The 55,086-nt window shown below is 70.3% G+C and carries 54 protein-coding genes and 2 pseudogenes (1 of these 56 cut by a window edge); 28 read left to right on the forward strand and 28 right to left on the reverse strand.

Annotated features, from left to right (window positions below; all coding sequences use genetic code 11):
- Together AB0D14_RS08060 and hmgA are read right to left on the reverse strand one after the other, a co-directional pair.
- On the reverse strand, nt 1–349 hold the start of the coding sequence (locus AB0D14_RS08060) for a GntR family transcriptional regulator (RefSeq protein ID WP_362775959.1). It extends 401 nt beyond the left edge of the window; 349 of the gene's 750 nt are visible here — the first part of the coding sequence; its start codon is at nt 347–349; its stop codon lies beyond the left edge, outside the window.
- Nucleotides 350–445: 96 nt separating this feature from the next.
- The gene (gene hmgA, locus AB0D14_RS08065; RefSeq protein ID WP_362775960.1) at nt 446–1,894 is read right to left on the reverse strand and encodes a homogentisate 1,2-dioxygenase; all 1,449 of its coding nucleotides are present in this window, start codon (nt 1,892–1,894) and stop codon (nt 446–448) included.
- A 229-nt stretch (nt 1,895–2,123) separates the two neighbouring features.
- On the opposite strand from hmgA, the gene AB0D14_RS08070 reads away from it, so the two are divergent.
- The 8 genes from AB0D14_RS08070 (at nt 2,124) to AB0D14_RS08105 (ending at nt 12,166) form a co-directional block, all read left to right on the forward strand.
- On the forward strand, nt 2,124–2,759 hold the full coding sequence (locus AB0D14_RS08070; RefSeq protein WP_362775962.1) for a nuclear transport factor 2 family protein: 636 nt from the start codon (nt 2,124–2,126) through the stop codon (nt 2,757–2,759).
- An 87-nt stretch (nt 2,760–2,846) separates the two neighbouring features.
- Entirely contained in the window at nt 2,847–3,467 is a 621-nt protein-coding gene (locus AB0D14_RS08075; protein ID WP_362775964.1) for a TetR/AcrR family transcriptional regulator, read from the forward strand.
- Nucleotides 3,468–3,617: 150 nt separating this feature from the next.
- Complete coding sequence (locus AB0D14_RS08080; protein ID WP_362775965.1) at nt 3,618–5,927, forward strand: molybdopterin oxidoreductase family protein; 2,310 nt, start codon at nt 3,618–3,620, stop codon at nt 5,925–5,927.
- A 122-nt stretch (nt 5,928–6,049) separates the two neighbouring features.
- Nucleotides 6,050–7,543, forward strand: coding sequence for a citrate:proton symporter (locus AB0D14_RS08085; protein ID WP_362775967.1), 1,494 nt, complete (start codon nt 6,050–6,052; stop codon nt 7,541–7,543).
- Nucleotides 7,544–7,593: 50 nt separating this feature from the next.
- Nucleotides 7,594–8,829 (forward strand): MFS transporter, encoded by a 1,236-nt coding sequence (locus AB0D14_RS08090; protein ID WP_362776203.1) that lies wholly within the window; start codon nt 7,594–7,596, stop codon nt 8,827–8,829.
- 182 nt (nt 8,830–9,011) lie between these two features.
- Nucleotides 9,012–9,479: a DUF3574 domain-containing protein gene (locus tag AB0D14_RS08095; protein ID WP_362775969.1), complete on the forward strand. Its 468-nt coding sequence runs from the start codon at nt 9,012–9,014 to the stop codon at nt 9,477–9,479.
- Nucleotides 9,480–9,647: 168 nt separating this feature from the next.
- Nucleotides 9,648–11,036 (forward strand): aldehyde dehydrogenase family protein, encoded by a 1,389-nt coding sequence (locus tag AB0D14_RS08100; protein WP_362775970.1) that lies wholly within the window; start codon nt 9,648–9,650, stop codon nt 11,034–11,036.
- 47 nt (nt 11,037–11,083) lie between these two features.
- Nucleotides 11,084–12,166 carry a Zn-dependent alcohol dehydrogenase gene (locus tag AB0D14_RS08105; RefSeq protein WP_362775972.1) on the forward strand — a complete coding sequence of 361 codons (1,083 nt, stop codon included), beginning with the start codon at nt 11,084–11,086 and terminating at the stop codon, nt 12,164–12,166.
- On the opposite strand, the gene AB0D14_RS08110 is transcribed toward AB0D14_RS08105, so the two are convergent.
- The 3 genes from AB0D14_RS08110 to AB0D14_RS08120 form a co-directional block, all read right to left on the reverse strand.
- Nucleotides 12,163–13,260 (reverse strand): DMT family transporter, encoded by a 1,098-nt coding sequence (locus AB0D14_RS08110; protein ID WP_362776205.1) that lies wholly within the window; start codon nt 13,258–13,260, stop codon nt 12,163–12,165. The genes AB0D14_RS08105 and AB0D14_RS08110 overlap by 4 nt on opposite strands.
- Before the next feature lie 137 nt (nt 13,261–13,397).
- On the reverse strand, nt 13,398–14,132 hold the full coding sequence (locus tag AB0D14_RS08115; RefSeq protein ID WP_362775974.1) for a winged helix-turn-helix domain-containing protein: 735 nt from the start codon (nt 14,130–14,132) through the stop codon (nt 13,398–13,400).
- 108 nt (nt 14,133–14,240) lie between these two features.
- Nucleotides 14,241–14,876, reverse strand: coding sequence for a TetR/AcrR family transcriptional regulator (locus tag AB0D14_RS08120; RefSeq protein ID WP_362775975.1), 636 nt, complete (start codon nt 14,874–14,876; stop codon nt 14,241–14,243).
- A gap of 145 nt (nt 14,877–15,021) precedes the next feature.
- Between AB0D14_RS08120 and AB0D14_RS08125 the strand changes: the two genes are divergently transcribed.
- The 3 genes from AB0D14_RS08125 (at nt 15,022) to AB0D14_RS08135 (ending at nt 17,333) form a co-directional block, all read left to right on the forward strand.
- A complete protein-coding gene (locus AB0D14_RS08125; RefSeq protein WP_362775977.1) occupies nt 15,022–16,173 on the forward strand; it encodes an acyl-CoA dehydrogenase family protein in 1,152 nt (383 codons plus the stop codon).
- A 172-nt stretch (nt 16,174–16,345) separates the two neighbouring features.
- Nucleotides 16,346–16,633, forward strand: coding sequence for a YiaA/YiaB family inner membrane protein (locus AB0D14_RS08130; protein ID WP_362775979.1), 288 nt, complete (start codon nt 16,346–16,348; stop codon nt 16,631–16,633).
- 73 nt (nt 16,634–16,706) lie between these two features.
- Complete coding sequence (locus tag AB0D14_RS08135; protein ID WP_362775981.1) at nt 16,707–17,333, forward strand: TetR/AcrR family transcriptional regulator; 627 nt, start codon at nt 16,707–16,709, stop codon at nt 17,331–17,333.
- Nucleotides 17,334–17,418: 85 nt separating this feature from the next.
- Here AB0D14_RS08135 and AB0D14_RS08140 read toward each other — a convergent pair whose 3' ends face one another.
- Nucleotides 17,419–17,880, reverse strand: coding sequence for a MaoC family dehydratase (locus tag AB0D14_RS08140; protein ID WP_362775982.1), 462 nt, complete (start codon nt 17,878–17,880; stop codon nt 17,419–17,421).
- Between the two features lie 161 nt (nt 17,881–18,041).
- On the opposite strand from AB0D14_RS08140, the gene soxR reads away from it, so the two are divergent.
- The gene (soxR, locus tag AB0D14_RS08145) at nt 18,042–18,554 is read left to right on the forward strand and encodes a redox-sensitive transcriptional activator SoxR (protein ID WP_362775984.1); all 513 of its coding nucleotides are present in this window, start codon (nt 18,042–18,044) and stop codon (nt 18,552–18,554) included.
- Nucleotides 18,555–18,692: 138 nt separating this feature from the next.
- Here soxR and AB0D14_RS08150 read toward each other — a convergent pair whose 3' ends face one another.
- A complete protein-coding gene (locus AB0D14_RS08150) occupies nt 18,693–19,433 on the reverse strand; it encodes a 3-keto-5-aminohexanoate cleavage protein (protein WP_362775985.1) in 741 nt (246 codons plus the stop codon).
- Between the two features lie 55 nt (nt 19,434–19,488).
- Between AB0D14_RS08150 and AB0D14_RS08155 the strand changes: the two genes are divergently transcribed.
- Complete coding sequence (locus tag AB0D14_RS08155; RefSeq protein WP_362775987.1) at nt 19,489–20,010, forward strand: hypothetical protein; 522 nt, start codon at nt 19,489–19,491, stop codon at nt 20,008–20,010.
- 48 nt (nt 20,011–20,058) lie between these two features.
- Here the strand turns inward: AB0D14_RS08155 and AB0D14_RS08160 are convergent, their stop codons facing one another.
- Nucleotides 20,059–20,667 (reverse strand): hypothetical protein, encoded by a 609-nt coding sequence (locus AB0D14_RS08160; protein ID WP_362775989.1) that lies wholly within the window; start codon nt 20,665–20,667, stop codon nt 20,059–20,061.
- Between the two features lie 329 nt (nt 20,668–20,996).
- Here AB0D14_RS08160 and AB0D14_RS08165 point away from each other — a divergent pair, with 329 nt between their 5' ends.
- Nucleotides 20,997–23,786 carry a penicillin acylase family protein gene (locus tag AB0D14_RS08165; RefSeq protein WP_362775991.1) on the forward strand — a complete coding sequence of 930 codons (2,790 nt, stop codon included), beginning with the start codon at nt 20,997–20,999 and terminating at the stop codon, nt 23,784–23,786.
- An 84-nt stretch (nt 23,787–23,870) separates the two neighbouring features.
- Here AB0D14_RS08165 and AB0D14_RS08170 read toward each other — a convergent pair whose 3' ends face one another.
- Nucleotides 23,871–25,214: a serine-threonine protein kinase gene (locus tag AB0D14_RS08170; RefSeq protein WP_362775993.1), complete on the reverse strand. Its 1,344-nt coding sequence runs from the start codon at nt 25,212–25,214 to the stop codon at nt 23,871–23,873.
- Nucleotides 25,215–25,416: 202 nt separating this feature from the next.
- Entirely contained in the window at nt 25,417–26,688 is a 1,272-nt protein-coding gene (locus tag AB0D14_RS08175) for a DUF1343 domain-containing protein (RefSeq protein WP_362775995.1), read from the reverse strand.
- Nucleotides 26,689–26,919: 231 nt separating this feature from the next.
- Between AB0D14_RS08175 and AB0D14_RS08180 the strand changes: the two genes are divergently transcribed.
- The 3 genes from AB0D14_RS08180 (at nt 26,920) to AB0D14_RS08190 (ending at nt 30,035) form a co-directional block, all read left to right on the forward strand.
- Nucleotides 26,920–27,687: an SDR family oxidoreductase gene (locus AB0D14_RS08180; RefSeq protein WP_362775996.1), complete on the forward strand. Its 768-nt coding sequence runs from the start codon at nt 26,920–26,922 to the stop codon at nt 27,685–27,687.
- Nucleotides 27,684–29,357, forward strand: coding sequence for an AMP-binding protein (locus AB0D14_RS08185; protein WP_362775998.1), 1,674 nt, complete (start codon nt 27,684–27,686; stop codon nt 29,355–29,357). Before AB0D14_RS08180 ends, AB0D14_RS08185 begins: the two co-directional genes overlap by 4 nt.
- A gap of 84 nt (nt 29,358–29,441) precedes the next feature.
- Nucleotides 29,442–30,035 carry a TetR/AcrR family transcriptional regulator gene (locus AB0D14_RS08190; RefSeq protein ID WP_362776000.1) on the forward strand — a complete coding sequence of 198 codons (594 nt, stop codon included), beginning with the start codon at nt 29,442–29,444 and terminating at the stop codon, nt 30,033–30,035.
- Here the strand turns inward: AB0D14_RS08190 and AB0D14_RS08195 are convergent.
- Nucleotides 29,918–30,403, reverse strand: a complete 486-nt coding sequence (locus AB0D14_RS08195) for a hypothetical protein (RefSeq protein ID WP_362776002.1) — start codon at nt 30,401–30,403, stop codon at nt 29,918–29,920. The genes AB0D14_RS08190 and AB0D14_RS08195 overlap by 118 nt on opposite strands.
- 2 nt (nt 30,404–30,405) lie before the next feature.
- On the opposite strand from AB0D14_RS08195, the pseudogene AB0D14_RS08200 reads away from it, so the two are divergent.
- A pseudogene (locus tag AB0D14_RS08200) lies at nt 30,406–31,293 on the forward strand (hypothetical protein); the annotation flags it as partial.
- Here AB0D14_RS08200 and AB0D14_RS08205 read toward each other — a convergent pair.
- Entirely contained in the window at nt 31,274–31,807 is a 534-nt protein-coding gene (locus AB0D14_RS08205) for an NUDIX hydrolase (protein WP_362776004.1), read from the reverse strand. The pseudogene AB0D14_RS08200 and the gene AB0D14_RS08205 overlap by 20 nt on opposite strands.
- 100 nt (nt 31,808–31,907) lie before the next feature.
- Here AB0D14_RS08205 and AB0D14_RS08210 point away from each other — a divergent pair, with 100 nt between their 5' ends.
- The gene (locus tag AB0D14_RS08210) at nt 31,908–32,240 is read left to right on the forward strand and encodes a hypothetical protein (RefSeq protein ID WP_362776006.1); all 333 of its coding nucleotides are present in this window, start codon (nt 31,908–31,910) and stop codon (nt 32,238–32,240) included.
- Between the two features lie 47 nt (nt 32,241–32,287).
- On the opposite strand, the gene AB0D14_RS08215 is transcribed toward AB0D14_RS08210, so the two are convergent.
- On the reverse strand, nt 32,288–33,028 hold the full coding sequence (locus AB0D14_RS08215; protein WP_362776008.1) for a class I SAM-dependent methyltransferase: 741 nt from the start codon (nt 33,026–33,028) through the stop codon (nt 32,288–32,290).
- Nucleotides 33,029–33,247: 219 nt separating this feature from the next.
- Between AB0D14_RS08215 and AB0D14_RS08220 the strand changes: the two genes are divergently transcribed.
- Nucleotides 33,248–33,694 (forward strand): transposase family protein, encoded by a 447-nt coding sequence (locus AB0D14_RS08220; RefSeq protein WP_362776010.1) that lies wholly within the window; start codon nt 33,248–33,250, stop codon nt 33,692–33,694.
- A 70-nt stretch (nt 33,695–33,764) separates the two neighbouring features.
- Here the strand turns inward: AB0D14_RS08220 and AB0D14_RS08225 are convergent, their stop codons facing one another.
- Genes AB0D14_RS08225 through AB0D14_RS08235 form a run of 3 tightly spaced genes read right to left on the reverse strand, consistent with a single transcriptional unit; the run spans nt 33,765 to nt 35,584 of the window.
- Nucleotides 33,765–34,211 (reverse strand): heme-binding protein, encoded by a 447-nt coding sequence (locus AB0D14_RS08225; protein WP_362776012.1) that lies wholly within the window; start codon nt 34,209–34,211, stop codon nt 33,765–33,767.
- Between the two features lie 56 nt (nt 34,212–34,267).
- The gene (locus AB0D14_RS08230) at nt 34,268–34,588 is read right to left on the reverse strand and encodes an NIPSNAP family protein (RefSeq protein WP_362776014.1); all 321 of its coding nucleotides are present in this window, start codon (nt 34,586–34,588) and stop codon (nt 34,268–34,270) included.
- A 30-nt stretch (nt 34,589–34,618) separates the two neighbouring features.
- Nucleotides 34,619–35,584 (reverse strand): NADP-dependent oxidoreductase, encoded by a 966-nt coding sequence (locus AB0D14_RS08235; protein WP_362776207.1) that lies wholly within the window; start codon nt 35,582–35,584, stop codon nt 34,619–34,621.
- A 130-nt stretch (nt 35,585–35,714) separates the two neighbouring features.
- Between AB0D14_RS08235 and AB0D14_RS08240 the strand changes: the two genes are divergently transcribed.
- A complete protein-coding gene (locus tag AB0D14_RS08240; protein ID WP_362776016.1) occupies nt 35,715–36,695 on the forward strand; it encodes a helix-turn-helix domain-containing protein in 981 nt (326 codons plus the stop codon).
- A 131-nt stretch (nt 36,696–36,826) separates the two neighbouring features.
- Here the strand turns inward: AB0D14_RS08240 and AB0D14_RS08245 are convergent.
- Nucleotides 36,827–36,991, reverse strand: a pseudogene (locus AB0D14_RS08245) (MBL fold metallo-hydrolase); the annotation flags it as partial.
- A 780-nt stretch (nt 36,992–37,771) separates the two neighbouring features.
- On the opposite strand from AB0D14_RS08245, the gene AB0D14_RS08250 reads away from it, so the two are divergent.
- Nucleotides 37,772–38,362 carry a hypothetical protein gene (locus tag AB0D14_RS08250; protein WP_362776017.1) on the forward strand — a complete coding sequence of 197 codons (591 nt, stop codon included), beginning with the start codon at nt 37,772–37,774 and terminating at the stop codon, nt 38,360–38,362.
- A 171-nt stretch (nt 38,363–38,533) separates the two neighbouring features.
- On the opposite strand, the gene AB0D14_RS08255 is transcribed toward AB0D14_RS08250, so the two are convergent.
- From AB0D14_RS08255 to AB0D14_RS08285, 7 genes are all read right to left on the reverse strand, one after another.
- A complete protein-coding gene (locus AB0D14_RS08255; protein ID WP_362776019.1) occupies nt 38,534–39,775 on the reverse strand; it encodes an acyl-CoA dehydrogenase family protein in 1,242 nt (413 codons plus the stop codon).
- Nucleotides 39,776–39,781: 6 nt separating this feature from the next.
- A complete protein-coding gene (locus tag AB0D14_RS08260) occupies nt 39,782–40,804 on the reverse strand; it encodes a phosphotransferase family protein (protein WP_362776020.1) in 1,023 nt (340 codons plus the stop codon).
- A 256-nt stretch (nt 40,805–41,060) separates the two neighbouring features.
- On the reverse strand, nt 41,061–41,366 hold the full coding sequence (locus AB0D14_RS08265) for a hypothetical protein (protein WP_362776022.1): 306 nt from the start codon (nt 41,364–41,366) through the stop codon (nt 41,061–41,063).
- Nucleotides 41,367–41,452: 86 nt separating this feature from the next.
- On the reverse strand, nt 41,453–41,740 hold the full coding sequence (locus AB0D14_RS08270) for a DUF202 domain-containing protein (RefSeq protein WP_362776209.1): 288 nt from the start codon (nt 41,738–41,740) through the stop codon (nt 41,453–41,455).
- A 134-nt stretch (nt 41,741–41,874) separates the two neighbouring features.
- Entirely contained in the window at nt 41,875–42,267 is a 393-nt protein-coding gene (locus AB0D14_RS08275; protein ID WP_362776024.1) for a DUF202 domain-containing protein, read from the reverse strand.
- An 87-nt stretch (nt 42,268–42,354) separates the two neighbouring features.
- Nucleotides 42,355–42,867 (reverse strand): NUDIX domain-containing protein, encoded by a 513-nt coding sequence (locus AB0D14_RS08280; RefSeq protein WP_362776025.1) that lies wholly within the window; start codon nt 42,865–42,867, stop codon nt 42,355–42,357.
- A gap of 59 nt (nt 42,868–42,926) precedes the next feature.
- Nucleotides 42,927–43,820 (reverse strand): DMT family transporter, encoded by an 894-nt coding sequence (locus AB0D14_RS08285; protein WP_362776027.1) that lies wholly within the window; start codon nt 43,818–43,820, stop codon nt 42,927–42,929.
- A 149-nt stretch (nt 43,821–43,969) separates the two neighbouring features.
- On the opposite strand from AB0D14_RS08285, the gene AB0D14_RS08290 reads away from it, so the two are divergent.
- From AB0D14_RS08290 to AB0D14_RS08315, 6 genes are all read left to right on the forward strand, one after another.
- Nucleotides 43,970–45,625, forward strand: a complete 1,656-nt coding sequence (locus AB0D14_RS08290; RefSeq protein WP_362776029.1) for an FAD-binding dehydrogenase — start codon at nt 43,970–43,972, stop codon at nt 45,623–45,625.
- 214 nt (nt 45,626–45,839) lie between these two features.
- On the forward strand, nt 45,840–46,790 hold the full coding sequence (locus AB0D14_RS08295) for a hypothetical protein (RefSeq protein WP_362776031.1): 951 nt from the start codon (nt 45,840–45,842) through the stop codon (nt 46,788–46,790).
- 86 nt (nt 46,791–46,876) lie between these two features.
- Complete coding sequence (locus tag AB0D14_RS08300; protein ID WP_362776033.1) at nt 46,877–48,445, forward strand: APC family permease; 1,569 nt, start codon at nt 46,877–46,879, stop codon at nt 48,443–48,445.
- A gap of 208 nt (nt 48,446–48,653) precedes the next feature.
- Complete coding sequence (locus AB0D14_RS08305; protein WP_362776211.1) at nt 48,654–49,325, forward strand: molybdopterin-dependent oxidoreductase; 672 nt, start codon at nt 48,654–48,656, stop codon at nt 49,323–49,325.
- Nucleotides 49,312–49,965 (forward strand): cytochrome b/b6 domain-containing protein, encoded by a 654-nt coding sequence (locus AB0D14_RS08310; protein WP_362776034.1) that lies wholly within the window; start codon nt 49,312–49,314, stop codon nt 49,963–49,965. The genes AB0D14_RS08305 and AB0D14_RS08310 overlap by 14 nt, the downstream gene beginning before the upstream one ends.
- Before the next feature lie 260 nt (nt 49,966–50,225).
- Nucleotides 50,226–50,912 (forward strand): DUF4232 domain-containing protein, encoded by a 687-nt coding sequence (locus tag AB0D14_RS08315; RefSeq protein WP_362776213.1) that lies wholly within the window; start codon nt 50,226–50,228, stop codon nt 50,910–50,912.
- A 160-nt stretch (nt 50,913–51,072) separates the two neighbouring features.
- Here AB0D14_RS08315 and bla read toward each other — a convergent pair whose 3' ends face one another.
- The 4 genes from bla to AB0D14_RS08335 form a co-directional block, all read right to left on the reverse strand.
- Entirely contained in the window at nt 51,073–51,999 is a 927-nt protein-coding gene (gene bla, locus AB0D14_RS08320; protein WP_362776036.1) for a class A beta-lactamase, read from the reverse strand.
- Nucleotides 52,000–52,171: 172 nt separating this feature from the next.
- Nucleotides 52,172–52,930: an SDR family oxidoreductase gene (locus AB0D14_RS08325; RefSeq protein WP_362776037.1), complete on the reverse strand. Its 759-nt coding sequence runs from the start codon at nt 52,928–52,930 to the stop codon at nt 52,172–52,174.
- Between the two features lie 85 nt (nt 52,931–53,015).
- Nucleotides 53,016–54,413 carry a gluconate:H+ symporter gene (locus AB0D14_RS08330; protein ID WP_362776038.1) on the reverse strand — a complete coding sequence of 466 codons (1,398 nt, stop codon included), beginning with the start codon at nt 54,411–54,413 and terminating at the stop codon, nt 53,016–53,018.
- An 89-nt stretch (nt 54,414–54,502) separates the two neighbouring features.
- A complete protein-coding gene (locus AB0D14_RS08335) occupies nt 54,503–55,012 on the reverse strand; it encodes a gluconokinase (RefSeq protein WP_362776039.1) in 510 nt (169 codons plus the stop codon).
- Nucleotides 55,013–55,086 lie beyond the last annotated feature (74 nt).

The following is a 55,086-nucleotide window of genomic DNA, read 5'->3' on the forward strand; positions in this document are numbered from 1 at the left end:
GCTCGCTTCCATGGTCCAGCAGCTCGGTCGTCATGCCCGACTGCTGGGCCACGATGGCGTCCACCGAGCCGAGGAGGCGGACCGGCGCACCCCGCGTGGCGCTCGGCTCGATGAACGTGCCGCGCCTGCGGTGGCGGGAGATGAGCCCCTCGTCCTCCAGCTCCTTGAGCGCCTGCCGCATGGTCAGCACGCTCACCCCGTAGTGCTCCGCCAGCCGTTCCTCGGTGGGCAGGCGCAGGGGATCCTGCGGCGCCCGTCCGAGTATCGAGGCGCGCAGGGACTGCGACACCTGATACCAGAGCGGCAGCTTGCGGTTGAGGACGATCGAGTCCGGCGCGAAGGAGGTCACGAGGGTATCCGTACCGGTCGCGGACGTTCGGTGCAACGGGTGGTCATGAGCTGGTCATGGGTGGTCCCGGGCGGTGAGGGGCGGGGCGAGGGCCGGTCACGGGCGGCCGGCCGGCCGGAAGTGACGCCGGAGGCCCTGCCACACGTCGTCGTACGCGGTCTGCAGGTGTTCCGCCCGGGCGGCCTGCGCGGTGGCGGTGACCGGCCAGCGCGTCTCGAACATGAAGGCCAGACCGTCGTCGACCTTCTGCGGCCGCAGCTCGGCGGCGCTGGCCCGCTCGAAGGTCTCCCGGTCGGGGCCGTGCGCCGACATCATGTTGTGCAGCGAACCGCCGCCCGGCACGAACCCCCCTTCCCCGGCGGTCTTCGCGTCGTAGGCGCCCTCGATGAGCCCCATGTACTCGCTCATCACGTTCCGGTGGAAGTAGGGCGGCCGGAAGGTGTCCTCTCCTACCAGCCAGCGCGGCGCGAAGACCACGAAGTCGACGCCGGCCAGACCCGGAGTGTCGGACGGCGACGTCAGCACGGTGAAGATCGACGGGTCGGGATGGTCGTAGCTGATGGTGCCGAGCACATTGAAAAGGCGCAGGTCATAGACGTACGGCACATGGTTGCCGTGCCAGGCGACGACATCCAGGGGCGAGTGGTCGTACGTCGCCGTCCAGAGGTTGCCGCAGAACTTGTTGACCACCTGCACCGGCCCCGCCGTTTCCCCGTCGACCCCGTCGACCCCGTCGACCCCGTCGACCCCGTCGTCCTCGTACGCGGCGACCGGAGCCCGGAAGTCCCGGGCGTTGGCGAGGCCGTTGGCGCCGATCGGGCCGAGGTCGGGGAGCTGGAAGGGCGCCCCGTAGTTCTCGCACACATACCCCCGGGCGGACGGGTACGTGTTCTGCCCGTCGTCGGACGCGGCGGCCGGCAGCTCCACACGGAAGCGCACCCCACGAGGAATCAGCGCCATATGTCCCGGCTCCACATGCAGCAGCCCGAACTCGGTGCGCAGCAGCAGCCCGCCCCGCTCCGGCACGATCAGCAGCTCGCCGTCGGAGTCGCTGAACACCCGCTCCATCGAGGAGTTGGCGTGATAGAGGTGCACGGCCATGCCCGTGCGCTGGGTGGCGTCGCCGTTGCCGCCGAGGGTCCACAGGCCCGCCAGGAAGTCGGTACCGGGCGAGGGTTCCGGCAGGGGGTTCCAGCGCAGCCGGTTCGGGTCCGGCACCGACTCCGTGAAGGGGGCCGTGCGCAGGGTGCCGTTGTCGGCGCGGGTGAACGCGGGATGCGCGGCCGACGGACGGATCCGGTACAGCCACGAGCGGCGGTTGTGCGCTCTCGGCTCGGTGAACGCCGACCCGCTCAGCTGTTCCGCGTACAGCCCGAGCGGGACCCGCTGCGGCGAGTTGCGGCCGATCGGGAGCGCGCCCGGCACCGCCTCCGAACTGTGTTCGTTGCCGAACCCGGAGAGATACGTCAGCGCCTCGGCGGTCTTCCGCAGTGCCTCGGCGGTCTTCGTCCGTGCCTCGGCGCCGTTCCGCGCGTCCCCGCTCATGATCGCTCCCTCGTTCCCGATTCCTATGCATCACCGTAGGATTCGGTGAATCGGTGCGCAAGGGGGAGGCTCCCGGGCCTGGCGGGAGGCGGTGCGATCGCGCCAGGCCCGCGGTGGCGCCCAGGAGTGGTGCACAGGAGCAGTGCCCAGGAGTGGTGCGCAGGAGTGGTGCCCAAGACCCGACTCAAGGGGGATTCGGCTGGCGGAGCGGTGCTCTAATCTCCCGGGCATGTCGTGGACGCGCGTACGTCTCATTTCGCTCGCGGTCTGTGCCCTGCTCGGCGCTCTGCTCACCGGGGCGACAGGCTGCGGATCCGGCGACGCGCGCGAGGGCGACGAGGTGAGGCCGTCCCCGGTGGGCAAGGTGCTGAAGAACACGGACGAGGAGGGGCGTCACTACCGTGAGGTCGACAAGAAGAGCGCACCAGAGGTCGCGATCGAGATACAGCCCGACGCCGACGACGGCTGGGACGTCCGGCTGACCGTCCACCACTTCCGCTTCTCGCCGGCCGGCAAGGAGAAGACGGCCGAACCGGGCCTCGGCTACGCCCTGCTCCGGCTGGACGACCGCCCCCTCTCCGTCCTTCGCGGCCCGGACCACCATCTCGCGGGCCACGTCGTCCCGCGCGGGACCCACCAGGTGACCGTGCGCCTGCACGCCGACGACGACACGGTGTGGGCCGTCGACGGAAAGCCCGTCGGCAGCACGGCCGACATCACCGTGTCCGACCCGGGCCCCACGCACGAGGAGCGGACGACGACCGACCCGCCGCCTCCGGCCTCCGCGTCCGGTGGCTCACCGCCTCCGGCCTACACGACCGATGCCGCACGGCCCGTGACGAGCGGTATGGGCGCCGGTGGGTGAGTCGCACGGACACCGATGGATGAGTGGTATGGGCACCGACTTCGTACCCAAGGGCAAGGTTTCACCGGACCCCGGCGGAGAGGCATCATGAAGCCCGTGCCCCATGCGACCTCGCTGCGCCGTGCGCCCGTCCAGCGCCGTAGCGCCGAAAGACTCACCCGTATCCTCGACGCCTGCGCCGATCTCCTGGACGAGGTCGGCTACGACGCGCTGAGCACGCGCGCGGTCGCCCTGCGCGCCGGGGTGCCCATCGGGTCCGTCTACCGGTTCTTCGGCAACAAGCGGGCCATGGCCGACGCGCTCGCCCAGCGCAACCTCGACATCTACACCGACCGGGTCACGCGTCGCCTCCAGGAGACCGGTGGCGGAGCGGGCTGGCGGACGGCCATGGACGCGGTCCTCGACGAGTACCTCGCGATGAAGCGCACCGCGCCCGGGTTCGCCCTCGTCGACTTCGGCAACCAGATACCCGTCGGCACCCGCGACGCCGAACCCAACACCCGCGTCGCCGACCGCCTGACCGAGATGCTCTCCGCCTATCTCGACCGCGTTCCCGACGACGACCTCCGGCGCACCTTCCTCATCGCCGTCGAGGCCGCCGACACCCTCGTCCAGCTCGCCTTCCGCCTCGACCCGTCGGGCGACGAGCGAGTCATGGACGAGACACGGGAACTGCTGCGGGCGTATCTGTCGCGCTCGCTCGACTGACCCATGGATCGTGCGGCCCGCGCACACTCCGGCGGGCCCTCATGGATCGTGCGGCGCGCACATCCCGGCGGGCCCTCACGGATGCCTGCGCGGTCCGCGAATTTCCGACGTGGCCCCCGAGACCCCTCCCCACCGAGCATACCGGTCAGTATGCTCGGTCCGGTCAGTGTGTCACCGTCGCCGCCATCCCCTCCGGGAGGACCCGTGTCCACCATCCCCGACTCCCACACAGCGCTGCGCATCTGCCCGCTCTGCGAGGCCACCTGCGGGCTGACGCTCACCATCGAGGGGACCCGGGTGACGAGCGCGCGCGGGGACCGCGACGACGTGTTCAGCCAGGGATTCATCTGCCCGAAGGGAGCGTCCTTCGGAGCCGCCGACAGTGACCCGGACCGGCTGCGGGCCCCGCTGGTGCGCAAGGACGGCGAGTTGCACGAGGCCACCTGGGAGGAGGCCTTCGACGCGGTCGCCGCCGGACTGCGGCCGGTAGTCGAGCGGTACGGGCCGCACTCCGTCGGAGCCGTCCTCGGCAACCCGAACGTGCACACCATGGCCGGCGCGCTCTATCCGACCGTCCTGCTCGCCGGACTCGGCACGCACAGCATCTTCACCGCGTCCACCGTCGACCAGATGCCCAAGCACGTCTCCAGCGGCCTCCTCTACGGCGACGCCAACGCGATCCCCGTACCCGATCTCGACCACACCGACCACCTGCTGCTGATCGGCGCCAACCCCCTGGAGTCCAACGGGAGCCTGTGCACCGCCCCCGACTTCCCCGGCAAACTCAAGGCTCTCAAGGCGCGCGGCGGCACGCTGACGGTCATCGACCCCCGCCGCACCCGCACCGCCAAGCTCGCCGACCGGCATGTCGCCGTCCGCCCCGGCACCGACGCGCTGCTCCTGGCGGCGATGGCGCACGTCCTCTTCGACGAGCGGCTCACCGACCTCGGCGGCCTCCGTGACCTGGTGCAGGGTCTCGACGAACTCGCCGACGCCGTACGGGACTTCACTCCCGAGGCCGCCGCCGAGGCCTGTGACGTCGACGCCGACACGATCCGGGCGCTGGCCCGCGAACTGGCCGCCGCGCCCACCGCCGCCGTATACGGCCGCATCGGCAGCTGCACCGTCCCGCACGGCACCCTGGCCAGCTGGCTGGTCGACGTCCTCAACATCCTCACCGGCAACCTCGACCGGCCGGGCGGCGCCCTCTTCCCGCAGGCCGCCACGGACCGCACGCCCCGCCCCGCCGGGCCCGGCCGCGGGTTCGCGCTCGGCCGCTGGCACAGCCGCGTGAGCCGCCACCCGGAGGCCAAGGGTGAACTGCCGCTGGCCGCGCTCGCCGAGGAGATCGACACCGCGACCGCCGAGGGCGAGCCCGTCCGCGCCCTCGTCGTGATCGCCGCCAACCCGGTCCTGTCCGCCCCGGACGGCGACCGCCTCGACAAGGCCCTCGGCTCGCTCGACTTCATGGTCAGTGTCGACCCGTACCTGAACGAGACCTCGCGCCACGCCGACGTCGTGCTGCCGCCGCCCCCGCCCTCGCAGAGCCCGCACCACGACTTCGCCTTCAACACCCTCGCGGTACGCAACCAGGTCCGCTACACCCGGGCCGCTGTCCCCCTGGAGCCCGGCAGGATGGCCGAGACGGAGATCCTGGCCCGGCTCGTCCTCGCCGCGACCGGCATGCACGGCGCCGACCCCTCCGCCGTCGACGCCCTGGTCATCGACCAGACTCTCGGCAAGGCCGTCAAGGAACAGCACTCCCCGGCGCACGGCCGCGACCCCCGGGAGCTCGCCGCCGCCCTCACCGGTGACACCGGCCCCGAGCGGCGCCTCGACATGATGCTGCGGCTCGGCCCGTACGGCGACGGATTCGGCGCACGCCCCGAGGGCCTGAGCCTGGAGAAGCTGCTGGACCGGCCGCACGGTATCGACCTCGGGCCGCTCCAGTCGCGCCTGCCCGGCCCCCTCAAGACCCGCAGCGGACTCGTCGAACTGCTCCCGCAGCCGCTGGCCGACGACCTCCCACGCCTCAGGGACGCACTGCGCCGACGCCCGGAGGGCCTCGTCCTGGTCGGCCGCCGCCATCTGCGGTCCAACAACAGCTGGATGCACAACATCCCCGCCCTCACCGGCGGCACCAACCGCTGCACCCTGCACATCCACCCCGACGACGCCGAACGACTCGGCGTCACCGACGGGGCACCGGTACGCGTGAAGGGGGCCGGGGGAGAGGTCGTCGCACCCGCCGAGATCACCGACTCCGTACGACGCGGGGTCGTGAGCCTGCCGCACGGCTGGGGACACGACCGGCCCGGCACCCGGCTGCGCCACGCCGCCGAGGACCCCGGCGTCAACGTCAACCAGCTCCTGGACGGCAGCCTGCTCGACCCGCTGTCCGGCACGGCGGTCCTCAATGGCGTGCCCATCGATATCGCGCCAACAGGCACAACGCTGTGACCAGGAGTTTTGCGCTTATTGCTCTCGTGTCAACATCTTGTTAAGACTTGTGGACCCGCCCTAACGTCACTCGAACCGCTGTCCCTGGTGGAAGTTCAAGGGCGAACGTTAGGTATCCACTCATGCTGACCATCCTCGGCTTCACCATGATCGCGACCTTCTTGGTCCTGATCATGATGAAGAAGATGTCGCCGATCGCGGCGCTCGTGCTGATTCCGGCACTCTTCTGCGTGTTCGTCGGAAAGGGCGCGCATCTCGGCGACTACGTCATCGAAGGGGTGGGCACCCTCGCGCCCACCGCCGCGATGCTGATGTTCGCCATCGTGTACTTCGGCGTCATGATCGACGTCGGCCTCTTCGATCCGATCGTCCGGGGCATCCTCAAGTTCTGCAAGGCCGACCCGCTGCGCATCGTCGTCGGCACGGCCCTGCTCGCCGCTATCGTCTCCCTGGACGGCGACGGCTCGACCACCTTCATGATCACGGTCTCGGCGATGTACCCGCTGTACAAACGCCTCAAGATGAGCCTCGTGGTGATGACCGGTGTCGCCGCCACCGCCAACGGCGTGATGAACACCCTGCCCTGGGGCGGCCCGACGGCCCGCGCCGCCACCGCGCTCAAGCTCGACGCCGGCGACATCTTCGTCCCGATGATCCCGGCGCTCGCCGTCGGCCTGGTCGCCGTGATCGCCCTCTCGTACGTCCTCGGCCTTCGCGAGCGCAAGCGGCTCGGCGTGCTGAGCCTGGCCGACGTGCTGGAGAAGGAGCAGCAGAAGGAGCAGCAGGAGACCGGGATCTCCGAGACCAGGGCCGAGACCGAGACCGAGAGCGAGACGGTGCTGGTCGGCGCGGGAGCCGGTGTCTCCGGCGGCCCGGGTGACGGCAAGGTGCGTTTCACCAAGACCACGGGTGGTGCCGGCGCCGGCACCGACGCCTCCGACGGTGACGACGCCGAGGAGGAGCAGGACGTACGCCTCCAGGGCCTGGACCCGAACCGCCCGACGCTGCGTCCCAAGCTGTACTGGTTCAACGCGCTGCTCACGGCGGTCCTCCTCGTTGCCATGATCATGGAACTGCTGCCGATCCCGGTCCTGTTCCTGCTCGCCGCCGCGCTCGCCCTGACGGTCAACTTCCCGAACATCCCGGAGCAGCGGGAACGTCTCGCGGCCCACGCCGACAACGTCCTCAACGTCTCCGGCATGGTCTTCGCCGCCGCCGTCTTCACCGGCGTCCTCCAGGGCACCGGCATGGTCGACTCCATGGCCAAGTGGCTCGTCGACGGCATCCCCGACGGCATGGGCCCGCACATGGCCATCGTCACCGGCGTCCTGAGCCTCCCGCTCACCTACTTCATGTCGAACGACGGCTTCTACTTCGGTGTCCTGCCGGTCCTCGCCGAGGCCGGTGCCGCGCACGGCGTCTCGCCGCTGGAGATCGCCCGCGCCTCCCTCGTCGGCCAGCCCCTGCACATGTCGAGCCCGCTGGTCCCGGCCGTGTACGTCCTGGTCGGCATGGCCAAGGTCGACTTCGGCGACCACACCAAGTTCGTGGTCAAGTGGGCAGCGCTCACCTCGCTCGTGGTGCTCGGCGCCGGAATCCTGTTCGGCATCATCTGAGCCATGGCTATCCGAACATGTCCCGTGGCGCTCCGATGAAGAACGTCACGGTGAGGCCCGGTGGGAACCGCGGCTGGCTGCTCCGCCTGGTCATCGCCTTCAGCTTCGCGCAGGGGGCGGTGTCCATGGCGCGGCCCGCCGTCTCCTACCGGGCCCTCGCGCTGGGCGCCGACGAGCGGGCGATCGGTGTGATCGCCGGGGTGTACGCGCTGCTGCCGCTCTTCGCAGCCGTACCGCTCGGACGCAGGACCGACCACGGCCGCTGCGCCCCGCTGCTCCCGGTCGGCGTCGTCCTCATAGCCGGGGGCTGCGCCCTCAGCGGTACGGCCGACTCCCTTGTCACGATGGCGGCCTGGAGCGGTGTGATGGGCCTCGGACACCTCTCCTTCGTGATCGGCGCCCAGTCGCTCGTGGCCCGGCAGTCCGCGCCGCACGAACAGGACCGCAACTTCGGCCACTTCACCATCGGGGCCTCACTCGGCCAGCTCGTCGGACCGATCGCCGCGGGCGCCCTGATCGGCGGGCCCGACATGGCGGGCACCAGCGCCCTCGCCCTGCTGGTCGCGGGCGGCGTCGCGGCGGTCTCGTTCGTCTCCCTGTGGCGCATCGAGCACCGTACGCCGTCCACGTCCCGTACCGGACAGGGCGAACGCGTGCCCGTGTACCGCATCCTGCGTACCCGGGGCGTACCCGCGGGCATCTTCATCAGCCTCGCCGTGCTCTCCGCGACGGACATCCTCACCGCGTACCTGCCGGTGGTCGGCGAGCACCGGGGCATCGCGCCCTCCGTGATCGGCCTGCTGCTCAGTCTGCGCGCGGCGGCGACCATCGCCTGCCGGCTGGTGATGACGCCGATGCTGCGGCTGCTGGGCCGGGCCGCGCTGCTCACCACGACCTGTCTGCTGGCAGCCCTGCTGTGCGCGGGGATCGCACTGCCCATGCCGGTCTGGGGCCTCGCCGTGATCCTCGCCGTGCTCGGCTTCTGTCTGGGCGTCGGCCAGCCCCTGTCCATGACCACGGTCGTCCAGGCCGCTCCGGACGACGCCCGCTCCACGGCCCTCGCGCTGCGGCTGACCGGCAACCGGCTCGGCCAGGTCGCCGCGCCTGCCGCCGCGGGCCTGATCGCCGGAGTCGCGGGCGTGGCCGCGCCGTTCGTGATGCTCGGAGCGCTGCTGATGATCGCCTCGGGACTGGGGCTGCGGCAGGGCCGCCCCGCCGCCGGACCCGAAACGGCCGGGAGCCGGGAGGAGACCGTGGCCGCGTCTGAACCCGGCAGCCGCGCCTGAACCCGACAAACGCGGAACGGGACGCGGCCGCCGGTGAGTGCGCGGCTTCTGTTCGTCTTCGACCAGCACAGCGTCCGCTTCGACCAGCAACGGGATCGATTCCACCAGCAACGCGTCCGGATCTGCCCGGCCCCGGCGCGCCTGCCGGGCCTGGAAGTCCGAGGCCCGCTAGTCATGCCTCCATGACCATGGACATCACCCGCATCCGCCCCCGCCTCGCCGCCGCCACCGCAACGGCCCTGCTGTTCGCCGGCGCCCCGGTCGCGTACGCCACGCTCACCGAGGACAAGCCCCGGGAGGCCGTTCCGACGGTCAGGGGCGCGGCGTACGTCGAGACCCGTCTGTTCTTCGGTACCGAGCGCCCCGACGGAGGCCCGGCCGTCACCGACGGGCAGTTCATGGGCTTCGTCGACCGCAAGGTCACCCCGGCCTTCCCGGACGGGCTCACCGTGCAGGACGGGCGCGGGCAGTGGCGGGACCGGAACGGCACCATCGAGCGCGAGCGGTCGTACGAGCTGATCCTGCTGTATCCGGCGGGGCAGGCGCGTGCGGCCGACCCGGGGATCGAGCGGATCCGCGACGCCTACGAGGAGGAGTTCGGCCAGGAGTCCGTGGCCAGACTGGACGAACCGACCCGCGCGGACTTCTGAGACCGGCTTGACTCAGAGCTTGCGTCTTCCCCGGGCCGGAGCCACCGGCGGCCGGAGCCTCTGGCGGGCCGGAGCCTCTGGCGCCACAAAACTAACGCCGCTAGTTTGTGGCGCGGACGACGGCTAGGTTGAGTGGCGGACGACGACGCCCCCTTCCGGGAGGAACGCATGAAGGCACACGACGGCATGTACATCGACGGCGAGTGGCGCCCCGCGGCCGGGGCGGACACGATCGCCGTGGTGAACCCGGCCGACGAGCAGGTCATCGCCCTTGTCCCGGCGGGCACGATCGAGGACGTCGACGCCGCCGTTCGCGCTGCGCGTGACGCCTTCCCGGCCTGGGCCGCCACCGCGCCCGCCGAGCGCGCCGAGCGGATCGGCGCACTCCGGGACGTCCTCGCCGCCCGCAAGGACGAGATCGCCGAGACGGTCACCGCCGAGCTCGGCTCGCCGCTGAAGTTCTCCCAGGCGGTGCATGTCGGGGCGCCGATCGCGGTGGCCGGTTCGTACGCCGACCTCGCCGCCTCCTACGCCTTCGAGGAGAAGGTCGGGAATTCGACCGTCTACCTGGAACCGGTCGGCGTGGTCGGTGCGATCACGCCCTGGAACTATCCGCTGCACCAGATCGTCGCCAAGGTCGCCCCGGCCCTGGCGGCCGGCTGCACGGTCGTGCTGAAGCCCGCCGAGGACACCCCGCTGACCGCGCAGCTCTTCGCCGAGGCGGTCCATGAGGCGGGCGTACCGGCCGGGGTCTTCAACCTCGTCACCGGTCTCGGCCCGGTCGCGGGCCAGGCGCTCGCCGAGCACGAGGGCGTGGACCTGGTCTCCTTCACGGGCTCGACGGCCGTCGGCCGGCAGATCGGCGCGACGGCGGGCGCGGCCGTCAAGCGGGTCGCCCTGGAACTGGGCGGCAAGTCCGCCAACGTCATCCTGCCGAGCGCCGATCTGGCCAAGGCGGTCAACGTCGGCGTGGCCAACGTGATGTCCAACTCCGGCCAGACGTGCAGCGCCTGGACCCGCATGCTGGTGCATGACGCGCAGTACGACGAGGCGGTCTCCCTGGCCGCCGAAGCCGCCGCGAAGTACGGCGAGCGCATCGGACCGGTCGTCAACGCCAAACAGCGGGAACGGGTGCGGGGTTACATCGAGAAGGGTGTCACCGAGGGCGCGCGACTGGTCGCGGGCGGCCCCGAAGCCCCCCGGGAACAGGGGTACTTCGTCAGGCCGACCGTCTTCGCGGATGTCACACCCGACATGGCGATCGCCCAGGAGGAGATCTTCGGCCCCGTCCTGTCGATCATCCGGTACGAGGACGAGGCGGACGCCCTGCGGATCGCGAACGGCACGGTGTACGGGCTCGCGGGCGCGGTCTGGGCCGGTGACGAGACGGAGGCCGTGGCCTTCGCGCGGCGCCTGGACACCGGGCAGGTCGACATCAACGGCGGACGCTTCAACCCCCGGGCTCCCTTCGGTGGTTACAAGCAGTCGGGCGTCGGGCGCGAGCTGGGCTCGCACGGACTGTCCGAGTACCTCCAGACCAAGTCCCTCCAGTTCTGAAGTCCCTCCAGTTCTGAAGTTCCAGAGTCCCAGGAGCGTTGTACGCCATGGCCCGTGCCGCTGTCCTGTCCGCCGTAGGGTCTCCGCTGGAGATCACCGAGATCGACCTGCCGGAGCCCGGCCCCGGGCAGGTGCGGATCCGCCTCGCCGCCGCCGGGGTCTGTCACTCGGACCTCTCACTCACCGACGGCACCATGCGGGTGCCGGTGCCCGCCGTACTCGGCCACGAGGGAGCGGGGACCGTCGTCTCCGTCGGCCCCGGGGTCGAGCAGGTCGCGCCCGGCGACGGGGTGGTGCTCAACTGGGCTCCGGCCTGCGGAGCTTGCCACGCCTGCTCGCTGGGGGAGGTGTGGCTGTGCGCCAACGCGCTGGCGGGGGCCGCCAACGTCTACGCACACCGCTCCTCCGACGGGACGGATCTCCACCCCGGGCTGAACGTCGCCGCGTTCGCCGAGGAGACGGTGGTGGCGGCCGCGTGCGTGCTGCCGGCACCGGCCGGGATTCCCCTGACGGACGCCGCCCTGCTCGGCTGCGCCGTACTGACCGGCTTCGGAGCTGTGCACTACTCGGCCCAGGTCCGCCCCGGCGAGACGGTGGCGGTCTTCGGAGTCGGCGGGGTCGGACTCGCCGCTGTCCAGGCCGCGCGGATCGCGGGTGCCTCGACGATCGTGGCGGTCGACGTGTCACCGGAGAAGGAGGCCCTGGCACGAGAGGCCGGAGCCACCGAGTACGTGGTCGCCTCGGACAACACGGCTCGCGAGATCCGGGGGCTCACCGGCAAGCAGGGTGTGGACGTGGCCGTGGAGTGCGCGGGCCGTGCCGTCACGATCCGTACCGCGTGGGAGTCCACCCGCCGCGGCGGCCGTACGACGGTCGTCGGCATCGGCGGCAAGGACCAGCAGGTCTCCTTCAACGCGCTGGAGATCTTCCACTGGGGCCGCACGCTCTCCGGCTGCGTCTACGGGAACTCCGATCCCGCCCGTGACCTGCCGATCCTCGCCGAACATGTCCGGGCCGGACGGCTGGACCTCGGCGCCCTCGTCACGGGACGGATCGGCCTGGACGGCATCCCCCTGGCGTTCGAGAACATGCTGGCGGGCAAGGGCGGTCGGGCGCTGGTGATGTTCTAGGACGTCTCGGACCGCGGCTCCGGACGCGGCTCGGGACGTATCTCGGGACGTGACTCCGGAGCCGCGCCGACCACCGCGGCGGGAGCGTTCTCCGTGGCCTGCGTGGCCTGCGTGGCCTGCGTGGCCTGCGTGGCCTGCGTGGCCTGCGTGGCCTGCGTGGCCTGCGTGGCCTGCGTGGCCGTCGCGGTCGCCCCGGACCGGGGGCCGCGCCGGGGGCCGGACCGGGAGACCGCCACCCCCGCGAGACACACCAGACCACCGACGAGCGTGATCCAGCGCGGCACCTCGTCGAGCGCCACCCAGGACATCAGCACCACCAGCGCGGGCACCGCGTACGTCGTGGCTCCCATCCGTCCGGCCGTCGTACGAGCCAGCGCGAACGCCCAGGTGGTGAATGCCAGGGCGGTCGGGAAGACGCCCAGATACAGCATGTTGAGGGTCGCGGACAGCGGGGCGTCCCGGGCGTCGGAGACCAGTTGCCCGGCGAACGGCAGGCAGGCCACCGCACCGATCACACATCCGTACGTCGTCACCTGCAGTGCGGAGCCGTGCCGCAGGGCCGGCTTCTGGGCGACCACACCGCCCGCGTACGCGACCGCGGCGAGCAGACAGAGCAGCACACCGAACACGGACGCGCTGCCCTCTCCCGACATGGACAGGCCGACGACCGCCGCGCCGAGGAAGGAGACGGCCATCCCGGCGAGCAGCCGCGACGGCAGCCCCTCCTTGAGCAGCCACCCCGCGAGCAGGGCCATGATCAGCGGCCCGATGTTCACCACCAGGGCGGCGGTGCCCGCGTCGACCTTCTGCTCGCCCCAGTTGAGCACCACCATGTAGAGCCCGAACCAGAGCAGCCCGGACACCACGATCCCCGGCCAGGCTGCCCGCGCCGGCAACCCCTCCCGGCGTATCGCACAGATCACTCCGAGGACCAGCGCCCCGGCGAGCAGCCGCCCGAGGGCCAGCGCGCCGGGCGCATAGGCCTCGCCCGCACTGCGGATGGACACGAACGCGGAGGCCCACAGCAGTACGGTGACGCCTGCCGCTGCGGCAGCGAGCAGTTCCGTACGGCGGGCGGTCGGGCTAGAGGTCATCACGTTCCAGAGGCTAGGTGGGGCTGGAGGAAAGGGCTCGCGGTTTTTGGACCGGGTGCTCCCACGGTGGCGTGGTGTTGTGGCCGAGGGCCGGTGGGGGCTGGTCGCGCGGTTCCCCGCGCACCTGAAGGTGTGGGTCAGCGCAGGGTTTCTGCCTGGATCCCCAGCAGGTGGGAGAGCATTCGTTCCCCCTTCCCCGTGACCTTGACGGCCCGTTCCGAGCCGATGCGGACGCACCAGCCCGCGTCCAGGGTGTGCCGGCACAGCGCGGCGCCCGCGACCCCCGCGAGATGGGGGCGCCGTTCCGTCCAGTCCAGGCAGGCACGGGCGAGCGGGCGCCGACCGGTGCGTACGAGGGGGACGCCCAGGCCGTCGAACCAGCTCACTCCCTCGTCCGTGAGCGCGAACCCGGTGTCCTGGCGGAGCAGCCCGAGCCCGGTGAGCGCGTTGGTGACCGCGATGCCGAGACGGCCAGCCAGATGGTCGTAGCAGGTACGGCCCCGGGCCATCGCGCTGTCGGCGCCTGCCTCGCGCAGTGTGCGCGGCCGCGCGGTGGCCGACGGTGTGACCTGGGCGGCGAGGTCCTCGACGAGCTGGGCCACCCGGGCGTCGGCCAGCCGTACGTAACGGTGTCGCCCCTGGCGCTCCTCGGCGAGCAGCCCGCCCGCGACCAGCTTGGCCAGGTGTTCGCTGGCCGTCGACGCGGCGACCCCCGCGTGCCGTGCCAGTTCCCCGCCGGTCCACGCCCGCCCGTCGAGCAGCGCCAGCAGGAAACCGGCCCGTGTCTCGTCGGCGACCAGGGAGGCGAGGCCCGCGAGCCCCGCGGCCCCGGCGGCCACGCCGCCCGTACGGCCCGAACGTGTGAAGGTCATGCCCCCAGCATGCGCGACGCACACTTCGGCGAACACCGAACGATGCACGGCGCCGTGTCAGTGCACGGCCCCCTGCCCGTCCACGGCCCCCTACCTGTGCACGGCCCCCTACCCGTGGAGCGCCCCGTACTGCTGGGCCAGCCCGTCGAGCAACGCGGTGAGCCCCGTCTCGAAGGCCCGCTCGTCGATCTTCTCCTGTTGCTCGGCGAGCAGGTGGGCCTGCCCGAGGTGCGGATAGTCGGCGGGATCGTACGCCGTCTCGTCGTCCACGAAACCGCCGGCGAACGAACCGAGCGCGGACCCCATCACGAAGTACCGCATCAGCGCCCCGATGGACGTCGCCTGCGCCGCCGGCCACCCGGCGGCGACCATCGCGCCGAAGACGGCGTCCGCGAGCCGCAGTCCGGCCGGGCGGCGGCCGGGGCCGCGGGCCATGACGGGGACGATGTTGGGATGGTCGCGCAGGGCCGCCCGGTAGGAGAGGGCCCAGTCGTGCAGCGCGGTGCGCCAGTCCCGGCCGTCCTCGAACATCGACAGGTCGACCTGCGCGCTCACGGAGTCCGCGACCGCCTCCAGGATCTGGTCCTTCGTCCGGAAGTGGTTGTAGAGGGACGGACCGCTCACGCCCAGTTCCGCGGCCAGCCTGCGGGTCGAGAGCGCGGCGAGCCCCTCGGCGTCCACCAGGGTCCGGGCCGTCCCGACGATGCGGTCGGTGCTGAGGAGGGGCTTGCGCGGTCGGGCCATGGCGCACATAGTAGGGCTGCGAACCAGAAACTAGCAGTGCTAATTTAAAGCTGCAGTTGTTACGTCACGTCTTATACGTCCGTCTTGCGTCACGTCCTATCGTCACGCGTCACGCGTCACGGCCGTCAGGCAGGGGTGGATCGTCATGAACCTGGAACTCAGCGAGGAGCAGACCGCTGTCCGGCGGCTGGCCAGGGACTTCGTCGCGCGCGAGATCACCCCGCACGTGATCGCCTGGGACCGGGCGGAGGGCGTCGACCGCTCGATCGTCAAGAAGCTCGGCGAGGTCGGCTTCCTCGGCCTCACCGTCGACGAGGAGTACGGCGGCTCCGGCGGTGACCACCTCGCGTACTGCCTGGTGACGGAGGAGCTGGGCCGGGGCGACTCCTCGGTCCGGGGCATCGTCTCGGTGTCGCTCGGACTCGTCGCCAAGACCATCGCCTCCTGGGGCAGCGAGGAGCAGAAGAGGCAGTGGCTGCCGGGGCTCACCTCCGGCGGGTACGTCGGCTGCTTCGGCCTCACCGAACCGGGCACCGGCTCCGACGCGGGCAACCTGTCGACGAAGGCCGTGCGCGACGGCGACGACTACCTCATCAGCGGCACCAAGATGTTCATCACCAACGGGACCTGGGCGGACGTGGCGCTGCTCTTCGCCCGCTCGACCGACGCCCCCGGCCACAAGGGCATCTCCGCCTTCCTGGTGCCGACCGACACGCCCGGTCTGACCCGCCGCGCAGTCCACGGCAAGCTCGGACTGCGCGGCCAGGCCACCGCCGAGCTGTTCTTGGAGGACGTCCGCGTACCCGCCTCGGCGATGCTCGGCCCCGAGGGCAAGGGCTTCGCCGTCGCCATGTCGGCGCTGGCCAAGGGCCGGATGTCGGTGGCGGCGGGCTGTGTGGGGATCGCCCAGGCGGCGCTGGAGGCCGCCGTGTCGTACGCGACCGGGCGCGAGCAGTTCGGGAAGGTCATCGCCCGGCACCAGCTCGTACAGGAACTGATCAGCGACATCGCCGTGGACGTGGACGCGGCACGGCTGCTCACCTGGCGCGTCGCCGATCTCGTCGACCGCGGCGAGCCGTTCGCCACCGAGTCCTCGAAGGCCAAGCTCTTCGCCTCGGAGGCCGCGGTACGCGCCGCGAACAACGCGCTCCAGGTCTTCGGCGGTTACGGCTACATCGACGAGTACCCGGCCGGAAAGCTGCTGCGCGACGCCCGGGTGATGACGCTCTACGAGGGCACCAGCCAGATACAGAAACTGGTCATCGGGCGGGCACTGACCGGGGTTTCGGCGTTCTGAGTGCGTGACGTGCGTGACGTGCGTGACGTGCGTGCGTCACGGGAGTATGGGACGTGCGTGCGTGACGCCGTGAGGACGTGACGTGCGTGTGTGAAGTGAGTACGCGAAGTGAGTACGCGAAGTGAGTACGTGAGCGGATGTGGCGCCGGCCGCCACCGCCGATCCTGGTCGCATGAGTGAGACACCGGTCAAGCAGCAGTCCACCGCCGCCTTCTACGGGCAGGCGGTCGCCTCGTTCGGCGTCGCCACCGTCGCCACCTCCATCGGCATCTTCAAGCTGGACGTCAACACCTGGGTGCGCGCCTTCCTGGGAATCGCCGTGTTGTACCTCGTCACCTCCGCGTTCACCCTCGCCAAGGTGATCCGGGACCGGCAGGAGGCCGGGCAGATCATCAGCCGTGTCGACCAGGCCCGCCTGGAGAAGATCCTCGCCGACCACGACCCCTTCGAGAAGCTCTGAGCGGGCACTCTAAGCGCTCGCTCAGTATCGGAGGTATGGTGTTCGTCCTGGCACTGGAAGGGGCGAGCGAGCGATGAGTGCGGCGGAGGAGACGGTCGACGGCGAGATGCAGCCGTGGGCCGAGGTCACCCCGAACGCGGCCCGGCGGCTGCTCGTCGCCGCCGTGGAGGCCTTTGCCGAGCGCGGGTACCACGCGACGACGACCCGCGACATCGCGGGCCGGGCGGGGATGAGCCCGGCGGCGCTCTACATCCACTACAAGACCAAGGAAGAGCTGCTCCACCGGATCAGCAGGATCGGCCACGAGAAGGCCCTCGACATCCTGCGGACCGCGGGCGGCCGTGAGGGCAGCCCGGCCGAGCGGCTGGCCGACGCCGTGAGCTCCTTCGTCCGCTGGCACGCCGGCGGCCGCACCACCGCACGGGTCGTGCAGTACGAACTGGACTCGCTCGGCACTGACGCCCGCGCGGAGATCATCGCCCTGCGTCGCCAGGTCGATGCCGAGGTGCGCGCGATCATCGAGGACGGCGTGGCCGCGGGGGACTTCGACGTCCCGGACGTGCCGGGCACCACACTCGCAGTGCTGTCCCTGTGCATCGACGTGGCCCGCTGGTTCAACGTGAACGGCCCCCGCACCCCGGAAATGGTCGGCGACCTGTACGCGGACCTGGTGCTGAGGATGGTCGGCTTCAAGGAGTAGGGGCCGCCCCGACGGGGCGGCCCCTGGCCAGGCAGGGCCCACGGCCAGGCAGGGCCCCCGGCCAGTCGGAAAGCAGTACCGAGAGTCAGAAGTAGTACCGGGACACCGACTCGGCCACACAGACAGGCTTGTCGCCACCCTCACGTTCCACCGACACCGCGGCGGTCACCTGTACACCCCCGCCGGCCTCGGTGACCTCCTTCAGCACGGCCGTGGCCCGAACCAGGGATCCCACGGGAACAGGCGCCGGGAACCGCACCTTGTTGCTCCCGTAGTTGACCCCCATCTTCATGCCCTCGACCCGCATGATCTGCGGCACGAGCGCGGGAAGCAGCGAAAGCGTCAGGTACCCGTGGGCGATCGTCGTCCCGAACGGGCCGGCCGCCGCCTTCTCCGGGTCCACGTGGATCCACTGGTGGTCACCCGTCGCCTCGGCGAACAGATCGATCCGCTTCTGGTCGACCTCCAGCCAGTCGCTGTGCCCCAACTGCTCTCCCACCGCCGCCTTCAGTTCCTCGGCGGACGTGAAGATCCTCGGCTCTGCCATGTCCCTGGCCTCTCGCGTCGCTGTGTCTGGAAGGGTCTCGAAGTATCTCGAAGTATCTCGAAGTGCCTCGCGGCACCATGCTAAGCAACTGCTTAGCATGGTCGTCGGCGGACCCCCTGTCAACGGACCGGCGGGGTGACGGGCTGGGTAGGGTTGGAGAGGTGCCCCAGATTCCCGAGAAGATCCATGAACTCACGGTCGGCCAGCTGTCGGCCCGCAGCGGAGCAGCCGTCTCGGCCCTGCACTTCTACGAGTCCAAGGGCCTGATCAGCAGCCGCCGCACCGCGGGCAATCAGCGCCGCTACCACCGTGACGCCCTGCGCAGGGTCGCCTTCGTACGGGCCGCGCAGCGCGTCGGCATCCCGCTGGCCACGATCCGTGACGCGCTCTCCGAACTCCCCGAGGAGCGCACGCCGACGCGGGAGGACTGGGCCCGGCTCTCGGAGGCCTGGCGCTCCGAACTCGACGAACGGATCAAGCAGCTGGGCCGTCTGCGCGACCATCTCACGGACTGTATCGGCTGCGGCTGCCTCTCCCTGGAGAACTGCGTGCTGTCCAATCCCGACGACGTCTTCGGTGAGCGGCAGAGCGGCTCCCGTCTCATGGTGGAGCGCGGTGGACAGCGCGGGCGACGGACGCCTGAGCAGCAGAAGGAGCCCGGAAGCTGCCGTTGAGGCAGCCCCCGGACGCCCTCCGCCCCGTATCACTGGTACCGCGTATCGCTCGTGCTCCGGGTCACCTGAACCGCGGGTCACCTGTACGCCAGGCCGCCCGTACTGCCTGCCGCCCGTACCGCGCGTCACCTGCTGACGTCACGGCCGCCGTTCGGAGAACCCCGTCACGGACCCGTACTGGGCCAGGGCCTCCGTCACCAACCGGGCGTTCGAGGCGGCCCGTGCGCCGTCCGGCAGGACCAGGGTGTCCTCCAGGCCGATGCGCGTCGCCAGGCCGAGACGCGCGGCGAGGCGCAGCACGGGCCAGGCGCCGCCGTCCTCCCCGTGCAGCAGGACGGGGCGGCCGTGCGCGGTGCCGAGCGCGGCCAAAAGCTGCCGGGCCGTGTCCTCGGCCGAGCGTGGATCGGGGTCCGTCACCTCCGCCAGTACGCGCAGCACCCGCGGCCCGAGCGGTGACGCCGCGAACCGCGCGGCCCCGTCCGTGCCGGACCAGATGCCGGCCTCCACGCCCACGCCCCGCTCCAGGAGCGCCGCGGCGACCTCCTCCGCGCCCGGCTCGTGCCAGTTGACCGAGGCGTGGTCGGGCAGGACGCTCCACTCATGGACGCGGGCGACGCGGGCCGCCGGATCGGGCTCGGCCCAGGCGCCGGTGGTCACTCCGACGGGAACGGCCACACATGACCGGATTTCGACCAATGCCGCCGCAACCGCTTTCGACGACAGGGTGTCTTCTCCACAGGGGGACTTGGGATGGACATGGATGTCCGACGCCCCGGCCGCGACGGCTTCCGCCGCGGAGCCGGCCATCGCTTTCGGCGACAGCGGCACGAGCGCACCGTCGCCGGAGCCACGCCCCCCGTTCACACAGACCTGCACCATGCCCCCGATGGTGCCAGGCGGCACTGACAGCCGTAGATCGAAAGGGGAACAGGCGATGAGCCTGGCCATATGCTCGCTCAAATGGGAAGCCGCGCACACGGGGGCCCAGCAGATCACGTACGACAGTGACGGGTACCACCTCGTGCGCTTCCCGTACGTCACGGGGGAGGAGCAGTACGACCGCTGGAGCATGCACGACCCGGCGAAGGGCGGCAGCGCCGCGTCGGCGTTCCCCGACCCGCGCTCGGGCCTCATCTGGCCGAGCCACGACGGCTGGGGCGTACTGTCCGCGCTGGTCTTCTGGGAGGCGGACGCCAACGGCCTGGAGTACCGGGCGCGCTTCGTCCGCGACCCGCTGAACCTCACGACGGCGGGCTACAACTCGACGGCCACCACCGACTGCTCACCCACCCGCGGCGGCCAGTACCGGTCCTACATGTGGCAGATGTTCGTCCACCCGGACACACCGGTCAGCCTGAAGATATCCGTGCGTGGCGCGGGGGACGTGAAGATCTCCGCGCCGCTGATACTCGCCGAGTTCAAACTCGCCATCCACACCGACGTCCAGGTTCCGTAAGCACATTCGCGCGGGGGTGCGGTTCCGTCGGCGCACCCCCGGCGTCTCCTAACTCGCGACGGCCACAAGCAGGTGTCCTCTCCTGCAGTCCGCCAGGGCCTCGGGGGTGAGGACCGGCCGTGGGACCACGATTCCGCAGGCCGTGCAGACCGGGCCCGAGGACGGCTCGTGGGCCAGGTCGTACTTCCAGACGAGGCCCTCGCCCGTGCAGACCGGGCAGACGGCGCCCGGCTCGCGCTCCAGGGCGGCGATCAGCCGGCGCAGCACCTCGGCCAGCGGCCCGTGGGGGTGGACCCGGGGATCGTCGCACCAGGCGACTCCGAAACCGCCCCAGGTGAGCCGGTGCCAGTCGTCCACGCTGCCGGGGCTGCGCAGACCGTCGTGCTTCTCCTTCTTGCGGCGCTGGGCGAAGCCGGCCTCGTAGGTGAGCCAGACGGAGCGGGCCTCCTCCAGTTCGTCCAGTGCGGCCACGAGCCGCGCCGGATCGGGGGACCGGTCCTCGGGGCCGAACCCGGCCCGGGAGCACAGATGGTCCCAGGTCGCCCGGTGACCGTAAGGAGCGAACCGCTCAAGGCACTTGCGCAGTGAATAGCGCCGCAGTGCCAGATCGCTCCTCGGGTCGCGCACCTGTCTCGCCAGACTCCGGAATCCCGCCATCGCCCTGCACCTCCGTCACACCTGCACCTGTACTTCGGTCACTTCGGCGTCGTCGTCGTAAGGACGTCGCCGAATAGACGTATCGACACGCGATTCGGCTCCATCTGTTTTTCGGCTGCTGCCGTAAAACCACCAACCGGCCGGATATCGGCCATCCGCAAGGCGATTGTCGGCCGTCTGCCGACGTTCCCGGCCGCCGGCCGGTGGCGGTCGGCGGCCCCGGCGGGGCTCCGTCGGCCCCTCCGGCGCCAAAAGTGACGCATGTTCATCTTTTAACTTGGGGATACCGGCGGTAACGTCCGGCCCATCCCCGTCGTGAGGAGTCAGCCATGCCCCGGCGTATCCCACGCACCATCCTCGTCAGACTGAGAACTCCCCGCCGATTCCCCAAGTTCCTCATGGGCGCTTCTGTATGCGTTCTCGTTGCCGGTCTTTTGTCACCGCTTTCCCAGGCGATCGCAGCCGACACCACTGTCGCGGCGGCGAACGACTACTGCGGCGGTCAGTGTTCCGACATTCTTCCGGCAGGTCAGAACGGCAATGCGACCCTCGCCGAGATCCTTCTCAACCAGGCCTTCGGCAGTCAGCCCGCCCACGCGGAGGATCAGCTGGCGCCCTACGGCAATCTGGCGTCCGGCTACTCCACGCTCACCGACGCCAAAATTAATGACTTCTTCAGGGACGCCTCGTTCGGTGTCCCCGCCGGCCAGGTCGAGTCCACCCTGCAGCCGGCCGGACGCACCGACGTGACGATCGTCCGCGACAAGAAGGCCGGTGTGCCGCACATCACAGGCACCACCCGCTACGGAACCGAGTTCGGCGCGGGGTACGCGGCCGGCCAGGACCGGCTGTGGCTGATGGACGTCTTCCGGCACGTCGGACGCGGCAAGCTGACCGCCTTCGCGGGCGGCGCCCCGTCCAACCAGGGCCTTGAACAGGAGTTCTGGCGCCACGCCCCCTACACCGAGGCCGATCTGCAGGCCCAGATCGACAACGCCGCCGCCTCGAACGGCGCCCGCGGCCGGCAGGCACTCGCCGATGTCAGGGCCTACATCGCCGGCATCAACGCCTACATCGACGCCTCCGACAGCGGCCGCTACTTCCCCGGCGAGTACGTCCTGACCGGCCACAAGGACTCCGTGACGAACGCCGGGACCATCGAGCACTTCAAGGAGACCGACCTGGTCGCCCTCGCCTCCGTCATCGGCGCGCTCTTCGGCTCCGGGGGAGGCGGCGAGGTCAACAACGCCGTCTCGCTCCTCGCGGCCCAGTCCAAGTACGGAGCGGAGGAGGGCACCAAGGTCTGGGAGTCCTTCCGCGAACGCAACGACCCCGAGGCCGTGCTCACCGTCCACAACGGCGAGAGCTTCCCGTACGCCACAAAACCGGCCACCCCGCAGGGCGCCGCCCTGCCCGCCGCGGGCACGGTGGCAGAGGAACCACTGGTCTACGACCGCACCGGCAGCGCGGCCACGTCCACGGCCACCGGAACGTCCGCCTCGGCGACGGCGAGCGCCCTCAGCTCCGCGAGGCGCGGCATGTCCAACGCCCTCGTGGTGAGCGGCAAATCCACCGCGAGCGGCCACCCGATCGCCGTCTTCGGACCGCAGACCGGCTATTTCGCGCCACAGCTGCTCATGCTCCAGGAGATCCAGGGCCCCGGCCTCAGCGCCCGCGGCGCCTCCTTCGCGGGCCTGAGCATGTACGTCGAACTCGGCCGCGGCCAGGACTACGCGTGGAGCGCCACGACCTCCGGCCAGGACATCATCGACACGTACGCGGTCGAGCTGTGCCAGGACGACACCCACTACCTCTACCACGGCACCTGCACAGCCATGGAGAAGATCGAGCAGACCAACGCCTGGAAGCCCACCACCGCCGACGGAACCGCCGCGGGCTCCTACCGCATGCAGGTCTGGCGCACCAAGTACGGGCCGGTCACCCACCGGGCCACCGTCGACGGCAAGAAGGTCGCCTACACCACCCTGCGCTCCTCCTACCTGCACGAGGCCGACTCGATCATCGGCTTCCAGATGCTCAATGACCCGGACTACGTGAAGAGCCCCCAGACCTTCCAGGCGGCGGTGCAGCACATCAACTACACCTTCAACTGGTTCTACGCCGACTCGCAGCACACCGCGTACTACAACAGCGGCGACAACCCGGTGCGCGCCGACGGGGTCGACGCCGAGTTCCCGGTCCAGGCGCAGGCGGCGTACGAGTGGAAGAACTGGACGCCGACGACGAACACCGCCGACTACACCCCGGCGTCCGCCCACCCCAACTCCGTCGACCAGGACTACTACATCTCCTGGAACAACAAACAGGCCAAGGACTACACCACGGCCCCCTGGGGCAACGGCTCCGTCCACCGCGGCAACCTCCTGGAGGACCGGGTGAAGAAGCTGGTGACCGCGGGCGGGGTGACCAGGGCGTCGCTCACCAAGGCGATGGCCGACGCGGCACTGGCCGACCTGCGCGCCGAGGACGTGCTGCCGAAACTGCTGAAGGTCGTCAACAACTCGCCGGTCACCGACGCGACGGCCGCGGCGGCGGCGACGAAGCTGTCCGACTGGGTGACGGCGGGCGCCAGACGCAAGGAGACCGCGGCCGGTTCGAAGGCCTACTCCAACGCGGAGGCGATCCGCATCCTCGACGCATGGTGGCCACTGCTGGTGAAGGCCGAGTTCGAACCCGGCCTCGGCAGCGGCCTCTACACCGCCATGACGAACAACCTGCCGGTGGACGAGGCCCCGTCGGCGGGACACGGGCCCACCGGGTCGCACGCCGGCAGCTCCTTCCAGTACGGCTGGTGGAGCTACGTCCACAAGGACATCCGGGCGGTGCTCGGCGAGTCGGTCCAGGGCGGACTCGCCAAGCCGTACTGCGGCGGCGGCAGCCTCAGCGCCTGCCGGGACATCCTGATCAGCACGCTCAAGCAGGCGGCGGGCAGGACCGCGGCCCAGGTCTACCCCGGCGACGACCTCTGCTCGGCGGGCGACCAGTGGTGCGCCGACTCGATCAACCAGCGGACGCTGGGCGGCATCAAGCACGGGAAGATCAGCTGGCAGAACCGGCCGACCTACCAGCAGGTCGTGGAGTTCACCTCACACCGGTGAGGTACGGGCGGACGGACGTACGGGGACGTACGGACGTATGACCTGTGTACGGAGGTGCGTACGGACGTCTGCACGGGCGGTGGGTCAGCGGATGACGCGGCCCGCCGCCAGTACCACCTGGGCCAGTTCCCGGTGGCAGATGTCGCTGTGGGCGCCCGCCGGGCTGCCGCCGCGCCGCACCACCGAGGACGCGTCGATGTTCACGCACCCGGACACGGGCAGCCTCGCCGCCAGTGCGTCGGAGAGCCTGAACGCCTTCGTGCCGGACACCGCCTGCACCCCGTCATGGCCCAACGCGCCCCACCGGGGCCCGAGAAGGCGGGGAAGGCCGAAGCCGGCGGCCGTCCGGTCGTCGCCCGCCGTCCGGGAGGCCAGCGGGTAGATCGTGCCGAGCGCCGAGTCGAAGCGCGAGAAACAGCAGACCAACGGGCCGTCGATACGGTTCTGCTGGCCGTGCAGCACACCGCTGCCCCGCACGTCCTGCGGCAGCCGTGCCGCGAACGCGTAGTGCGAGAAGGCCGCCTGGAGCAGCGTCACGGACTTCACGGCCCGCACTCCCTTGGGCATCCCGCGCAGCGCGAACGACACCAGGCGCCCGCCGAAGCTGTGCCCCACGAGATGCACACGCAGTCCCGGCGCCGCCTGGGCGAGCCGCCCGACCATCCGCCCGAGCCCGCGCTCGCCGACCGTGCCCGCACGCCGCTTCATCGCGAAGTACGTCGCCTGGCGCAGCAGTTCGTGCGCCCCGTCCCAGACCCGCGGCACCTCGGGCGCCGCCTCGGCCGCGCCGTCGCTCCCGGTCTCGGCGCCGGCGCCGGCCGCGTCCTGCGCCAGTGCCCGCCCGAACTCGTGGCACATCAGCGCCGCGTTCCCGAGGAACATCTCCGGGTCGCTCCGGGAGTCCGCCCCCGCCTGGGTGTCCGAGGCGAACGCGGCACCCGGCGCCTCCGGCCGCAGCTCGACGAGCAGCCGCACCAGCCGCCCGTACTCCTCCAGCGCCGCTTCGCCCTCCGGCTGCTGGTCGAGCATCCGGGCGATCTGGTCGATCAGCGTGGCCCGGCCGGGAAAGACCGTCAGCAGCGCGCTCCGTGTCCCCTTGTCCAGCGCCGGGCCCACGGACTGCGCGGACACGGTCCGCTCGAAATCGGGGATCGGCTCGTCGGCGAACCGCATCGCCGGCCACATCACGCCCACGTACCCGAGCCGCGCGTTCGGCGCCAGTGCGGGCATCGGCTCGAAGAAGCGGCTGTAGAGCCGGGTCGCCCCCGAACGGTCGTTGTTCCAGCCGTGCGCGAACACGATCAGGTCCTTGACACCCCGGTCCACGACCTCCCGGAGCAGCCGGTCGCGCTGCTTGGCGTTCACATCCCCGTCCGCGTCGAACGTCAGCTCCCAGTAAGGAGTCACGCCCACTTCCGGATCCGCCATGACGAGCCCCCTTCGACCTCCGCAACCCGCGCGCGGTGCACGCATCGTCCCGCCGACAGGGCGAGTTGGCCAGCGGTCACGTCCGGTCTGACCAGCCCGAACTCGCGTCTCAGCGGATGATCCGGAACGGGTGGTCCAGGATAGGGGATCCGGTGCGGGTGGGACGCCGCGGATGATCAGGGTGGCTGTACCCGAGGCGGTATCAGCGGTAGAGGAGATGCTCCTTGCGTACGCGACGGAACGCGGCCAGCTCGTCCTGCCAGCCCGCCACGACCTCGTCGGCCGTCGCGCCCGCGTCGATCATCGTGCGTACCCGCGTGGAGCCCGTCAGTTTGTCGATCCAGTTGTCCGGGCGCCAGGCGAAGCCGTTCCAGACCTGCTTGGCGGTCACCAACAGTGCGATCCCGGTGCGTACGGAGTCGTAGGCGGCGCGGTCGTGGACGTGTATCTGTACGCCACCGACGGTTTTGCCCTGGAACTTCGAGAAGGTGGGCGCGAAGTACGCCTCTCGGAAGTGCACCCCCGGCAGCCCCAGCTGCCCGGCCTCGGCGGCCCACCGCCGGTCGATGCCCTCCGCGCCGAGCAACTCGAACGGGCGGGTCGTGCCCCGCCCCTCCGACAGGTTCGTCCCCTCGAAGAGACAGGTGCCCGAGTACACGAGGGCGGTGTCGGGCGTCGGCATGTTCGGGCTCGGCGGCACCCAGGGCAGACCTGAGGCGTCGTAGAAGTCCGACCGCCGCCAGCCCGACATCCGCACGGTGTCCAGAGGCACCGGCGCCGTGAGGAACTCCGCGTTGAACAGCCGCGCCAGCTCCGCGACCGTCATCCCGTGCGCCTGCGAGATCGGCTCCCGGCCCACGAAGGTCGCGAACTCCTTGTGCAGCACCGGCCCGTACGCGCCGCGCCCCGTCACCGGGTTCGGCCGGTCGAGCACCACGAAGTGCTTGCCCGCGAGCCGGGCCGCCTCCATGCAGTCGTACAGCGTCCAGATGTACGTGTAGAAGCGGGCGCCCACGTCCTGGATGTCGAAGACGACCGTGTCCACGCCCGAGGCCGTGAAGATGTCGGCCAGCGGCTGTCCGCTCTTCAGGTACGTGTCGTAGACCGGCAGGCCGGTCGCCGGGTCGTCGTAGCGCCCCTCGGAGCCGCCCGCCTGCGCGGTGCCGCGGAAGCCGTGCTCCGGGCCGAAGACGGCGACCAGGTCCACCCGGTCGTCGGTGTGCATCACGTCGACGATGTGGCGTGCGTCCCTGGTGATGCCCGTCGGGTTGGTGACGATCCCGACGCGGCTGCCCTCCAGGAGGGTGTAGCCGTCCGCGGCGAGCCGTTCGAAGCCGGTCCGGAAACGCCGGGTCGCCGTTTCCGGGGTGGGGGTGGCTGCGGTTGTGGTCGCGGCTGTGGCGCGTGGGCCTGCCGAGACCGCGGCTGCGGTGGTCGTTGCGGCCAGGAGACTCCGTCTGGACAGGCGGTGCATGTGACCTCCGTGATCTCGGAAGGTTGGCGCTGGCACGTGCACGGTATGGCTTCCGCCGGTTGTTCGTAAGCCGCCGGTTCGTCGTGGCTGGTCGCGCGGTTCCCCGCGCCCCTTACGGGGCTGCCGGTCGCCGTGCGCCCGAAGGGGTGCGGCCGGCCTTCCCTCATTACATACCGACTGGTTAGTCTGATGGTGAGCAGAGCCGAGATCTCGTCGTGTCGAAGGAGACCGATGGTGGAAGCCATACAGGATGCCGGAGTGGTCGTCACCGGAGCGGGCGGCGGGATCGGAGCCGCGCTGGCCCGCAGGTTCGCCGCGGCGGGGGCCCGGGTCGTCGTCAACGACCTGGACGCGGTGAAGGCCGGGGCGGTCGCTGACGAGATCGGCGGCACAGCGGTTCCCGGCGACGCTTCCACGATCGTCGCCGAGGCCCGGGACGCCCTCGGCGGCACCGTCGACATCTACTGCGCCAACGCCGGAGTCGGCTCCGGCGGCTCGGAAGCCGCTCCCGAACAGGTCTGGGAACTTGCCTGGGACGTGAACGTGATGGCGCACGTCCGCGCGGCCAACGAACTGCTCCCCGCCTGGCTGGAGCGCGGCAGCGGCCGTTTCGTCTCCACCGTCTCGGCGGCCGGACTGCTCACCATGATCGGCGCGGCCCCGTACAGCGTCACCAAGCACGGCGCGTACGCCTTCGCCGAGTGGCTCTCCCTCACGTACCGCCACCGCGGGCTGAAGGTGCACGCGATCTGTCCGCAGGGCGTGCGCACCGACATGCTCGCGGGCACCGGCAGTGCCGGGGACCTCGTCCTGCGGCCCGGCGCCATCGAGCCCGAGGCCGTCGCGGACGCCCTCTTCACGGGAATCGAGGAGGACCGCTTCCTGATCCTTCCGCACCCCGAGGTCGCCGAGTACTACCAGGCACGGGCCGCCACCCCCGACCGCTGGCTGACGAACATGAACCACCTCCAGCAGAAGTGGGAGGCGGACGGCCGATGACCACCTCCCCGTACGCGGCCAAGCCGTGGGTCGCGCTCCTCAACGAGGCCCAGCGTGGACCGATCAGCCCCGACGACTCGCCCGTGCACGCCCTGCGCCGGGCCGTCGCCGCCACCCCCGACCGCACCTTCCTCGCCTACTTCGACGGGCGGCTCAGCTACCGCGAGGTGGACGAGCTGAGCGACTCGGTCGCCGGGCACCTGGCGGCCCGGGGCCTGGAGCGCGGCGACCGGGTCGCCGTCCTGCTGCAGAACAGCCCGCTCTTCGTGCTGGCCGTCCTCGGTGCCTGGAAGGCCGGCGCGACCGTCCTGCCCGTGAACCCCATGTACAAGTCCGGCGAGGTCGCGCACGTCCTGCGGGACGGCGAGGTCGCCGCGCTGATCTGTTCCGACCGGGCCTGGGAGTCGTATCTGCGGGAGACGGCCGCCGACTCGTCCGTACGCATCGTGCTGACCGGCTGCGAACTGGACTTCCAGACGCGGGGCGACGCGCGCGTGCTGACCTTCGAGCGGCTGGCACAGGCGCCGGACGCCGACGATCTGGTGACCGTCGCGAAGGCGGGCCACAAGGCCCCGGCCGACCGCGGCCTCGGCCTCGGCCCGTCGGACATCGCGCTGATCAGCTACACCTCGGGCACCAGCGGCGCCCCCAAGGGGGCCGTCAACACGCACGGCAACATCATGTACAACGCCGAGCGCCAGCGGACGGGCCTTGCCCTGCCCGAGGCACCGGTGTACTTCGCGATGGCACCGCTGTTCCACATCACCGGAATGGTCTGCCAGTTCATCGCGTGCCTCAACAGCGGCGGCACGCTCGTCCTCGCGTACCGCTTCGAGGCCGGGGTCGTCCTCGACGCGTTCGCCGAGCACCGGCCGCATTACACGGTCGGCCCGTCGACCGCCTTCATGGCGCTGGCCGCGCACCCGTCCGTGACGCCGGACCACTTCTCCTCCTTCGTGAACATCTCCTCCGGCGGCGCTCCGGTCCCGCCCGCGCTCGTCGAGAAGTTCCGGGCGGGCTTCGGGCCGTACATCCGCAACGGCTACGGGCTCACCGAGTGCACCGCGCCCTGCGCCTCGGTGCCGCCCGGCCTGGAGGCGCCGGTCGACCCGGCCTCCGGGACGCTCGCCGTCGGCCTGCCAGGACCGGACACCGTCGTACGCATCGTCGACGACCAGGGCCGGGAGACGCCGTTCGGAGAGCCGGGCGAGATCCTTGTACGGGGCCCGCAGGTCGTGCCCGGCTACTGGCGGCGCCCCGAGGCCACCGCGGAGACCTTCCCGGACGGCGAGCTGCGCACCGGTGACATCGGGTTCATGGACGCGGACGGCTGGCTCTACGTGGTCGACCGCAAGAAGGACATGATCAACGCGTCCGGCTTCAAGGTGTGGCCGCGCGAGGTCGAGGACGTCCTCTACACTCACCCGGCCGTGCGTGAGGCGGCTGTCGTCGGGGTGCCCGACGGGTACCGCGGCGAGACCGTCAAGGCGTACATCAGCCTCCGGCCGGGCGCCGAGGAGGACCCGGTCGCACTCGCCGCGTACTGCAAGGAGAGACTGGCCGCCTACAAGTACCCGCGGCAGGTCGAGATCCTGCCCGACTTGCCGAAAACGGCCAGTGGGAAGATCCTCCGTCGGGAGCTGCGTTCCCGGCCGCACGAAGGTCAGTAGGGCAGTAGGTCAGTGGGCAACGCGTAGAGAACAGCACACAGAGCAGCACACGGCACACAGAACACTGGAAGGCAGGTGGCGGCAGTGCCCAGGACGAAGGACGGGGACGGCACGCCCGTTCCGCGGCGACTGCTGGCCGCCGCCACCCGGCTCTTCGCCGAGCGCGGCTACGACCGCACCTCGGTCCAGGAGATCGTCGAGGCGGCCGGTGTCACCAAGGGGGCGCTGTACCACTATTTCGGGTCCAAGGACGATCTGCTCCACGAGGTGTACGCGCGGGTGCTGCGGGTGCAGCAGGAGCGGCTCGACGCCTTCGCGGACGCCGAGGCGCCGGTGGAGGAGCGGCTGCGGGGGGCCGCCGCCGATGTCGTCGTCACGACGATCGACAACCTCGACGACGCGTCGATCTTCTTCCGCTCGATGCACCATCTGAGCCCTGAGAAGAACAAGCAGGTACGGGCCGAGCGGCGGCGGTACCACGAGCGGTTCCGGGCGCTGATCGAGGAGGGGCAGGAGGCGGGGGTGTTCTCGAAGGAGACTTCGGCGGACCTTGTCGTCGACTACCACTTCGGCTCGGTGCACCACCTGTCGACGTGGTACCGGCCGGACGGCCCGCTCACCCGCCAGCAGGTCGCCGACCAGCTGGCGGACCTGCTGCTGCGGGCGCTTCGACCGTAGGTCATTGGGGGAATTCCGCACCCGCCGCCCCTTCCCGTTCCCGTCGCTTCTGGGGGCTGCGCGACGCCTCCTCCGCCCGGCTTCGGGTTGTGGTGCAGGAATCGGCCCGCGTACTGCTCGCACAGCCCGGCGTACTCCTTCGTGTGCAGGATGAGAGCGTGCAGGCCGAGGTCCACGTCGTCCGACGGAACCATGGCAACGGTGGCGGTGGCCGCGGTGACGAGGAACGCGACCGCCTGGTCCGCGATCCACTCGGCACGCTCGGGCGACTGCCCGTCGTGGACGACCACGAAGTGGGCGAGGCTCTCGAACAGTTCCTCACCCGCCATGGTGCGGCCGGTCCTCTGGTCGTTTGCTGTTGCCGTCATGCATCGAGGACTACTGGCGACGAGACAATCAGCATGGTGGAGAGGCCCTGAGGCCGGCCGTCGTTGGTCAGCTCCGGTACGTGGTCGGGTTGATGAAGGAAAATCGACCCCCATCCATCCAGTACGGCCTATACGGCATCGCCGCCGAACTGGCACGCCTCACCGGCTGGATCCACTTCGACGCCCGCCAGTACAACCAGGCCCGCACTTACTTCAGCGAGGCTCTGCAACTGGCCAAGCACATCGATGACCGACAGTTCATGGCCAATGTCCTTGCCTGCATGAGCTTGCAGGCGACCTACCAGGACAAGCCCGCGGACTCTCTGGCGCTCGTCACCGCCGCCCAGGACCAGGCCCGCTCGGCACCCGACACAACACCGCGTGTTCTGTCGATGCTGTCCATGCGCGAAGCCTTCGCCCATGCCGCCCTTGGCAGCCAGGCCTCCACCCACCGGGCGCTCACGGAGGCGCACCGCCAGTTCGAGCGGATCCAGATGAGCGACCCGGACCCGTCATGGGTGACCTACTTCGACGAGCCGAAGCTCATCGTGGACACGGGCATCGCCCATGGCCGGCTGGGTGAAGCGGCGACAGCCGAACCCTTGATCGCGGACGCCTTACGCAGAGAAGACCGCGCCAACCAGCGCGGCCGTGCGTTTCACGCGTTCTGGCTGGCCCGGACGCAACTGGACCAGGGCAAACTCGACCAGGCGTGCCACACCGCCACGCAAGCTCTGGAGTCCGCGTCGACCGTGGTGTCCGAGCGGGTAACGGGGCATCTCAGGGAGTTCTACGGCCAATTGGCTCCCCACAGGCAAGAACCCGTAGCCCTGGCCTTCGAGGCCCGGCTACGGGAAGTCCTTCCACCTGTCAGCGGATCGTTTCATCCACGAGCAGGTACAGCAGCCCGACGAGAGAGCCACTGCTCACGACCTCGCGGCGGTCGATCATCCCCCGTACCTCACTGAGGGGGATCCATTCGATGCGGTCGGACTCGTTCTCTTCTGTCGGAGGCCCGGCGTAGGTCGCGCCATCTACGCGGAAGACGTGGTGCTGCGAGTCGGTGATCCCGTTGGCCGGCTCGGCGTAGATCAAGGGCTTGGTGGGCCCAGGACGCCAGCCAGTCTCCTCCAGAACTTCGCGGGCTGCAGCCTCCTCAGGAGTCTCGCCCTCCTCGACCAGGCCCATGGGCAACTCCCAGGCCCAGGAGTTCGTGATGAAGCGGTGCCGCCACATCATGAGCACCTCGTGGCGGTCGTTGGCGACGGCGGCCACGGCCAGGTGCCGAAGGCGAACGACGTGGTACTCCCAGCGACGCCCGTCCGGTTGCTGGACATCCACCAGCCACAGGTTCACCCATGGGTTGTTGTAGATCTGACGTTCACCGTGGGTCTTCCACTCCATGCCTGCGGCCCCTCTCGATCGGTCTCCACGATCTCAGACCGCCTCGGAGCCGGGCGCACATTCGGAACTTTTCGCGTCACCTTGACGAGATGTCCCGCCTATGAGTCACACTCCGGTTCAGGACGAGGCGGTGCGGGGCGAGCGCGGCCGGTCCCGGTGCCGCCCGGACGTGGTGCTGGGCGACTGTGGCTATGACCACGACAAGTACCGCCGCCTCGTCTTGGATCTCGGCGTGAAGCCGCTGATCGCCCGTCGGGGCACTGAGCATGGCTCCGGACTCGGCGCCCAATGCTGGGTCGTGGAGCGAGCATTCGCCCACCTGCACTGGTTACGTTGCCTGCGGATCCGTTGGGAGATACGCGACGACATCCATGAAGCCTTCCTCACCCTCGGATACGCACTGATCTGCTGGCGGCGCCTGAACTCTCCATAGGAGTTTCAGGATAGGCACGGCTTACATTGACAGCCCGGTGGCCGACCTCAGGTTGGCTTGCGCCACACGGAGATGTGCTTCGAGGAGTCCTGGGCGAACGGCGCCCCGTCCCAGTCCGCGACGCGACGTTCCAGCTCGAGCCCAGCGATCCGTGCCATCAGGTCGAGCTCTGCCGGCCAGGCATACCGGTGCCGGGAGTTGCCGCGACGGTAGCGGCCGTCGTCGCCGTCGCGGGTGAAGTGGTGCGAGACGAGAATCTGCTCGACCAGGTCGAAGGTGTCGAAGCCGAGATGCTGCTCGGAAACATCGAACGGCACCGCGAACTGGCCGGGCGGCAGGAACCGCAGAGGCGGCACGCCCAGCTCGATTACGAATCGGCCGCCGGGCTCCAGATGACGTGCGGCGTTGCGGAAGCATTCGACCTGCTCGTCCTGCGTGAGCAGGTTCGTGATGGTGTTGTAGACGAGATAGACCAGGGTGAACTCGCCTGGGACGACGGTGGTGGCCATGTCCCCGATGGTTACCGGGAGCGTGCTCTCGCCGATCTTGCGCCGCAGCACCGCTGTCATGTGCTCGGACAGTTCGATGCCTACTACCGGCACGCCGCGTTCCCGGAGCGGGACGCCCACTCGTCCGGTTCCGATGGCGAACTCCAGTGCCCGGCCGTCTCCGGCGAGCTCGGCGAGGAAGGCGAGCGTCGGTCCGAGAACGGCAGCCGAGGACGTTTCGGTCTCCTCGGCGTCGTAGCGGTCGGCGGTCGCACGGGTCCACAGTTCACTGCTTGTCACGGACGGCCACTTTGCCGGGTGCCGAGGGGCGCTGTCGACGTATTTAAGGTTCCCCTCGGCGCAGCGTGCACCGCCCACAACTCGTCGTCGCCTTGCCACAGCTTCGACCGAACCACCCCGCATCCCGGATCATCAGTCCCGGAGTGATCCAACCACCTTGGAGATCATTTCGTTAGGAGTTCTGAGGGTGGTCCCGCAATGAGCTGATTCCATCGCAACTTGATCTGGATCTCGGCGGCCAAGCCAGGCCGTTCCAGCGAGATCGTCGCAGCCCGCCACAACAAGATCACTGCCCACCTCCGCGAGGCGAAACTCGGCGCCCTGGCCGACCTCGGCTTCGTCGGCCTGGACGACGACCCCGACGACAATCCGGTCATCATCACCGGCCGCAAGGCGACCCGGAACCACAAGCTGACCGAGGCCGAGAAGAAGGCGAACCGCCTGGTCAGCCGCGAACGCGCCGCGAACGAACATGGATTCGCGAACCTCAAGACCTGGCGCATCCTCACCAAGGTCCGAAGAACGCCCGCCACGCGACCACCCTCCTGCGCGCTCTGCTCGTCCTGGCGAACACCGAAGTGCAGAGGTGACAAACGATCTCCTGCTACAGATCATGATCCTGACCAGCGCGAGCACCTCGCCCTCCACCCATGCCAGGCTCACTGACCAGCGACTTCCAGGATGGATTCAGCTCAATGGGCTGCAGCCGTCGGTAGACCGACGCTCCGGTGGTCGGTCAGTGACCGGGCAGCTCGAACCCGAGGGCGGCCAGGGCTTCCTCGGCGGCCTGTTGGTCCTGCTCGTAGCTGCCGCCGGAGAGCCCCAGCCCCCCGATGCACCGGCCGTTCTCGGTGATCGGGTAGCCGCCGCCGACGGCCGTCAGGCGAGGGTGGCCGGCTAGTGGTGCGACCCGCGGGTTGGCGAGGTAGTCGTTCCATGCATGGGTGGGGATGTGGAAGGCGGCCGCGGTCCATGCCTTGTCGAGGGCGACCTCGGCGGTGAGGAAGGGCGCGTCGTCGGCACGGTCGAATGCCTTCAGATGCCCTCCCTGGTCGGTGACGGCGATGGCCGCCGTGAAGCCGATCCGGGCAGCGGCGGTGCGTACCGCCGCGATGAGTGCGCCGGCGGCGGCCTGGGTGACCGACGGGGCCGGGGCCGACGTGTGAAGTGTGCCGGTGCTCATGGAGGTTCCTTTGTCGCTGTGTTGTGCGGTGGCGGATGAAGCGGTCCGGAGCCGGGTCACCGCAGGGGTGAGGCCGGGGTGGGGGCCACGCGGGTGACGACGGTCTCCTCAAGGATCAGCAGGCCGTGGACGACCGGGCCGATCTCGTTCTGCCAGCGGTCGTGCTGGTAGACGGCCGCGTACAGGGCCTCGCTCTGGGCCTCGTCCTCGAACCGGCGGAGCCACACGTAGCCGTCCTCGTCCTGGGCGTCGACGAAGGAGGCGGTCACGTCCATGCCCAGCGAGGCCTGGAACGGGATGACCACGTCCTCCATGTAGCGCACCCACTCCTCGCGGCGTCCGGGCCGGGCCTGGTAGCGGCGAATCTCGTAGTACACGCTGTTGCTCCAAAGCCCTTGTACGGGTGGTCAGTCGGCGATGGTCAGGACGATCTTGCCGCGGGTGCGGCCGGTCTCGCCGCGGGTGTGGGCTGTGCCGGCCTGCTCGAGCGGGAAGGTCTCCGCCACCTCGACGGCGACCTCGCCGGCGTCGATCAGGCCCGCGATAGTGGTCAGCGCCGCGCCGTCCGGCTCGACCAGGTAGGGAGTGACCCGCACGCCGGCCGCCTCGGCGGCCGCGGCCAGTTCGGGGGAGACACCGGCCGGGACGGCCACCAGCAGGCCGCCTGGGCGCAGGGTCTTCAGCGAGCGGGTGCTGGTCTGGCCATGCGCGTCGCCCACCAGGTCGATGACGACGTCGACGTCGGCGGCGGCGTCCTCGAAGCGGGTGGTGGTGTAGTCGATGGTCTCGTCGGCGCCGAGTTCCTTGAGCCAGGAGTGGCGGGCGGCGCTGGCGGTGGCGATCACGTGGGCGCCCAGGTGCCGGGCGAACTGGACCGCGAAGTGGCCCACCCCGCCGGCGGCGGCTGTGATCAGGACGCGCTGGCCGGCCTGCACGTGGGCGGTGTCGACCACGGTCTGCCAGGCGGTCAGGGCCGCGAGTGGCACGGCGGCCGCGTGCACGTGGTCGAGGGTGGTCGGCTTCCGGGCCCACTGACGGGCCGGTGCGGTCACGTACTCGGAGTAGCCGCCGACGGCGCGCGGGAACCACGGCATGCCGTACACCTCGTCGCCGGGCGCGAGCGTGGTCACGCCGAAGCCGACCTCCTCGACGACACCGGAGACGTCCCAGCCCAGTATCAGCGGGAACGTCTGCAGCCCTGCCATGCCCTGGCCCTCGCGGGTCTTCCAGTCCACCGGGTTGACCCCGGCGGCGTGCACACGTACCAGTACCTCGGTCGGCAGCGGCTCGGGGCGTGCGACCTCCTGGACGGTCAGCACCTCTGCCCCGCCGAACTCCCTGACGGTGACAGCCCGCATGATGCGCTCGCTCATGTTGTCCTCGCTCATGTCCGTCTCACTCTTTCCTTGGCCGGGGGATCACGGTCCCGGCCAAAGAAAGAGTGGCGTGTGCTCGCGGAGGCGGGTGAGTGGCCGGGGAGCCACCTGTCGTACTATTCCAGCCATGCCGCATCGTATTGCCGTTCTCGCCCTCGACAGAGTCTTGCCGCTGGACCTGGGCATCCCGGCCCGGGTCTTCAACGAGGCCTGTGAACCGGACGGGACCCGCCTGTACTCCGTCAGTACCTGCTCCCTCGGCGGCCGGCCGGTGCGCACGCACGAGGACTACCGGATCGTCGTTGACCACGATGAGTCGGTACTGGAGACCTCGGACACCGTCGTACTCGCCACACAGGAGCCCAGCGAGCACCTGCTCGCCACCGGCACGCTCCCCGAGGAACTCGCCGCGGCGCTGGCCCGGATAGGGCCGCGGACCCGCATCGTCAGCCTGTGCACCTCGGCCTTCCTGCTCGCGGCGGCCGGCCTGCTGGACGGTCGGCGGGCCACCACGCACTGGGCGCTGTGTGACGCGCTGGCGCGGCTGTTCCCCCACGTCGAGGTCGATCCGGACGTGCTGTTCGTCGACAACGGACGCATCCTGACGTCCGCCGGAGGAGCGGCCGGCATCGACCTGTGCTTGTACCTGGTCCGTCTGGACCACGGGGCGGCGGTGGCCTCGGCGGCCGCGCGGCGCTGCGTGGTGGCGCCGTGGCGCGAGGGCGGGCAGGCGCAGTTCATCGAGCACCCGATTCCGCAGGAAACCGACTGTTCCACTTCGGCGACCCGCCAGTGGGCGCTGGACCGGCTGGCCGAGACGGTCACGCTGGAGGACATGGCCCGGCACGCGCACATGAGCGTGCGCACCTTCACCCGGCGGTTCCGCAGTGAGGTGGGCAGCAGCCCGCTGAAGTGGCTGGCGCAGCGGCGGCTGGCGCACGCGCGCCTGCTGCTGGAGTCCACCGACCTGACCGTCGCGCGGGTTGCCACCGCCTGCGGCTTCGGCGACCCCGTCGCCCTGCGCAAGCACTTCCACACGTATGTGGGCCTGTCGCCACTGGCCTACCGGCGTGCCCACCGCGCACGGGAGCCGATGACGGCACGCTGACCGCCAGAAGGCAGAGACCACCGACGGGCACTGACGGTAACTCAGGGTGAGTACGGGGGCTTGTGCCGGTGGCTCCACTCCAGCAGTCCCTGCCGGGACAGCCAATCAAACGGTCAGCGACTTCCTGGCCCTCAACTGATTCGGGCGCTCGTACCCGGGGTCAGCCGGTGATAGCGGGTTGGGAGCCCGGGGCCCCGCTCGCCGAGGAAGCCTTCGACCATGGCGGCGCCGATGTCGTTGAGGGCGCCGTCGTGCACGGCGTAGGCATCCCGCGGGGCGACCTCGCGCACACGATCTCTGCGGCCTCCAGCCGGACCACCTCGACGTCGATCTCGACGAGCTCCTTACGCAGCCGCTCGGCGCGCTCGGCCAGCAACACCCGCCGTTCCACTGCCGAAGTCGGAACATCCACCACAAACTCCCCTCCCCGGACCGGATCTTCCTGCCGGACCCTACGAGGAGAGGACCACCCGCGCCGCGATTTCGGCGAACGAGCCCCATGGCAAACGATCACCTGCTACCGATCACGATCCTGACCAGTGCGAGCACCACGCCCTCCCCCCATGCCAGGCCCACTGACCAGCGACTTTCAGGATGGAATCAGCTCAATGGATCTCCAGCGGACCTAGCCTGCGAGTCGCCTGCGACAACCAGACCTCCTGGGCCGTCCCTGGGCCGTCCCTGGGCCGTGCGAGGCCGACCAACGCTGGCAGCCGACGCCCACGGGTGACCACCCCCACCCCGCTGTGGCCTGGGGTCCCGGAGATGATCTGCGACACCGGACGTGTTATGCCTGCACCCGGAGAACTGAGCTGACGTGCGTTGATCCCGCGCACCGGAAGTCGTACCAGGTGAGTGTCTAACTGCGTGACAACGCCGACGAACAACGACAGACGAGCGCGGACGTCTGCGGACGATCAGCGCAGGTGAGAGGCACACCAACCCAAGGCAGCGCCCCACCCGGCACAGTGCTCGTTACGGGGGATCTACTTCGACCAAAATCACCGATGCCGAGGACCCTCGTGCTGGCATGCCTGATAGGCCCGAGAATCGGACCGCCGCCCCAGGGGGACAGAATGATCGTGAACCGGTCTATCGGCAGCGAACAGCCTGATGAGTACGACGAGCTGGAACAGCACCTCGCCCAGAAGCTCAATGCCCCGCTCGACTGGCCCGAGGACAGTGGCCTCACTGTCAGCCATGTCGCCAGAATTGCTGCTGCTGCATCCTGCGACACCGCGTACAGCCAAGCTGCCAACGGCCACTTGATCGACCTGTTCGCGGCGCTCCCGTTGCCGGGAACCACAGAAGGGAAAGGATTCTGGGAGCGCATCCGCGATGCCGGGGGCAGCGGAGCCTGGAACATCCACCCTGCCAACATGGGCGGCCCCTTCTTCGACCGGATCCATGACGGCAACGAGGGCGGTATTGCCTCCCGCGTTCTGAGCTTTCTGGAGGAGCTGACGCCGTCTCAGCGCACCGACGTGGCGGAGACTATCGGCTCAGCCCTCGACGGCGGCGCCATCGGCGTCAGTGGCCGATACGGGGGCGAGCTGTGGCTACGGGACGCAGAGATGAGTGCATGGCGCGTCGCGCTGGCCGGTCGGCGGGAGTTCGAAACGTCAGAGGACCGCGAGCGATTCTTCGAAGCATGGCGCCGCGCCTGAGCCGTCAGCAGTTAAGCCTCAGTGCGGAGTCCGTGGGCCATGTGTGGGCCAATGCACCTGGAACTCCGCGCGGTTGACGTATCGGTGCAGGTCAGGGCGAGGAAGGCCGTGACAGCGTGACGCTCTTGAAAACCGTGCCCCCGCCCCGCCCCCACCCGCCACCCCGGTGGGTCAGGCGTACTTCTTCAGCTCGTTGCGCGCCAGCGAGCGCTGGTGCACCTCGTCCGGCCCGTCGGCCAGCTTCAGGGTGCGGGCGCCGGCCCAGAGCTCGGCCAGCGGGAAGTCCTGGCTGACGCCGCCCGCGCCGTGCAGCTGGATCGCCTTGTCGATGATGTCGACCACCGTACGAGGCGTGGCGATCTTGATCGCCTGGATCTCGCTGTGCGCACCCTTGTTGCCGACGGTGTCCATCATCCAGGCCGTCTTGAGGACCAGCAGACGGAGCTGCTCGACGGCGACCCGCGCGTCGGCGATCCAGTTGTGGACGACGCCCTGCTGGGCCAGCGACTTGCCGAACGCCTCACGGGAGACCGCCCGCCGGCACATCAGCTCGATCGCCCGCTCGGCCATGCCGATCAGCCGCATGCAGTGGTGGATACGGCCGGGGCCGAGCCGCGCCTGCGCGATGGCGAAGCCGCCGCCCTCCTCGCCGATCAGGTTCGTGACCGGGACGCGCGCTCCGTGGAAGACGACCTCCGCGTGGCCCCCGTGGGAGTGGTCCTCGTAGCCGTACACCTGCATCGCGCGCCGCACCTCGACACCCGGGGTGTCGCGCGGCACCAGCACCATCGACTGCTGACGGCGGATGTCGGACCCCTGCGGGTCCGTCTTGCCCATCACGATGAAGATCTTGCAGTCGGGGTTCATCGCCCCGGAGATGTACCACTTGCGGCCGGTGATGACGTACTCGTCGGTGTCGGACGTGCCGTCCGTGCCGCCGGAGCTGCGCTCGATCAGCGTGGTGATGTTGGTGGCGTCCGAGGAGGCCACCTCGGGCTCGGTCATCGCGAACGCCGACCGGATCTCACCGGCGAGCAGCGGCTCCAGCCACTGCTTGCGCTGCTGCTCGTCGCCGAACTGGCTGAGCACCTCCATGTTGCCGGTGTCGGGCGCCGCGCAGTTCAGCGCGGTGGGCGCCAGCTGCGGGGAGCGGCCGGTGATCTCGGCGAGCGGCGCGTACTGGAGGTTCGTCAGCCCGGCCCCGTACTCGGAGTCGGGCAGGAAGAGGTTCCACAGCCCCTGACGGCGGGCCTCGGCCTTCAACTCCTCGACCACGGCGGGGGTGTCCCACGGTGATGCCAGCTGTCCACGCTGCTCGTGGGCGACGGCCTCCGCCGGATAGACGTACTCGTCCATGAAGGCGAGAAGCCTGGCCCGCAGTTCCTCGGTGCGCGCGTCGAATGCGAAGTCCATGATCCGTCAGCCTTCCTGAAGGGTGGTCAGGCCGTGCTCGATGAACACGGGGACCAGGTCGCCGATACGGTCGAAGCCCGCGCCGACGGTCTGGCCGAGCGTGTAGCGGTAGTGGATGCCCTCCAGGATCACGGCGAGCTTGAACCAGGCGAACGCCGTGTACCAGGCGACCGCGGACACGTCGCGCCCCGAGCGCGCGGCGTACTGTTCGATCAGCTCGGCCGGCGACGGGTGGCCGGCGGCCGTCGCGGTCGTGGAGACGGGGGAGTCGGTCAGCCCCAGCGGCATGCTGTACATGACCAGCAGGCCCAGGTCGGTGAGCGGGTCGCCGAGCGTGGACATCTCCCAGTCGAGGATCGCCCTGATCCGGTCGTCCTCGCCGATCAGCACGTTGTCGAGGCGGTAGTCGCCGTGCACGACCGTGGCGGTGGGGGAGTGCGGCAGCTCGCGCCCCAGCGCGGCGTGCAGCTCGTCGATGCCGGCCAGCTCGCGGTTGCGGGAGGCGTCCAACTGCTTGCCCCAGCGCCGCAGTTGCCGGTCGAGGAAGCCCTCGGGGCGGCCGAAGTCGGCGAGGCCCACCTCGGCGGGGTCCACGGCGTGCAGTTCGACCAGGGTGTCGACGAGGCCGAGGACAGCGCCGCGTGTGCGCTGCGGACCGAGCGGAGCGAGCTCCTCGGCGGTCCGGTAGGGCGTGCCCTCCACGAAGTCCATGACGTAGAAGGGCGCGCCGAGCACCTCCACGTCCTCGCAGAGCAGGAGGGTACGGGGCACGGGTACGGCGGTCGGGTGCAGCGCGCTGATCACCCGGTACTCGCGCTTCATGTCGTGCGCGGTGGCCAGTACGTGTCCCAGCGGCGGCCGGCGTACGACGAACTTCGAGGCGCCGTCCGTCACCGCGTACGTGAGGTTCGACCGTCCGCCCTCGATCAGCCGGCCGGTCAGCGGGCCGTTGACCAGCCCGGGCCGCTCGCTGTCGAGCAGGCCGCGCAGCCGGTCGAGATCGAGACCTGGCGGGTGGTCTGGACTCATCGTGTTGCCTCCGTAGGCGGGAATCAGGACTCCCCACATGATGCCGACCGGTCGGTATGCCGTCCAGTGGGCGGGCGAAACGTGACCGGCGTCTCGGCCGGCCGGTCACAAGGAACCCCCGGGCCGTCACCGACGGCCCGGGGGTTCCGGCATCTCCGTGAGGGCTCACGCGTGTGCCGCGATGTCTGCCTCGCGATGCCCGCCCCCGTGGTGTCTGCCCTGCGGTGTCTGTCCCGTGGTGTCTGCCCCGCGATGCCTAGTGGTCGTCCCAGTGTCCGTCGTGCCGGGCGTGGCGGTGACCGTCATGAACGTAGTCCACATGGTCGCCGTGCGTCACGGCCGGGTGTCCGCAGTCGGTGCCGTGCTCGTGGCCGTGCCCCTCGTGGGGGACGTGCCCGGCCGGCTCGCACTCGTCCCAGTGTTCCGAGTGGCTGCGGTGCAGATGCCCGTCGTGCGCGTAGTCGACGTGGTCGCCGTGCGGTACCTGGGCGTGCCCGCAGCCCGGGCCGTGGGTGTGCTCATGGGACTCGTGGGAGGTGTGTTCCTGGTGGAGCGTGGTCATGATGCTCGCCTTCGGAGGTCGGGTGCGGAGTGTGACGCCGGTCAGGCTAACCACATGAACAGCCGCATACCCGCCCAAATCGCTGGTCAGAAGATGAGCGCCGTCGCACAGACGGCCATCGCGATCGTGCAGAGCGCTGCCGTGCCCGCATGCCTCGGGGTGAACACCGCCGGCGGCACGGCCCCGGACAGCGTGCGAATCCTCCGGTGTGCCACGGCGAGGAACCCCAGCCACAGCCCGCAGCACAGCGCGCACACCACGAACGCTGTCACTCCCGGGCCTTCGCGCAACGCCGACTTCCCGGCGAGTACCGCGACCACGGTCGCCGACAGGGTCGTACGCCGCCATGCCAGCCGCGTACGCTCCGGCTGCAGTCCGGGGTCCCGGTCCCGGTCCCGGCCCTGTTCCTGGGTCTGGTCCTGGGCCTGGCCCCGGTCGCGGGTCCGGTCCTGGCCCTGGTCCTGGGTCTGGTCGCAGTCCCGGTTCTCGGGTTCCGGGGCGTGTGCCGTCACGCCTCCCACCCGACGAGCACGACGACGACCATCGCGACGGCCACCAGGGCCACACCGATGCTCAGCAGGGCCGGGAAACGGGACACCGGCAGATCCTCGTTCCGGCGCATCGCGCGCTCGCAGCGGACCCAGTGGTTCACCGCCCGCAACGCGCACAGCGCTCCGGCGGCCAGCAGGCCGAGCGCGAGACCGGCCCGCCAGGCCCACCGCAGATCGGGCAGGAACTGGTCCACCGCGAAGCCGCCGCCGATGAGGGCGAGGGAGGTCCGCAGCCAGGCCAGGAACGTTCGCTCGTTCGCCAGCGAGAAGCGGTAGTCGGGGGTGTCCCCGTCCTCCTTGATCCGCTCAGGCGCGAACCACAACTGGACGTTCCGCACAAATTCGATCACGCCCGCGACCCTACCGGCGCCCGCGGACCTCGCCGGGGCCGCGGACCTCTTCGGGGCCGCGGACCTCTTCGGGGGCCGCAGGCCCCGTCAGGCTCCCCGGAAGGCGCGCAGCCGCGCGTACGCGGCCAAGCCGTCCGGCACCCACTCCCACTCCGCCAGCCGCTTTCGCACCTCGTCCTCCGGCAGGAACGCGTGCCAGGCGACCTCCTCCACCTGAGGGCTCACCGGCAGCTCGCACCGCACCTCGTACACGGCCGACCACCAGCTCTTCCCGGTCCCGTCGTCGTACAGGAACTTGAAGAGGAACTCCGGCCGGGGCAGCCCGGAGACGCCCAGCTCCTCCTCGGCCTCCCGCAGCGCCGCGTCATCGTAGCTCTCGCCCGCGCCCACCACCCCGCCGACGAACAGGTCGTACTGGGAGGGGAACACCAGTTTGGTCGACGTGCGCCGGTGCACGAACAGGCGTCCGGCCGCATCTCTGACCTGGATGAACGCGCATCGATGCCGCAGCCCGCGCGCGTACGCGTCCCCGCGCCGGGCCCGGCCCACCACCACGTCGTGCTCGTCGACGACGTCGAGAATCTCGTCAGCGGAACTCATCCGGCCATCCAAGCAGCACGCCCCGCGTCACGCCTTGCGTTGCCCCACGCCAGGAGCTTTCAGCGAGGCTGGAAATCCCGCAGCCGCTCCTTGAGCGCGGCACCGCTCGGCATCGCGGGATGCAGTCCCAGCAGGACGACCCCCGCCACGATTCCGGCGAGTCCGGCGGCCTCCCAGGCCAGCGCCCCGGTATCGGTCCGCAACCGGTCGCCGAGGAAGCCCACCCCGCACACGATCCCGGCGAGCGGCTGGGCGGCGGTGAGCGCGGGCAACGACATCCGCAACGGCGCGGTCTCGAAGGCGCTCTGCACGAGCACGAGCCCGGTGATCCCGAGTGCGACGACCGCGTACAGCTGCCATCCGGTGGCGAGCGCCGTCCATCCGCCGTCCGAGAACCGCTGTCCGCTCACCCGGGTGAGCGCGTCCTGCACCCCGTACAGCAGTCCCGCCGCCACCCCGAGGATGGCCGGTCCCGCACTCAGCCGGGAGCGCTTGGCATACGTGGTGAGCAGCAGTGCCAGGCCCACCATCACGCCGATGATCAGCCAGTGCCGCAGCGGGTCGGAGACGGCGTCCCCGCCCTCCGGCCGGCCGGCCACGATGAAGGCCGTCACCCCGCCCGCGAGAAGCAGCAGTCCTCCCCAGCCCTGCCTGCCGAGCGACTGGCGGGTCTGGTGCCGGGAGAGTACGAGCGCGAACAGCAAATTCGTCGCGAGGAGCGGTTCGACGAGCGACACCTCGCCGTGTGACAGCGCGAGGGCGCCGAGCACCATGCCGGCCACCATGAACGCGATCCCGCCCAGCCAGCGGGGCACTTTCACCAGGTCGAGGAGGAGTCGCGGGGAGAGGAAGTCGCCCAGGGGAGCGTGTGCCGCCGCGTTCTGCTGGAGGACGAATCCGAAGCCCAGGCAGCAGGCCGCGCCGACGGCGAGGACGAGAACCAGAACCGACACGCTGCGTACCTCAAGACTTCAGACGGTGACGGGGCGAGGTGTGGTTTCGAACGACTGTAGCCCGAGTACCCGAAACCCGGCAGTTGACTGGGTCACTCCGTTGCCCAAGGATCTGACCGATCAGTAACAAGGCCGAGGAGGACCTGCTCATGGCGTACGACGCAGACGTGATCGTGATCGGAGCGGGGCTCGCCGGCCTCGCGGCGACCGCGGAACTCGTCGACGCGGGGCGCAAGGTGATCCTTCTCGACCAGGAGCCGGAGCAGTCGATCGGCGGCCAGGCGCACTGGTCGTTCGGCGGTCTGTTCTTCGTGGACTCTCCCGAGCAGCGCCGGATGCGCATCAAGGACAACCACGCGCTGGCCCTCCAGGACTGGATGGGCACCGCGGGCTTCGACCGTCCGGAGGACCACTGGCCCCGTAAGTGGGCCGAGGCGTACGTGGACTTCGCGGCCGGCGAGAAGCGGCCCTGGCTGCACCGGCAGGGCGTCCGCTGGTTCCCGGTGGTCGGCTGGGCCGAGCGCGGCGGCTACGACGCCAACGGCCACGGCAACTCCGTGCCGCGCTTCCACATCACCTGGGGCACGGGCCCGGGACTCGTCGAGCCCTTCGAGCGGCGGGTGCGCGCGGGCGTCGCGCGGGGCCTCGTACAGCTCAGGTTCCGTCACCGGGTCACGGGCCTGTCGCGCAGCGCGGGCACGGTCGACACCGTGAGCGGCGAGGTCCTGGAGCCGTCGGGCGTCGAGCGCGGCCGGGCCAGCAGCCGCGCGGTCACCGGCGCCTTCGAGTTCAGGGCCCAGGCAGTGATCGTCACATCGGGCGGCATCGGCGGCAACCACGAACTCGTCCGCGCCAACTGGCCCGAGCGCCTCGGCGCCCCGCCCGAGCGGATGATCTCCGGCGTGCCCGCGCACGTGGACGGCGAGATGCTCGGCATCGCGGAGGACACGGGCGCGCACCTCATCAACCGTGACCGCATGTGGCACTACACCGAGGGCATCCAGAACTGGAACCCCATCTGGGAGAAGCACGGCATCCGCATCCTGCCCGGCCCGTCCTCGCTCTGGCTGGACGCGCGCGGCAACCGGCTGCCCGTACCGCTGTTCCCCGGCTTCGACACGCTCGGCACGCTTGAGCACATCATGAAGACCGGGTACGACTACACGTGGTTCGTGCTCGACCAGAAGATCATCGGCAAGGAGTTCGCGCTCTCGGGATCCGAGCAGAACCCCGACCTGACCGGCAAGTCCGTCAAGGGCGTCCTCCAGCGGGCGCGGGCCGATGTGCCGGGGCCGGTGCAGGCGTTCATGGACAAAGGCGCCGACTTCGTCGTCGAGAAGGACCTGGGCGCACTCGTCCGCGGCATGAACGCGCTGACCAAGGAGCCGCTCATCGACGAGGCCCGGCTGCGCCACGAGATCACCGCCCGCGACCGGGAGATCGCGAACCCCTTCACCAAGGACCTCCAGGTGATGGCCGTCCGCGGTGCCCGTGCCTACCTCGGTGACAAGCTGATCCGCACGGCGACCCCGCACCGCATCCTCGACCCCAAGGCCGGGCCGCTCATCGCCGTCCGCCTCAACATCCTCACCCGCAAGACGCTCGGCGGTCTGGAGACCGACCTCTCGTCCCGGGTGCTGACCGAGGGCGGCGACCCGCTGTCCGGGGTGTACGCGGCGGGGGAGGCGGCCGGGTTCGGCGGCGGCGGAGTGCACGGGTACCGGTCCCTGGAAGGCACGTTCCTCGGCGGCTGCCTGTTCTCCGGACGTACGGCGGGACGGGCCGCGGCGAAGGCCGTGAAGTGACGACAGGGGCCAACTCGCGTTACCGGAGGCCGAGTTGACGCGTATCACCAACGGGTAGCCCTTGACGTGAAGCCGTGGTGGAGGGTTTGCTGTCCGTGATCGACCGCTGACAAAAACCAGTCATCGGTAAAGTCAACCGGCTTCACAGAACGGGCTGGTTGTGCGCAAAACGGAACAGCCGTCGAATGACCGCGTCGTGTGAGGAAGTCCCGCGGTGTCCCCACCCCCACCACCTCTCGGCCGCGCCCGCAAGCGCGCGGTCCAGACCTTCGACGCCGCGCTCGACGACGCCGAACTCGTCGCCGCCCGCGCCGCGTTGGCCCAGGGGCGGTGGACCGCTGTGCGCGCGCTGCTCGTCGAGACGGGTGACGACTGGGACCGTCGTGGGCACCGCGTCACGACCCTCGCGGCGGAGAGCGGCACGCTCGCCTGGGCGAGGGACTGGCAGCTAGCCGATCCCGAGTCGGGGGACGCCGCCGTGCTGCTCGCCCTCGCCACCGTCCAACGCGCCCTGAACGGCAAGGAGAAGCCCGTCAGGGCGCGTGAGGCGTGCCGTGCCGCGGCCGCGGCGCTGCCGGCCGACCCCACGCCCTGGCTCGGGCTGCTGATGCTGGAGCGCGTCCTCGGCGGTGAGCCGGACGTGGTCCAGCTCTTCGACGAGGTCCGCCACCGGTACCCCGACCATCACCACGCCCACCATCTGATGGTGGCCCGGCTCGCCGAGCGGCGGCCCGAGGCCGGGCAGGACCCGCTGCACGAGGTCTACGACTTCGCGGCCTGGTCCGCCGAGCAGGCACCCGCCGACTCACCGCTCGCGATCCTGCCCGTCGTCGCGCACGCCGAGCGCTATCGCGTCCTGGCCGCCGCGGGCAGCGAACCGGCCGACCCCGTGGCCTCCGGGCACTGGGTCGGGCGCCGGGCGCGCCAGGTGATGAAGACGGCCTTCGACTGGTGGCTGGAGTGGGAGCGCGACGACCACCCGCGCAGCCGGCTCGACCTCAACTTCCTCGTCCACGCCAAGGTCTGCGAGGGCCGGGGCGCCGAGGCGGCCGCCCTGTTCCACCGCATCGGACCGCACGTGACCCCGGTGCCGTGGTCGTACCCCGACCGGGACCCGCAGCAGGCCTTCCGTGCCGCACGCGCCAGCGTGCTCGGCATGGTCTGAACGACACCCACTCCGCCATCCCCATCCCCATCCCTGCCCCTCCGACGCCCCCGGCCATCCGCGCAATCCGAAAGGACAACCCCGCCATGACGACGGGCAGTTCGCACACCTCGACGAGTGCGTCGAGCACGAGCAGACAGGCCGCCACGGACGGCGGCATCAGCACCTTCAAGGGCCAGGACCGTGCCCTGCGTTCCGACCGGCTCGGTACGGGGGGCCTGCTGCTCTCCGTCCTCGCGGCGACCGCCCCGCTCATGGTGGTCGCGGGTGTCATGCCCACTACATTCGCGGTGATGGGCATCGTCGGCCAGCCCCTGCTCTTCGTCCTGCTCGGCATCGTGCTCGTCCTCTTCAGCGTCGGGTACGCCGAGATGAGCCGCCACGTCCACAACGCGGGCGCCTTCTACGCGTACATCGCCCGGGGGCTCGGCGGCCTGGCGGGCTCGGGCGCCGCGGCGATCGCGCTCGTCGCCTACAACGCGCTCCAGATCGGCATCTACGGCATCTTCGGCTTCGAGGTGTCCGGCCTGTTCGCCACCTACCTCGACGTCGAGATGGCCTGGTGGATACCGGCGTTGCTGGCCGCGCTCCTCGTCGGCGCCCTCGGCTGGCTGAAGATCGACGTGAACGCGCGCGTGCTCGGGGTGCTGCTGCTCATCGAGGTCGCACTCGTCGTGATCTTCGACATCGCGGCCGTCGCCGATCCCGCCAAGGAGGGCCTGTCGCTGCACGCCTTCAACCCGGACACCCTCACGGGAGCGGGCCTCGGCACCGCGCTGTGCTTCTGCATCGCCGCGTTCCTCGGCTTCGAACAGGCCCCCGTGTACGCGGAGGAGACCAGCCGCCCGCACATCCTGGTGCCGCGTGTGATGTTCCTCGCGATCGGCTTCGTCGCCGTGTTCTTCGCGTTCAGCTCCTGGGCGCTGACCGTCGCCGCGGGCCCCTCGGGGATCGTGGGAGCCTCGCAGAAGCAGAGCGCCGGGCTGCTGTTCTTCCTCACCGAGTCACGGCTCGGCGGCACGTTCACCGACGTGCTCCATGTGCTGTTCGTGACCGGCATGTTCGCCGCGATGCTCAGTTTCCACAACGTCGTCGCCCGGTACGCCTTCGCCATGGGCCGGGAAGGCCTGCTGCCCTCCGCCTTCGGCCGGACCACGGGCGCGAGCGGCGCGCCCGGCACGGGCTCGCTGCTCCAGTCGGCCGTCGCCGTGGTGGTCGTCGTGGCGTTCGCCGTCGCCGACGACAAGCCGGTCGGCGACCCGACCGCACCTGTACTGCACCTCTTCACCTGGATGGGCAACGTCGGCGCGCTCGGCGTCATCGTGCTGATGGCCGCGGCCTCGCTCTCCGTCGTCGTCTTCTTCGTCCGCCGGGGGGCCGGGCGCGCCCAGGCCCGGCGCCTCGCCTGCGCGGCGATCGCGGGGCTCTCGCTCCTCGTCATCGCCGGCTACACCGTCAAGGACTTCGACGTCCTCGTGGGCGCGGGCCCCGGCTCCTCGCTGAGCTGGGTGCTGCCCGGCATCATCGTGCTGGCGGCCGTGGCGGGTGTCCTCCAGGGCCTGTTCCTGCGCGCCCGCAAGCCCGAGGCGTACGCCGGGATCGGCCTCGGCAACGAGGCGTTCCAGCTGGACAAGGCGGCCGGGACGGACTCCTGAGGAAACCGCAGGAAGTTATTGAGGAAACCGCAGGAAGTTGTTACGGAACGCTGACGACCCCCCTCGGCCCCTGGTTTCCGGGGGCCGAGGGTGCTCGAATCAGTGCGTGAACCCCGAACTATCGTCAGCGGCCGCGGGTGAACCCGAAGCGGGTGAACCCGAAGCGGGCGGATCCGAAGCGGGCGGCGCCCCGGTGGGGCGCCGGCTCATGCTCGGGATGCTCGGACTCGGCGTCCTCGGTGTGGCCACCGCGCCCACCCTCCAGCGCGGCCTGGAGTCCTTCCTCGGCGGCGCCGCGGACAGGGACCCCACCGGTCTGACCGGCCTCCTCCCCAACGGCGGCGGCTTCCGCTACTACTCGGTCACCTCCTCCGTCCCGCACAAGGACGAGGACTCCTACCGCCTGAAGATCGACGGCCTGGTCGACCACCCCACCACGTACACCCTGTCCGACCTGCGCGCCCTGCCGCAGACACGGATGGTCCGTGACGTCCAGTGCGTCACCGGCTGGCGGGTGCCCGACACGCCCTTCGAAGGGGTACGCCTGTCCCGGCTGCTGGACGCCGCGGGGGTGCGCTCTTCGGCCGGGGCGGTCCGCTTCACGTGCTTCGACGGCGCGTACACGGAGAGCCTGACCCTGTCCCAGGCCCGCCGCGCCGACGTCCTCGTCGCCCTGCGCATGCAGGACAAGAACCTCAACCACGCCCACGGCGGCCCCGTCCGCCTCTACATGGCCCCCATGTACTTCTACAAGTCGGCGAAGTGGCTCTCCGGTATCACCGTCACATCGGACGTCCGCCCCGGTTACTGGGAAGAGCGGGGCTACGACGTGGACGCATGGGTCGGCCGGTCGAACGGACGTGACGATGACACCACCTGAGACGGACGCCTCGCAGGCCCCGGATGCCGGAGAGCGCCTCGCGGGTGCGCTGCGGGTCCGCCGCTTCACGCCCGCCGAACGCTGGGTGCACCGGACGACGGCACTCCTGATGGGCCTGTGCGTGCTGACCGCGGGTTGCCTCTACTTGCCCCCACTCGCCGAGCTCGTCGGCCGTCGGGAACTGGTCGTCAGGGTGCACGAGTGGTCCGGGCTGCTGCTTCCGGTGCCCGTCCTCGCCGGGCTCGCCTCCCGCGCCTTCCGGGCGGACCTGCGGTTCCTCAACCGCTTCGGGCCGCACGACCGGATCTGGCTGCGCTCCGCGCTGCGCCGTGACGCCCGGCCGGAGTCCCGGCCGGCCGGGAAGTTCAACGCCGGACAGAAGACGTACGCGGCCTGGATCGCCGGCGCCGTCCTGGTCATGCTCGGCACCGGGCTGCTGATGTGGTTCACCCACCTCGCCCCGCTGGTCTGGCGCACGAGCGCGACCTTCGTCCACGACTGGCTGGCGCTGACCATCGGCCTCGTCCTCGCGGGACACATCGGGATGGCTCTCACCCGCCCGGAGTCCCGTCGGGGTCTGCGGACGGGCGAGGTCAGTCGCGAGTGGGCGGAGCGGGAACATCCGCTCTGGCGGCCCTAGGAGGACTCCGTCAGGTCTGTCTCACGGTCCTGTTGGGGGCATGGCGGTGGTGTGGACGCGCATGAGTGAAACGGGCTCGGGCGAAGCTGGGGTTGTTCGTGGCTGACGTCCTCGCGTCGGTGCCGCGGAAGGATCAGCGGGCGACCGTGAGGTCGGTGGCGCCTGTGACAGAACGAAGACGTCGCGGAGAAGTGCCTGTAACTCGGTGTGGGATACAAATACTTCAGACCACATGCACCGCGCTACCGCTAGGGAACACCGTGAAGTACACCCGCAGCACTGCTCTCGCCGCCATCTGCGTCGCCGCCACCCTCTCGCTCACCGCCTGTGGCGGCGATGGCGGCGGGAAGGACTCGTCCTCCAAGGGTTCCTCCTCCAAGGGTTCCTCGTCTTCTTCGTCCGCCGGCGGTGGCTCGAAGGAGGAGGGCGGCTCGGGCTCCGACGGCTCGGAGGCCGGCAACGCGAAGTCGGCCTCCGGTGAGGACACCGAGGCCGGCGCCGGCGCCGACGCCGTGAACGGTGCGACGAAGACCGGCGGCAAGGTCGCGTCCTGCAAGACCGAGGACCTGGCCATCGACGCCAGGGACGCCGCGCCCGACGAGGCCTCCGGCGTGATCGACATCACCATGATCAACCGGGGTTCGGCCACCTGCTCGGCAACGGGCTTCGCGGGCGTCGACATCAAGGACGCCGACAACACGTCGAGCCCCATCGAGCGCGCCCAGGCCCAGCCGCGTATCACCACCCTGAAGCCCGGCGACGCCGCTGTCTTCAACCTCGCCTATGACATCGACAACACCGGCGGCAGCCTCGCGTCCCCGACCAACATCCAGGTCACGCCCCCGAACGAGACGCACAGCGTGAGCCTGGAGTGGCCCGCGGGCGCGGGGGACATCAAGGGCGCCTACACCGACGTCGAGGTCTACCCCACGCACACGACCAAGTAGGGGCAGCGCGCCAGCGGCCGGCCTCGGTGTGACCGACCGCCGCATCCGGCCACGATCTCGGCCATCCAGCGCGTAGCCATCCCTGGCTCCGCCACGGCGCCCGCCCCGAATCTGAGAGGGGCAGGCGCACGGGCCGGCGGGTCGTAGCGACGGCAGGGGCCTAGCCCAGCGCTGCCGCCAGCAGTTCGGCGGACTTGGCGACGAGCGCCTCGTCCATCGGGGCGTCGGGGCCGGACGTGGTGGACAGGACGGCCAGCACTACGGGTGCCCTCTCCGGCGTCCAGGCGATGCCCACGTCGTTGGTGGTGCCGTACTTGCCCGTGCCCGTCTTGTCGCCGAGGGCCCAGTCCTCGGGCAGGCCCGCGCGGAAACGATTCGTACTCGTGGTGTTGGCCAGCAGCCACTCGGTCAGCTGCCGCCTGTCCCGGGGCACGAGCGCGTCGCCGAGGGCGAGCTTCGCGTACGTCCGCCCGATGGCGGCGGGGCTGGTGAGGTCCGTCGTACGCCAGGGCTCGGCAGAGTTCAGCGCGGGCTCCCACCGGTCGAGGCGGGTCGTGGTGTCCCCCATCGAGCGGCAGAAGCGCGTGATGGCGGTCGGGCCGCCCAGCTCGCGGAGCAGCAGGTTCGCCGCTGCGTTGTCACTGTGGGCCATGGCGGCGTGGCACAACTGCGCGACGGTCATGCCGTTGGCGAGGTTGTCCGGCCGGCCCGTGACGGGGGAGCCCCCCGCCTCCTCCAGCTCCTCCGCGGTGTACCGGATCCGCAGGTCCAGGAACTCGCCGTGCCGGTCGAGGTCCCGCAGTACGGCGGCGGCGGCGAGGGTCTTGAACACCGAACACATCGGGAACGGTTCGTCCGCGCGGTAGCGCACGGTCCTGCCGGTTCGCGTGTTGCGGGCGAAGACGCCCAGGCGGGCGGAGTGGGTGTGCTCCAGCTCGGCCAGGGCCCTGACCACGTCGTGCTCGGTCTCGGCAGTGGCCGACTTCGCCGCCGCGTGGGCCGAGGGGGCCATGGTCGTGGCCAGAGCGGCGCCGGCGCCGAGGGCCAGTGCGGTTCGGCGGCTGCGGTGGGATGGTGAGCTTTGCAAGGTCGCTCTCTCTTCCGCTTCGAACGATGATCAGCGTGCGTAGAGGGAGACTTCTGGGAAGCTCGTGTGGTTCCTGGCGCGTTTGAGGGGCGTGGGTCGGGTGTGGCAGGTGTGACCGGTCGTGCCTCTGCCGAGCCTCGGGAAAGCCCCTTTCGGCTCGGCTCCGGCTTCTTCAGAGGACGCTGGTCATGCCACCGTCGACGTACAGCACCTGACCGCTGACGAAGTCCGCCGCGGGGGAGGCGAGGAACAGCACACCGCCGACCAGATCCTCCGTACGCCCCCAGCGGCCGGCCGGGGTCCGGCGCCGGACCCACGCGCTGAACTCCGGGTCGTCGACGAGGGGTTGGGTGAGTTCGGTCTCGATGTAGCCGGGGCCGAGCCCGTTCACCTGGATCCCGTGCGGCCCCCAGTCGGCGCACATCCCCTTGGTGAGCATCTTCAGCGCGCCCTTGGTGGCGGCGTACGGCGCGATGCCGGGCCGTGCCACCTCGCTCTGCAGGGAGCAGATGTTGACGATCTTGCCGTGACCGCGCGCGGTCATGCCCCGGGCTGCCTCGCGGCCCACCAGGAACGCGCTGGTCAGGTTGGTGTCGATGATGCGGTGCCAGTCGGCGTCGCTGAACTCCAGGAGCGGGGCCCGCAGTTGCATTCCCGCGTTGTTGACGAGGATGTCCAGCGGACCCACCCGCCCCTCGACGTCCGCGATTCCGGCGGCCACCGACGGACCGTCGGTCACGTCGAAGGCGGCGGTGTGCACCTCGCCGGGCAGTTCCGCCGCGGCCTCGGTGAGCCGGTCCGTGTCGCGGCCGTTCAGCACGACCGTGCAGCCTGCCTCCGCGAGGCCGCGGGCCAGCGCGAGGCCGATGCCCCGGCTGGACCCGGTCACCAGCGCCGTACGGCCGCCGATGTCGAAGAGAGGGTGAGCCATCGCCGTGCTCCTTCGTGGCCGACTTCTGTGGCGTACTTCCGTGTGCCCTGACAGGTCCTGCCGGACAGGTCCTACCTGACAGGTCCTAGATGACGAGCGACAGCAGCAGGACCAGGCCTCCGGCGACCACCGAGATGATGGTCTCCATGACCGACCAGGTCTTGATGGTCTGGCCGACACTCAGGCCGAAGTACTCCTTGACCAGCCAGAACCCGGCGTCGTTCACATGGCTGAAGAACAGCGAACCGGCGCCGATCGCGAGGACGAGCAGCGAGGTGTGCGCGGTCGACATGTCGGCCGCGAGCGGGGCCACGAGACCGGCCGCCGAGATGGTGGCGACGGTCGCGGAACCGGTCGCGAGCCGGATCGCCACCGCGATCAGCCAGCCGAGCAGCAGGGCGGGGATCGACCAGTCCTTGGAGATGTCCAGGATCATCTGGCCCACGCCGGAGTCGATCAGCGTCTGCTTGAAGCCGCCGCCCGCGCCGACGATCAGCAGGATGCCCGCGATCGGGGCGAGGGACTTCTCGACGGTCGAGGAGATCCGGTCCCTGGTGAACCCGGCCGCCCGGCCGAGGGTGAAGAGGGCCACGAGCACGGCCGCGAGCAGTGCGATCAGCGGGGAGCCGATCACGTCGAAGACGCGCTGCACCATGTTCTCGGGGTCGTCGATGATGATGTCGACCAGCGCCTTGGCCAGCATCAGCACGACCGGCAGCAGCACGGTGGCGATGGTGACGCCGAAGCCGGGGCGCTTCTCCAGGTCCTCGGAGGCGCGCTGGGGGATCATCTTCTCCGGGGCGGGGACGTCCACCCAGCGGGTGGCGTACCTGGAGAAGAGCGGGCCCGCGATGATCACCGTCGGGACGGCGACGAGGATGCCGAGGGCGAGGGTGACACCGAGGTTGGCCTTGACCGCGTCGATCGCGACCAGCGGGCCGGGGTGCGGCGGGATCAGCCCGTGCATCACGGACAGGCCGGCGAGCGCCGGGATGCCGATGCGCATCAGCGAGTAGTTGCCACGCTTGGCCACCATCAGGACGACCGGTATCAGCAGCACGATGCCGACCTCGAAGAACAGCGGCAGTCCGATCACCGAGGCGATCAGCACCATCGCCCAGGGCATCGAGCGGCCGCCCGCCTTCGCGAGGATCGTGTCGACGATCTGGTCGGCGCCGCCGGAGTCTGCGAGCAGCTTGCCGAGGATCGCGCCGAGTGCGATCAGTACGCCCACGCCGGCGACGGTCGAACCGAGACCGGACGAGAAGCTGGTGATGGCCTTGTCGAGCGGGGCTCCGGCGAAGGCACCGAGCGCCAGCGACCCGATGGTCAGCGCGAGAAAGGCGTGGAGCTTGAACTTGGTGATGAGCAGGACGATGACGGCGATGCCCGCCAGAACGGCGATGCCCAGCTGAGCGTGGCCCGCCGAGGTGATCGGCTCGACGGGATCCGCTGCCAGCATCTCGACGCTGAGTCTGGTCACGGTGCTTTTCCTTGGGTGGGAGGGGAGCTTGAGGCGGCTGAGAGGTCTGAGGGCGCGGTCGGAGCGAGGGGCGCCCGGTGCTACCGGTGCTACCGGGCGAGGTCGCGCAGTGCGGTCACGGCCCGTTCGGTGATCTCGTCGGGGCTGCCGGTGACGTCCACGGCGACACCCGTCTCGTCCGCCTGGAGCGGCTGGAGGGTGCCGAACTGGGAGTCCAGGAGCGCGGTGGGCATGAAGTGGCCCTTCCGGTGCGCCATCCGGTCCTCGATCAGCGTCCGGTCACCGGTGAGGTGGACGAAGACGACGTCGGGGGCGGCAGACCTGATCCGGTCCCGGTAGGCGCGCTTCAGCGCGGAGCTGCTGACCACGCCGCCGAGCCCGGTCCGCCCGTGCGCCCAGGCGCCGATGGCCTCCAGCCAGGGCCAGCGATCCTCGTCGGTGAGCGGCGTGCCGGCCGTCATCTTGGCGATGTTGGCCTCGGGGTGGAAGTCGTCGCCCTCGGCGTAGGGAACGCCGAGCCGGTTCGCAAGCAGGGGCCCGATGGTGGTCTTGCCCGTGCCTGCCACGCCCATGACCACGACGACGTGGGGGGTAGTCATTGCTGCTGCCTCGCTGTCTTCTTCGACATCGGATGAGACATCCGGGTGCCGCATCCGTCACGACACTGAAACGC

This window comes from Streptomyces sp. NPDC048484 (assembly GCF_040651415.1).
Classification (GTDB): domain Bacteria; phylum Actinomycetota; class Actinomycetes; order Streptomycetales; family Streptomycetaceae; genus Streptomyces.

What these genes read in the sequence shown, in the direction of transcription:
- hmgA (WP_362775960.1), bottom strand. Translation starts at nt 1,894, where the DNA reads ATGAGCGGGGACGCGCGGAACGGCGCCGAGGCACGGACGAAGACCGCC.
- AB0D14_RS08070 (WP_362775962.1), top strand. Translation starts at nt 2,124, where the DNA reads ATGTCGTGGACGCGCGTACGTCTCATTTCGCTCGCGGTCTGTGCCCTG.
- AB0D14_RS08075 (WP_362775964.1), top strand. Translation starts at nt 2,847, where the DNA reads ATGAAGCCCGTGCCCCATGCGACCTCGCTGCGCCGTGCGCCCGTCCAG.
- AB0D14_RS08080 (WP_362775965.1), top strand. Translation starts at nt 3,618, where the DNA reads ATGCTCGGTCCGGTCAGTGTGTCACCGTCGCCGCCATCCCCTCCGGGA.
- AB0D14_RS08085 (WP_362775967.1), top strand. Translation starts at nt 6,050, where the DNA reads ATGCTGACCATCCTCGGCTTCACCATGATCGCGACCTTCTTGGTCCTG.
- AB0D14_RS08095 (WP_362775969.1), top strand. Translation starts at nt 9,012, where the DNA reads ATGACCATGGACATCACCCGCATCCGCCCCCGCCTCGCCGCCGCCACC.
- AB0D14_RS08100 (WP_362775970.1), top strand. Translation starts at nt 9,648, where the DNA reads ATGAAGGCACACGACGGCATGTACATCGACGGCGAGTGGCGCCCCGCG.
- AB0D14_RS08105 (WP_362775972.1), top strand. Translation starts at nt 11,084, where the DNA reads ATGGCCCGTGCCGCTGTCCTGTCCGCCGTAGGGTCTCCGCTGGAGATC.
- AB0D14_RS08110 (WP_362776205.1), bottom strand. Translation starts at nt 13,260, where the DNA reads ATGACCTCTAGCCCGACCGCCCGCCGTACGGAACTGCTCGCTGCCGCA.
- AB0D14_RS08115 (WP_362775974.1), bottom strand. Translation starts at nt 14,132, where the DNA reads ATGACCTTCACACGTTCGGGCCGTACGGGCGGCGTGGCCGCCGGGGCC.
- AB0D14_RS08120 (WP_362775975.1), bottom strand. Translation starts at nt 14,876, where the DNA reads ATGGCCCGACCGCGCAAGCCCCTCCTCAGCACCGACCGCATCGTCGGG.
- AB0D14_RS08125 (WP_362775977.1), top strand. Translation starts at nt 15,022, where the DNA reads ATGAACCTGGAACTCAGCGAGGAGCAGACCGCTGTCCGGCGGCTGGCC.
- AB0D14_RS08130 (WP_362775979.1), top strand. Translation starts at nt 16,346, where the DNA reads ATGAGTGAGACACCGGTCAAGCAGCAGTCCACCGCCGCCTTCTACGGG.
- AB0D14_RS08135 (WP_362775981.1), top strand. Translation starts at nt 16,707, where the DNA reads ATGAGTGCGGCGGAGGAGACGGTCGACGGCGAGATGCAGCCGTGGGCC.
- AB0D14_RS08140 (WP_362775982.1), bottom strand. Translation starts at nt 17,880, where the DNA reads ATGGCAGAGCCGAGGATCTTCACGTCCGCCGAGGAACTGAAGGCGGCG.
- AB0D14_RS08150 (WP_362775985.1), bottom strand. Translation starts at nt 19,433, where the DNA reads ATGGTGCAGGTCTGTGTGAACGGGGGGCGTGGCTCCGGCGACGGTGCG.
- AB0D14_RS08155 (WP_362775987.1), top strand. Translation starts at nt 19,489, where the DNA reads ATGAGCCTGGCCATATGCTCGCTCAAATGGGAAGCCGCGCACACGGGG.
- AB0D14_RS08160 (WP_362775989.1), bottom strand. Translation starts at nt 20,667, where the DNA reads ATGGCGGGATTCCGGAGTCTGGCGAGACAGGTGCGCGACCCGAGGAGC.
- AB0D14_RS08165 (WP_362775991.1), top strand. Translation starts at nt 20,997, where the DNA reads ATGCCCCGGCGTATCCCACGCACCATCCTCGTCAGACTGAGAACTCCC.
- AB0D14_RS08170 (WP_362775993.1), bottom strand. Translation starts at nt 25,214, where the DNA reads ATGGCGGATCCGGAAGTGGGCGTGACTCCTTACTGGGAGCTGACGTTC.
- AB0D14_RS08175 (WP_362775995.1), bottom strand. Translation starts at nt 26,688, where the DNA reads ATGCACCGCCTGTCCAGACGGAGTCTCCTGGCCGCAACGACCACCGCA.
- AB0D14_RS08180 (WP_362775996.1), top strand. Translation starts at nt 26,920, where the DNA reads ATGGTGGAAGCCATACAGGATGCCGGAGTGGTCGTCACCGGAGCGGGC.
- AB0D14_RS08185 (WP_362775998.1), top strand. Translation starts at nt 27,684, where the DNA reads ATGACCACCTCCCCGTACGCGGCCAAGCCGTGGGTCGCGCTCCTCAAC.
- AB0D14_RS08195 (WP_362776002.1), bottom strand. Translation starts at nt 30,403, where the DNA reads ATGACGGCAACAGCAAACGACCAGAGGACCGGCCGCACCATGGCGGGT.
- AB0D14_RS08205 (WP_362776004.1), bottom strand. Translation starts at nt 31,807, where the DNA reads ATGGAGTGGAAGACCCACGGTGAACGTCAGATCTACAACAACCCATGG.
- AB0D14_RS08210 (WP_362776006.1), top strand. Translation starts at nt 31,908, where the DNA reads ATGAGTCACACTCCGGTTCAGGACGAGGCGGTGCGGGGCGAGCGCGGC.
- AB0D14_RS08225 (WP_362776012.1), bottom strand. Translation starts at nt 34,211, where the DNA reads ATGAGCACCGGCACACTTCACACGTCGGCCCCGGCCCCGTCGGTCACC.
- AB0D14_RS08235 (WP_362776207.1), bottom strand. Translation starts at nt 35,584, where the DNA reads ATGAGCGAGCGCATCATGCGGGCTGTCACCGTCAGGGAGTTCGGCGGG.
- AB0D14_RS08240 (WP_362776016.1), top strand. Translation starts at nt 35,715, where the DNA reads ATGCCGCATCGTATTGCCGTTCTCGCCCTCGACAGAGTCTTGCCGCTG.
- AB0D14_RS08250 (WP_362776017.1), top strand. Translation starts at nt 37,772, where the DNA reads ATGATCGTGAACCGGTCTATCGGCAGCGAACAGCCTGATGAGTACGAC.
- AB0D14_RS08255 (WP_362776019.1), bottom strand. Translation starts at nt 39,775, where the DNA reads ATGGACTTCGCATTCGACGCGCGCACCGAGGAACTGCGGGCCAGGCTT.
- AB0D14_RS08260 (WP_362776020.1), bottom strand. Translation starts at nt 40,804, where the DNA reads ATGAGTCCAGACCACCCGCCAGGTCTCGATCTCGACCGGCTGCGCGGC.
- AB0D14_RS08265 (WP_362776022.1), bottom strand. Translation starts at nt 41,366, where the DNA reads ATGACCACGCTCCACCAGGAACACACCTCCCACGAGTCCCATGAGCAC.
- AB0D14_RS08280 (WP_362776025.1), bottom strand. Translation starts at nt 42,867, where the DNA reads ATGAGTTCCGCTGACGAGATTCTCGACGTCGTCGACGAGCACGACGTG.
- AB0D14_RS08290 (WP_362776029.1), top strand. Translation starts at nt 43,970, where the DNA reads ATGGCGTACGACGCAGACGTGATCGTGATCGGAGCGGGGCTCGCCGGC.
- AB0D14_RS08300 (WP_362776033.1), top strand. Translation starts at nt 46,877, where the DNA reads ATGACGACGGGCAGTTCGCACACCTCGACGAGTGCGTCGAGCACGAGC.
- AB0D14_RS08305 (WP_362776211.1), top strand. Translation starts at nt 48,654, where the DNA reads ATGCTCGGGATGCTCGGACTCGGCGTCCTCGGTGTGGCCACCGCGCCC.
- AB0D14_RS08310 (WP_362776034.1), top strand. Translation starts at nt 49,312, where the DNA reads ATGACACCACCTGAGACGGACGCCTCGCAGGCCCCGGATGCCGGAGAG.
- AB0D14_RS08325 (WP_362776037.1), bottom strand. Translation starts at nt 52,930, where the DNA reads ATGGCTCACCCTCTCTTCGACATCGGCGGCCGTACGGCGCTGGTGACC.
- AB0D14_RS08335 (WP_362776039.1), bottom strand. Translation starts at nt 55,012, where the DNA reads ATGACTACCCCCCACGTCGTCGTGGTCATGGGCGTGGCAGGCACGGGC.